This window comes from Sinisalibacter aestuarii, assembly GCF_027923545.1.
Taxonomy (GTDB): Bacteria; Pseudomonadota; Alphaproteobacteria; order Rhodobacterales; family Rhodobacteraceae; genus Sinisalibacter; species Sinisalibacter aestuarii.
In genome coordinates this window covers 279,736-335,297 of sequence record NZ_BROH01000001.1, presented here as the reverse complement: position 1 = coordinate 335,297, position 55,562 = coordinate 279,736, and the positions used below count along the sequence as shown (strand labels likewise).

57 protein-coding genes (2 of these 57 only partly in view) are annotated in these 55,562 nt (G+C 63.3%); 28 read left to right on the top strand and 29 right to left on the bottom strand.

The window, feature by feature from the left end:
- A protein-coding gene (ilvA, locus tag QMG28_RS01715) for a threonine ammonia-lyase IlvA (RefSeq protein ID WP_281840436.1) crosses the window boundary here: on the bottom strand, positions 1–1,059 show its 5' portion. 189 nt of this gene lie to the left of the window's left edge; the window shows 1,059 of its 1,248 coding nt (coding positions 1–1,059); the start codon lies at positions 1,057–1,059; the stop codon falls past the left edge of the window.
- Positions 1,060–1,166: 107 nt separating this feature from the next.
- Between ilvA and QMG28_RS01710 the strand changes: the two genes are divergently transcribed.
- Positions 1,167–2,390, top strand: coding sequence for an argininosuccinate synthase (locus tag QMG28_RS01710; RefSeq protein ID WP_281840435.1), 1,224 nt, complete (start codon positions 1,167–1,169; stop codon positions 2,388–2,390).
- A gap of 6 nt (positions 2,391–2,396) precedes the next feature.
- Positions 2,397–2,858: a GNAT family N-acetyltransferase gene (locus QMG28_RS01705; RefSeq protein WP_281840434.1), complete on the top strand. Its 462-nt coding sequence runs from the start codon at positions 2,397–2,399 to the stop codon at positions 2,856–2,858.
- Here the strand turns inward: QMG28_RS01705 and QMG28_RS01700 are convergent.
- Genes QMG28_RS01700 through QMG28_RS01685 form a run of 4 tightly spaced genes read right to left on the bottom strand, consistent with a single transcriptional unit; the run spans position 2,842 to position 7,608 of the window.
- On the bottom strand, positions 2,842–3,561 hold the full coding sequence (locus QMG28_RS01700) for a sulfotransferase-like domain-containing protein (protein ID WP_281840433.1): 720 nt from the start codon (positions 3,559–3,561) through the stop codon (positions 2,842–2,844). The two genes, QMG28_RS01705 and QMG28_RS01700, sit on opposite strands and share 17 nt — an antisense overlap.
- On the bottom strand, positions 3,561–4,469 hold the full coding sequence (locus QMG28_RS01695; protein WP_281840432.1) for a D-amino acid aminotransferase: 909 nt from the start codon (positions 4,467–4,469) through the stop codon (positions 3,561–3,563). Before QMG28_RS01695 ends, QMG28_RS01700 begins: the two co-directional genes overlap by 1 nt.
- Positions 4,466–5,353 (bottom strand): ribokinase, encoded by an 888-nt coding sequence (locus tag QMG28_RS01690; RefSeq protein ID WP_281840431.1) that lies wholly within the window; start codon positions 5,351–5,353, stop codon positions 4,466–4,468. Before QMG28_RS01690 ends, QMG28_RS01695 begins: the two co-directional genes overlap by 4 nt.
- Positions 5,350–7,608 carry an NADP-dependent malic enzyme gene (locus QMG28_RS01685; RefSeq protein WP_281841042.1) on the bottom strand — a complete coding sequence of 753 codons (2,259 nt, stop codon included), beginning with the start codon at positions 7,606–7,608 and terminating at the stop codon, positions 5,350–5,352. Before QMG28_RS01685 ends, QMG28_RS01690 begins: the two co-directional genes overlap by 4 nt.
- 144 nt (positions 7,609–7,752) lie before the next feature.
- Between QMG28_RS01685 and galE the strand changes: the two genes are divergently transcribed.
- Positions 7,753–8,763, top strand: coding sequence for a UDP-glucose 4-epimerase GalE (gene galE / locus QMG28_RS01680; protein ID WP_281840429.1), 1,011 nt, complete (start codon positions 7,753–7,755; stop codon positions 8,761–8,763).
- A gap of 85 nt (positions 8,764–8,848) precedes the next feature.
- Positions 8,849–11,473: a DNA mismatch repair protein MutS gene (gene mutS, locus QMG28_RS01675; protein ID WP_281841041.1), complete on the top strand. Its 2,625-nt coding sequence runs from the start codon at positions 8,849–8,851 to the stop codon at positions 11,471–11,473.
- A gap of 3 nt (positions 11,474–11,476) precedes the next feature.
- Here the strand turns inward: mutS and QMG28_RS01670 are convergent, their stop codons facing one another.
- Together QMG28_RS01670 and hrcA are read right to left on the bottom strand one after the other, a co-directional pair.
- Complete coding sequence (locus QMG28_RS01670) at positions 11,477–12,064, bottom strand: nucleotide exchange factor GrpE (RefSeq protein WP_281840428.1); 588 nt, start codon at positions 12,062–12,064, stop codon at positions 11,477–11,479.
- 4 nt (positions 12,065–12,068) lie between these two features.
- Entirely contained in the window at positions 12,069–13,139 is a 1,071-nt protein-coding gene (gene hrcA, locus QMG28_RS01665; protein WP_281840427.1) for a heat-inducible transcriptional repressor HrcA, read from the bottom strand.
- Positions 13,140–13,224: 85 nt separating this feature from the next.
- Between hrcA and rph the strand changes: the two genes are divergently transcribed.
- From rph to hemW, 3 genes are read left to right on the top strand one after another with little or no spacing between them, the layout of a single operon-like run.
- Positions 13,225–13,938, top strand: a complete 714-nt coding sequence (rph, locus tag QMG28_RS01660; protein WP_281840426.1) for a ribonuclease PH — start codon at positions 13,225–13,227, stop codon at positions 13,936–13,938.
- Entirely contained in the window at positions 13,935–14,546 is a 612-nt protein-coding gene (gene rdgB / locus QMG28_RS01655) for an RdgB/HAM1 family non-canonical purine NTP pyrophosphatase (RefSeq protein ID WP_281840425.1), read from the top strand. The genes rph and rdgB overlap by 4 nt, the downstream gene beginning before the upstream one ends.
- The gene (hemW, locus tag QMG28_RS01650; protein WP_281840424.1) at positions 14,539–15,696 is read left to right on the top strand and encodes a radical SAM family heme chaperone HemW; all 1,158 of its coding nucleotides are present in this window, start codon (positions 14,539–14,541) and stop codon (positions 15,694–15,696) included. The genes rdgB and hemW overlap by 8 nt, the downstream gene beginning before the upstream one ends.
- Here the strand turns inward: hemW and QMG28_RS01645 are convergent, their stop codons facing one another.
- From QMG28_RS01645 to QMG28_RS01615, 7 genes are all read right to left on the bottom strand, one after another.
- Positions 15,697–16,590, bottom strand: coding sequence for a ParB/RepB/Spo0J family partition protein (locus tag QMG28_RS01645; RefSeq protein WP_281840423.1), 894 nt, complete (start codon positions 16,588–16,590; stop codon positions 15,697–15,699).
- A 10-nt stretch (positions 16,591–16,600) separates the two neighbouring features.
- Positions 16,601–17,395: a ParA family protein gene (locus tag QMG28_RS01640; protein WP_281840422.1), complete on the bottom strand. Its 795-nt coding sequence runs from the start codon at positions 17,393–17,395 to the stop codon at positions 16,601–16,603.
- Positions 17,388–18,011, bottom strand: coding sequence for a 16S rRNA (guanine(527)-N(7))-methyltransferase RsmG (gene rsmG, locus QMG28_RS01635; RefSeq protein ID WP_281840420.1), 624 nt, complete (start codon positions 18,009–18,011; stop codon positions 17,388–17,390). Before rsmG ends, QMG28_RS01640 begins: the two co-directional genes overlap by 8 nt.
- Entirely contained in the window at positions 18,008–19,876 is a 1,869-nt protein-coding gene (gene mnmG, locus QMG28_RS01630) for a tRNA uridine-5-carboxymethylaminomethyl(34) synthesis enzyme MnmG (protein ID WP_281840419.1), read from the bottom strand. Before mnmG ends, rsmG begins: the two co-directional genes overlap by 4 nt.
- A 23-nt stretch (positions 19,877–19,899) precedes the next feature.
- Positions 19,900–21,180, bottom strand: a complete 1,281-nt coding sequence (mnmE, locus tag QMG28_RS01625) for a tRNA uridine-5-carboxymethylaminomethyl(34) synthesis GTPase MnmE (RefSeq protein ID WP_281840418.1) — start codon at positions 21,178–21,180, stop codon at positions 19,900–19,902.
- A 28-nt stretch (positions 21,181–21,208) separates the two neighbouring features.
- The gene (gene rho, locus QMG28_RS01620) at positions 21,209–22,477 is read right to left on the bottom strand and encodes a transcription termination factor Rho (protein ID WP_281840417.1); all 1,269 of its coding nucleotides are present in this window, start codon (positions 22,475–22,477) and stop codon (positions 21,209–21,211) included.
- A 118-nt stretch (positions 22,478–22,595) separates the two neighbouring features.
- Complete coding sequence (locus tag QMG28_RS01615) at positions 22,596–23,060, bottom strand: CopD family protein (protein WP_281840416.1); 465 nt, start codon at positions 23,058–23,060, stop codon at positions 22,596–22,598.
- Between the two features lie 406 nt (positions 23,061–23,466).
- Here QMG28_RS01615 and QMG28_RS01610 point away from each other — a divergent pair, with 406 nt between their 5' ends.
- Genes QMG28_RS01610 through dnaQ form a run of 4 tightly spaced genes read left to right on the top strand, consistent with a single transcriptional unit; the run spans position 23,467 to position 26,195 of the window.
- Positions 23,467–24,066: a Maf family protein gene (locus QMG28_RS01610; protein WP_281840415.1), complete on the top strand. Its 600-nt coding sequence runs from the start codon at positions 23,467–23,469 to the stop codon at positions 24,064–24,066.
- The gene (locus QMG28_RS01605) at positions 24,063–24,908 is read left to right on the top strand and encodes a shikimate dehydrogenase family protein (protein ID WP_281840414.1); all 846 of its coding nucleotides are present in this window, start codon (positions 24,063–24,065) and stop codon (positions 24,906–24,908) included. Before QMG28_RS01610 ends, QMG28_RS01605 begins: the two co-directional genes overlap by 4 nt.
- Entirely contained in the window at positions 24,905–25,504 is a 600-nt protein-coding gene (gene coaE / locus QMG28_RS01600) for a dephospho-CoA kinase (RefSeq protein WP_281840413.1), read from the top strand. The genes QMG28_RS01605 and coaE overlap by 4 nt, the downstream gene beginning before the upstream one ends.
- Positions 25,497–26,195, top strand: a complete 699-nt coding sequence (gene dnaQ / locus QMG28_RS01595) for a DNA polymerase III subunit epsilon (RefSeq protein WP_281840412.1) — start codon at positions 25,497–25,499, stop codon at positions 26,193–26,195. The genes coaE and dnaQ overlap by 8 nt, the downstream gene beginning before the upstream one ends.
- On the opposite strand, the gene secB is transcribed toward dnaQ, so the two are convergent.
- Positions 26,192–26,692 (bottom strand): protein-export chaperone SecB, encoded by a 501-nt coding sequence (gene secB, locus QMG28_RS01590; RefSeq protein ID WP_281840411.1) that lies wholly within the window; start codon positions 26,690–26,692, stop codon positions 26,192–26,194. The genes dnaQ and secB overlap by 4 nt on opposite strands.
- A gap of 70 nt (positions 26,693–26,762) precedes the next feature.
- On the bottom strand, positions 26,763–27,269 hold the full coding sequence (locus tag QMG28_RS01585; RefSeq protein WP_281840410.1) for an FxsA family protein: 507 nt from the start codon (positions 27,267–27,269) through the stop codon (positions 26,763–26,765).
- Positions 27,270–27,375: 106 nt separating this feature from the next.
- On the opposite strand from QMG28_RS01585, the gene QMG28_RS01580 reads away from it, so the two are divergent.
- Genes QMG28_RS01580 through QMG28_RS01570 form a run of 3 tightly spaced genes read left to right on the top strand, consistent with a single transcriptional unit; the run spans position 27,376 to position 29,671 of the window.
- Positions 27,376–28,038 (top strand): Tim44/TimA family putative adaptor protein, encoded by a 663-nt coding sequence (locus QMG28_RS01580; RefSeq protein ID WP_281840409.1) that lies wholly within the window; start codon positions 27,376–27,378, stop codon positions 28,036–28,038.
- A 1-nt stretch (position 28,039) separates the two neighbouring features.
- Positions 28,040–29,080 carry a murein transglycosylase A gene (gene mltA, locus QMG28_RS01575; RefSeq protein WP_281840408.1) on the top strand — a complete coding sequence of 347 codons (1,041 nt, stop codon included), beginning with the start codon at positions 28,040–28,042 and terminating at the stop codon, positions 29,078–29,080.
- A 3-nt stretch (positions 29,081–29,083) separates the two neighbouring features.
- Positions 29,084–29,671: a Smr/MutS family protein gene (locus QMG28_RS01570; protein WP_281840407.1), complete on the top strand. Its 588-nt coding sequence runs from the start codon at positions 29,084–29,086 to the stop codon at positions 29,669–29,671.
- On the opposite strand, the gene QMG28_RS01565 is transcribed toward QMG28_RS01570, so the two are convergent.
- The 5 genes from QMG28_RS01565 to hslV form a co-directional block, all read right to left on the bottom strand.
- On the bottom strand, positions 29,668–30,768 hold the full coding sequence (locus tag QMG28_RS01565; protein WP_281840406.1) for an alpha/beta hydrolase: 1,101 nt from the start codon (positions 30,766–30,768) through the stop codon (positions 29,668–29,670). The genes QMG28_RS01570 and QMG28_RS01565 overlap by 4 nt on opposite strands.
- A gap of 89 nt (positions 30,769–30,857) precedes the next feature.
- The gene (locus tag QMG28_RS01560) at positions 30,858–32,066 is read right to left on the bottom strand and encodes an MFS transporter (protein WP_281840405.1); all 1,209 of its coding nucleotides are present in this window, start codon (positions 32,064–32,066) and stop codon (positions 30,858–30,860) included.
- A gap of 40 nt (positions 32,067–32,106) precedes the next feature.
- Positions 32,107–33,417, bottom strand: coding sequence for an ATP-dependent protease ATPase subunit HslU (gene hslU, locus QMG28_RS01555; protein WP_281840404.1), 1,311 nt, complete (start codon positions 33,415–33,417; stop codon positions 32,107–32,109).
- The gene (locus tag QMG28_RS01550) at positions 33,414–33,755 is read right to left on the bottom strand and encodes a hypothetical protein (RefSeq protein ID WP_281840403.1); all 342 of its coding nucleotides are present in this window, start codon (positions 33,753–33,755) and stop codon (positions 33,414–33,416) included. Before QMG28_RS01550 ends, hslU begins: the two co-directional genes overlap by 4 nt.
- Positions 33,752–34,309 (bottom strand): ATP-dependent protease subunit HslV, encoded by a 558-nt coding sequence (gene hslV, locus QMG28_RS01545; RefSeq protein ID WP_281840402.1) that lies wholly within the window; start codon positions 34,307–34,309, stop codon positions 33,752–33,754. Before hslV ends, QMG28_RS01550 begins: the two co-directional genes overlap by 4 nt.
- 97 nt (positions 34,310–34,406) lie before the next feature.
- Here hslV and QMG28_RS01540 point away from each other — a divergent pair, with 97 nt between their 5' ends.
- Entirely contained in the window at positions 34,407–35,324 is a 918-nt protein-coding gene (locus tag QMG28_RS01540; RefSeq protein ID WP_281840401.1) for a hypothetical protein, read from the top strand.
- Positions 35,325–35,332: 8 nt separating this feature from the next.
- Here the strand turns inward: QMG28_RS01540 and hemH are convergent, their stop codons facing one another.
- Positions 35,333–36,379, bottom strand: a complete 1,047-nt coding sequence (gene hemH, locus QMG28_RS01535) for a ferrochelatase (protein ID WP_281840400.1) — start codon at positions 36,377–36,379, stop codon at positions 35,333–35,335.
- A 50-nt stretch (positions 36,380–36,429) separates the two neighbouring features.
- The gene (locus QMG28_RS01530; RefSeq protein ID WP_281840399.1) at positions 36,430–37,233 is read right to left on the bottom strand and encodes a methyltransferase domain-containing protein; all 804 of its coding nucleotides are present in this window, start codon (positions 37,231–37,233) and stop codon (positions 36,430–36,432) included.
- Between the two features lie 29 nt (positions 37,234–37,262).
- Here QMG28_RS01530 and QMG28_RS01525 point away from each other — a divergent pair, with 29 nt between their 5' ends.
- Genes QMG28_RS01525 through QMG28_RS01510 form a run of 4 tightly spaced genes read left to right on the top strand, consistent with a single transcriptional unit; the run spans position 37,263 to position 39,540 of the window.
- The gene (locus QMG28_RS01525) at positions 37,263–37,979 is read left to right on the top strand and encodes a ComF family protein (RefSeq protein WP_281840398.1); all 717 of its coding nucleotides are present in this window, start codon (positions 37,263–37,265) and stop codon (positions 37,977–37,979) included.
- A gap of 44 nt (positions 37,980–38,023) precedes the next feature.
- Positions 38,024–38,278 carry a glutaredoxin 3 gene (gene grxC / locus QMG28_RS01520; RefSeq protein ID WP_281840397.1) on the top strand — a complete coding sequence of 85 codons (255 nt, stop codon included), beginning with the start codon at positions 38,024–38,026 and terminating at the stop codon, positions 38,276–38,278.
- A complete protein-coding gene (locus QMG28_RS01515) occupies positions 38,278–39,096 on the top strand; it encodes a carbon-nitrogen hydrolase family protein (RefSeq protein WP_281840396.1) in 819 nt (272 codons plus the stop codon). The genes grxC and QMG28_RS01515 overlap by 1 nt, the downstream gene beginning before the upstream one ends.
- Entirely contained in the window at positions 39,097–39,540 is a 444-nt protein-coding gene (locus tag QMG28_RS01510; RefSeq protein ID WP_281840395.1) for a MarR family winged helix-turn-helix transcriptional regulator, read from the top strand. It abuts the gene before it with no gap.
- Here QMG28_RS01510 and ubiG read toward each other — a convergent pair.
- A complete protein-coding gene (gene ubiG / locus QMG28_RS01505) occupies positions 39,537–40,283 on the bottom strand; it encodes a bifunctional 2-polyprenyl-6-hydroxyphenol methylase/3-demethylubiquinol 3-O-methyltransferase UbiG (RefSeq protein ID WP_281841040.1) in 747 nt (248 codons plus the stop codon). The two genes, QMG28_RS01510 and ubiG, sit on opposite strands and share 4 nt — an antisense overlap.
- A gap of 54 nt (positions 40,284–40,337) precedes the next feature.
- On the opposite strand from ubiG, the gene pip reads away from it, so the two are divergent.
- Both pip and QMG28_RS01495 read left to right on the top strand, forming a co-directional pair.
- The gene (gene pip / locus QMG28_RS01500) at positions 40,338–41,327 is read left to right on the top strand and encodes a prolyl aminopeptidase (protein WP_281840394.1); all 990 of its coding nucleotides are present in this window, start codon (positions 40,338–40,340) and stop codon (positions 41,325–41,327) included.
- A 3-nt stretch (positions 41,328–41,330) separates the two neighbouring features.
- Positions 41,331–41,945, top strand: coding sequence for a class I SAM-dependent methyltransferase (locus tag QMG28_RS01495; RefSeq protein WP_281840393.1), 615 nt, complete (start codon positions 41,331–41,333; stop codon positions 41,943–41,945).
- 214 nt (positions 41,946–42,159) lie between these two features.
- Here the strand turns inward: QMG28_RS01495 and QMG28_RS01490 are convergent, their stop codons facing one another.
- The gene (locus tag QMG28_RS01490; protein ID WP_281840392.1) at positions 42,160–42,615 is read right to left on the bottom strand and encodes a hypothetical protein; all 456 of its coding nucleotides are present in this window, start codon (positions 42,613–42,615) and stop codon (positions 42,160–42,162) included.
- Positions 42,616–42,745: 130 nt separating this feature from the next.
- On the opposite strand from QMG28_RS01490, the gene rimP reads away from it, so the two are divergent.
- Genes rimP through infB form a run of 4 tightly spaced genes read left to right on the top strand, consistent with a single transcriptional unit; the run spans position 42,746 to position 48,092 of the window.
- The gene (gene rimP / locus QMG28_RS01485) at positions 42,746–43,327 is read left to right on the top strand and encodes a ribosome maturation factor RimP (protein WP_281840391.1); all 582 of its coding nucleotides are present in this window, start codon (positions 42,746–42,748) and stop codon (positions 43,325–43,327) included.
- Positions 43,328–43,330: 3 nt separating this feature from the next.
- Positions 43,331–44,947 carry a transcription termination factor NusA gene (gene nusA, locus QMG28_RS01480; RefSeq protein ID WP_281840390.1) on the top strand — a complete coding sequence of 539 codons (1,617 nt, stop codon included), beginning with the start codon at positions 43,331–43,333 and terminating at the stop codon, positions 44,945–44,947.
- Positions 44,948–44,970: 23 nt separating this feature from the next.
- Complete coding sequence (locus QMG28_RS01475; RefSeq protein ID WP_281840389.1) at positions 44,971–45,606, top strand: RNA-binding protein; 636 nt, start codon at positions 44,971–44,973, stop codon at positions 45,604–45,606.
- The gene (gene infB, locus QMG28_RS01470; RefSeq protein ID WP_281840388.1) at positions 45,603–48,092 is read left to right on the top strand and encodes a translation initiation factor IF-2; all 2,490 of its coding nucleotides are present in this window, start codon (positions 45,603–45,605) and stop codon (positions 48,090–48,092) included. Before QMG28_RS01475 ends, infB begins: the two co-directional genes overlap by 4 nt.
- Before the next feature lie 70 nt (positions 48,093–48,162).
- Here the strand turns inward: infB and QMG28_RS01465 are convergent, their stop codons facing one another.
- From QMG28_RS01465 to QMG28_RS01450, 4 genes are all read right to left on the bottom strand, one after another.
- Positions 48,163–48,303, bottom strand: coding sequence for a hypothetical protein (locus QMG28_RS01465; RefSeq protein WP_281840387.1), 141 nt, complete (start codon positions 48,301–48,303; stop codon positions 48,163–48,165).
- Between the two features lie 85 nt (positions 48,304–48,388).
- On the bottom strand, positions 48,389–48,787 hold the full coding sequence (mutT, locus tag QMG28_RS01460; protein ID WP_281840386.1) for an 8-oxo-dGTP diphosphatase MutT: 399 nt from the start codon (positions 48,785–48,787) through the stop codon (positions 48,389–48,391).
- Positions 48,784–50,088, bottom strand: a complete 1,305-nt coding sequence (gene argJ, locus QMG28_RS01455) for a bifunctional glutamate N-acetyltransferase/amino-acid acetyltransferase ArgJ (protein ID WP_281840385.1) — start codon at positions 50,086–50,088, stop codon at positions 48,784–48,786. Before argJ ends, mutT begins: the two co-directional genes overlap by 4 nt.
- A gap of 21 nt (positions 50,089–50,109) precedes the next feature.
- A complete protein-coding gene (locus QMG28_RS01450; RefSeq protein WP_281840384.1) occupies positions 50,110–51,006 on the bottom strand; it encodes a peptidylprolyl isomerase in 897 nt (298 codons plus the stop codon).
- Between the two features lie 173 nt (positions 51,007–51,179).
- Here QMG28_RS01450 and secA point away from each other — a divergent pair, with 173 nt between their 5' ends.
- From secA to QMG28_RS01435, 3 genes are all read left to right on the top strand, one after another.
- Entirely contained in the window at positions 51,180–53,891 is a 2,712-nt protein-coding gene (gene secA, locus QMG28_RS01445; RefSeq protein WP_281840383.1) for a preprotein translocase subunit SecA, read from the top strand.
- Positions 53,892–54,123: 232 nt separating this feature from the next.
- Positions 54,124–55,338 carry a hypothetical protein gene (locus QMG28_RS01440; RefSeq protein ID WP_281840382.1) on the top strand — a complete coding sequence of 405 codons (1,215 nt, stop codon included), beginning with the start codon at positions 54,124–54,126 and terminating at the stop codon, positions 55,336–55,338.
- Between the two features lie 20 nt (positions 55,339–55,358).
- A protein-coding gene (locus QMG28_RS01435; protein ID WP_281840381.1) for a phosphate ABC transporter substrate-binding/OmpA family protein crosses the window boundary here: on the top strand, positions 55,359–55,562 show its start. Its footprint extends 1,356 nt past the window's final position; only the first 204 of its 1,560 coding nucleotides appear in the window; its start codon is at positions 55,359–55,361; its stop codon lies off the right edge, out of view.

Below are 55,562 nucleotides of genomic sequence, written 5' to 3'. Positions count from 1 at the left end.
AAGAATTTCGAGGAAATCCCGAAGCGCGCCGGGGCGCTGCGGCAGGCGAAGCAGGAAGTACTTTTTCAGCCCCGAAAAGCGCTGCGCGCGCTCCTTCACTTCCGGCAGACGTTCGAAATCGAAATTGCCGCCGGAGGTCACGCATACCACGGTCTTGCCGCGAATCTCACCGGCCAGTTCACCCAGCGCATCCACCGCAAGCGCGCCTGCCGGTTCGAGCACGATCCCCTCGACATTCAGCATGTCGAGAATCGTCACGCAGATTCGGTCTTCCGGCGCGGCAATGATGTGATCGAGCGGCACATCGCTGAGCGCTTCGAAGGTCAGATCGCCCACCCGCGCCACCGCCGCGCCATCGACAAAGGTATCGACCCGCGACAGCGAGATCGGATGGCCCACCGCGAGCGCCGCCGTCAGGCTCGCCCCGCCCGCAGGCTCGACATAGCGCAGCTCCACCTGCGGCGCGACCTGCCGCAGATACGTCTTGATCCCCGCCGCCAGCCCGCCACCGCCGACCGGCAGCACCACGAGATCGGGCGCCTTGCCAATCTCGTCGATCATCTCGACGGCGACGCTGGCCTGACCTTCGACGACATCGGCATCGTTGAACGGCGCGAGGAAATGCCCGCCGGCCTCGTCGCAATAGCTTTGCGCGGCGGCCAGCGTATCGTCGAAATAGTCACCAATCAGGCGGATTTCGACGTTTTCGCCGCCAAAGATACGGGTCTTGTCGATCTTCTGCTGTGGCGTTGTCACCGGCATGAACACCACCGCGCGCACCCCGAAATGGCGCGCGGTGAAGGCCACGCCCTGCGCATGGTTGCCCGCGCTGGCGCAGACGAACACCGTTTGCGACGGGTCCGCCGCCAGCACCTTGCGCATCGCGTTGAAGGCGCCCCGGATCTTGTAGCTGCGCACCGGCGAAAGGTCTTCGCGCTTCAGCCAGATATCGGCACCGAACCGCGCCGACAGATGGTCGTTGCGCTGGAGCGGCGTGGGCGGGAACAGCTCCCGCATCTTGCGTTCGGCGATAAGCGCCTTGTCTGCGAAATTGGTCATGTGCGCGATAGTGCCGATCCGCCACTTGCGCGCAAGGGCCGATCACCCTTGCCCGCCTGCCTGCCAACCGATAAACCGCCGCGGAAACCAGACAGACGGAGTCTCCCATGTCCGCGCCGAAGAAAGTCGTGCTTGCCTATTCCGGTGGCCTCGATACCTCGATCATCCTGAAATGGCTGCAAAGCGAATACGGGTGCGAGGTGGTCACTTTCACCGCCGATCTCGGCCAGGGCGAAGAGCTGGAACCGGCGCGCGAAAAGGCGCTGATGCTCGGCATCAAAGAGGAAAACATCTACATCGAAGACCTGCGCGAAGAATTCGTGCGCGATTTCGTCTTCCCGATGTTCCGTGCCAACGCGGTTTATGAAGGGCTTTACCTGCTCGGCACCTCGATTGCCCGACCGCTGATCTCGAAGCGCCTGATCGAGATCGCCGAGGCGACCGGCGCCGATGCCGTGGCCCACGGCGCCACCGGCAAGGGCAACGATCAGGTGCGGTTTGAGCTGTCGGCCTATGCGCTGAACCCCGACATCAGGGTGATCGCGCCCTGGCGGGAATGGGATCTGACCTCGCGCACCCGGCTGATCGACTTCGCCGAGAAGAACCAGATTCCGATCGCCAAGGACAAGCGCGGCGAAGCGCCGTTCTCGGTCGATGCGAACCTGCTGCACACCTCGTCCGAGGGCAAGGTGCTGGAAGACCCGGCCGAGGCCGCGCCCGATTACGTCTACCAGCGCACCGTGAACCCGGAAGACGCGCCGAACGAGCCCGAGTTCATCGAGATCACCTTCGAGAAGGGCGACGCGGTGGCGATCAACGGCGAGGCGATGAGCCCGGCCACGGTGCTGACCAAACTCAACGAGCTTGGCGGCAAACACGGCATTGGCCGGCTCGATTTCGTGGAAAACCGCTTCGTCGGCATGAAGTCGCGCGGCATCTATGAAACGCCGGGCGGCACGGTGCTGCTGGAAGCGCATCGCGGCATCGAGCAGATCACGCTCGACAGCGGCGCGGGGCACCTCAAGGATTCGATCATGCCGCGCTATGCCGAGCTGATCTATAACGGCTTCTGGTTCAGCCCCGAGCGCGAGATGCTTCAGGCGCTGATCGACAAGAGCCAGGACTTCGTGACCGGCACGGTGCGGCTGAAGCTCTACAAAGGGTCTGCCACCACCGTTGGCCGCTGGTCGGATTACTCGCTCTATTCCGAGGCCCATGTGACCTTCGAGGAAGACGCGGGCGCCTATGACCAGAAAGATGCCGCCGGCTTCATCAAGCTCAACGCGCTGCGGCTGCGGCTGCTGGGAATGCGCCGCAACCGGGTGAAATAGAGCCACATGCTGGAGCGGCGCGAGATCACGAGAGAGACGCTCTCACCGCTTCTGCGCCTCAAGGTGCGCCCCGACCAGGATCACCTCGTCGCGCCCAACGCCATGACGATCGCCCAGGCGGCCTACGAGCAGCCCGGCGCCTATGTCTGGGGCCTGTGGACGGGCGACGCGGCTGTCGGGCTTGTCGCGATGATCCACCCTCTGGAATACCGGCACCTCGAACCGGGGGACGACCCGGAAGGGGCCTATATCTGGCGGCTCATGATCGCCGCGGAGCATCAGGGCAAGGGGCTTGGCGGTGCCGCCATCGGGGAATGCCTGGCGCAAGCTCGCGCCTGGGGCCTGCCCCGGCTGGCCACTTCGGTTGTCGACTCGTCCGACAGCAATATCGGCTTTTACGAACGCCTCGGCTTTCGCCGCACCGGCGCAATCGTCGATGGCGAGATCGTTCTCAGCCGCGAAGTCTGAGCCGGAACAGGCGCTCGTAATGCGGCAGAGCCGCCTCCAGCAAGGCCGCGGCCTTGCCTTTCAGCACGGGCGCATCGCCCTCCGGCCCGGCAAAGCCGGTGGTCTTGTGCAGGCTGCCATACCAGACCGGGGCCCAGATGCCATCGTCCGGGTGGCCGCCTTCGGGCCAGGACAGCATCGCAGGGGTCCAGTCCAGCCCGATCGCTTCGCACAGGGCGCGCAGCATCCGCCCGGGATCGCGGCGGATATCGGCGCTGTCGATCACCACCGGCATCTGGCCCAGCGCCTGCACATATTCGAACAGCTCACTCTGCTGGGTGAAGCCGATATCGGCCAGCGTCATCGCATCGTATTTCGCGCCGAAGCTCGCAATCACCCGCGCCGGGTGGCGGATCAGAAACACGTTCACGACCTCGGCCATCCACTCGCGCGGCATCTCCGGGATCATGTGCTGGCACATGTGTTTTTGGTAGAAATGCGGTTTTTCAGCCGGAACAGGGCCTGTGAGTTGCGCCACCACCTGTGCCGGATCTGTAGGCTGCGAGGCGATCACCTCGGCGCGCATCGGGTGATCGAGACCCGTCGCCGCAAGATAGGCCGCATAGAAAGGTTCATCGGCCACCGCCATATCGCCGCGTGCGGCGAAGGCATACATCATCGCCGTCGACAGATTGCGTGGGCCGGACCACATCGCGATCCGCATCAAACCCGGCCATGCTCGATCAGCGCCTTGTAGAGCGCCCGAATGCGCTCCGTCACCGGCCCGAGTTCTCCCGTTCCGATCACCCGCCCGTCGATCACCCCCACCGGCATTTGCGCGCCGAAGGTGCCGGTAAGAAAGGCTTCATCCGCGCCGTAGGTCTCGACCAGGGAATAGTTCTTCTCGAAAACCGGAATGCCGGCCTCGCGGCAGAGCTGGATCACCTTCGCGCGGGTGATCCCGTTCATGCAGTAATCGCCCGTCGAGGTCCAAACCTCGCCCTTTCGGACGATGAAGAAATTGCATGAATTCGTGGTGTTCACGAAACCATGCACATCGAGCATCAGCGCCTCGTCCGCCCCGGCCTTTTCAGCGTCGATGGCGGCAAGGATACAGTTGAGCTTGGAATGCGAATTGAGCTTGGGGTCCTGCGTCATCGGCAGGCCCCGGATATGCGGCACCGTCGCCATGCGGATCGGGCGCGGCAGGGCCGGCCTGGAATGCTCCATGATGATGGCCACGGTTGGCCCTTGCTGGCTAAGTGCCGGGTGCTGGAAGGGCCGGGTTTTCACCCCCCGCGTAACCATCAGCCGGGCATGGGCATCGGTCTGCATCCCGTTCGCGGCGCGGGTGTCTTCCAGCGCGGCAAACACCTCGTCGCGGCTCATGCCGATATCGAGGTCGATGGCTTTGGCCGCCTCGAACAGACGGTCGAGATGCTCGTCGACAAAGGCCCAGCGCCCATCGTAGAGCCGAAGCCCTTCCCAGACGCCATCGCCCAGCATGAAGCCGGAATCGTAGACCGAAACCAGCGCCTCCGCCTTCGGCAGCACCTTGCCGTTGAGCCAGAGCAACACGGTATCGTTCCGGCTGTCTTCCACAGCCTGGTGGGCGCTGACGTGATCGGTCATTTCGTCTCTGTTCCTGCCAAAAACGCATCAACATCGGCGCGCGACGGGATCGCGTCGGCGGTGCCTTTGCGGGTGACTTTCACCGCCGAAGCCGCCGCGCCAAGACGCAGCGCCTCGGCCCGGCCCAACCCCTGATCGAGCCCGGCAATCGTGTAGCCGATGAAGCAATCGCCGGCGCCGGTGGTATCCACCGGATCGACCCTGAAAGCAGGCACCGCGACGGCTTCGCCGGTTGCCTGATCGCGCCAGGTCGCGCCCTCGGCGCCACGGGTGATCAGCAGGTTGGGCACCGGGATTTGCTCGACCGGCAGGCCCAGTGTTTGCGAAAGCTGCCCGGCCTCGATCTCGTTCAGCACCAGCAGATCGACGAAGGGCATCAGCTCTTCGACCACCTCCGGTTTGAACGGCGCGGCCGAATACACCACGAACAGGCCCTTTTCACGCGCAATCCGCGCCGCGAGCGGCTTGTCCGACACTTCGTTCTGAAACATGAAGATGTCGCCGGCCGACGCTTCGGCCAGCGCAGCCGCAATCGCCTCGGGCGACTGGTGATAATTCGCGCCGGCAAAGGTGACGATGGCGTTTTCGCCCGCATCGTCGACATTGATGATCGCATGGCCGGTATGGCCCGCGCCGCGGCCGATATGCGCCACATCCACGCCAAACCCGGCGAGGCGGTCGAGCACCCAGGAATTGTCCTGCCCGATCATGCCGATATGGCGCACCGGCGATCCCGCCCGCGCCACGGCAACCGACTGGTTGGCGCCCTTGCCGCCAAGGCCGACTTCATGCGCCGTCGCGGGCAGCGTCTCGCCCGGCTCGGGCAGGTGCGGCACCCGGTAGAACCGGTCCACATTGATCGAGCCGAGATTGAAGACCGTCATCCGCCCACCTTGTTCGCCGCGAGCACCGCCATGTTCAGAATGTCATTCGCGGTGGAGTTGGTCGAGCAGATCTGGATCGGCTTTTCGACGCCCGCGAGAATCGGGCCGATCACCGTGGCGCCGGCAAGCTCCTGCATCATCTTCACCGAGATCGAGGCGGAATGCCGCGCCGGCATCACCAGAATATTGGCCGGACCCGAGAGGCGGCAGAACGGATAGCGCGCCATGACATCGGGATTGAGCGCCACGTCGGCGGTCATCTCGCCGTCGTATTCGAAATCCACGCCGCGCTCGTCGAGCACATCGGGCGCAAGGTGCATCTTCTCGGCGCGTTCCGAGATCGGGTAACCGAAGGTGGAAAAGCTGGCAAAGGCCACGCGTGGCTCCAGCCCGAGGCTGCGCGCGACGGCGGCGGCACGCTCGGCGATATCGGCCAGATCGTGCTCGTCGGGCCATTCATGCACCAGCGTATCGGCGATCAGCACGATCCGCCCCTTGTGCAGAAGCGCGGTGATCCCCACCGCTCCATCCTCGGCCTTGGCGTCGAAGACATGGTTGATCAGATCCATCACATGCGCCGATTTGCGGGTCGCGCCCGTGATCAGACCGTCGCCATGGCCATGCGCCAGCATCAGCGACGAGAAGACGTGCCGGTCACGCGCGGCGAGGCGGTGAATGTCGTGCCGGTCGAAGCCCTTACGCTGGAGCCGCTGGTAGAGGAACGCCTTGTATTCGGCCAGATGCTCGGTGGTGGCGGCGTTCACCACCTCCAGCTCGGGCACCGCATCGCCCAGGCCCGCCGCTTCGAGCTTCTGTTTCACATCGGCCTCGCGGCCCACCACCAGCGCCTTGCCGAAATTGCCGCGCTGATAGGCGACGGCGGCGCGCAGCACATGCGGGTCGTCGCCCTCGGCAAAGATCATCGTCGCCTGCGCCGCACGGGCACGGGCATTGAGCGAACGGATGATCGAATAGGTCGGGTCCATCCGCGATTTCAGGTTCGCGGTGTAGCGCTCCATGTCGATGATCGGCCTGCGCGCCACGCCGGAATCGCTGCCCGCCTTCGCCACGGCTGGCGGGATCGTGTAGATCAGGCGCGGATCGAACGGCGTGGGAATGATGTAGTCGCGCCCGAAGGTGAGCTTTTTGCCATAGGCCACGGCCACCTCGTCGGGCACATCCTCACGGGCGAGGGCCGCCAGCGCTTTGGCGCAGGCGATCTTCATCTCGTCATTGATCGCGCGGGCATGAATATCGAGCGCGCCGCGGAACAGGTAGGGGAAGCCAAGCACGTTGTTGACCTGGTTGGGGTAGTCCGACCGTCCCGTCGCCACGATCGCATCGGGGCGCACCTCATGCGCCTCTTCCGGGGTGATCTCCGGATCGGGGTTGGCCATCGCGAAGATCACCGGATCGGGGGCCATGCGCTTGACCATCTCCTGCGTCACGGCGCCCTTGGCCGACACGCCGAGGAACACATCGGCGCCGTCCATCGCCTCTTCGAGCGTGCGCCGGTCGGTTTTCACCGCATGGGCCGATTTCCATTGGTTCATGCCATCGGTGCGGCCCTGGTAGATCACGCCCTTGGTGTCGCAGACAATGCAGTTTTCGTGCCGCGCGCCCATGACCTTCACAAGCTCGATGCAGGCGATCCCGGCAGCGCCAGCGCCGTTCAGCACGATCTTCACATCCTCGATCTTCTTGCCCGACATTTCGAGCGCGTTGAGCAGCCCCGCCGCGGTGATCACGGCCGTGCCATGCTGATCGTCATGGAAGACCGGAATATCCATCTCTTCCTTCAGGCGCTGTTCGATGATGAAGCATTCGGGCGCCTTGATATCTTCGAGGTTGATGCCGCCGAAGGTGGGCTCCATCAGCTTCACCGCCTTCACGATCTCGTCCACGTCGATGCTGTCGAGCTCGATGTCGATGGCGTTCACATCGGCGAAACGTTTGAACAGCACCGCCTTGCCCTCCATCACCGGCTTCGAGGCGAGCGCGCCCAGGTTGCCAAGGCCAAGCACCGCGGTGCCGTTGGAGATCACCGCCACCAGATTGCCCTTGTTGGTGTAATCATAGGCGGTTTCAGGGTTTTCGTGGATCGCTTCGCAGGGAACGGCCACGCCGGGCGAGTAGGCAAGGCTCAGATCGCGTTGCGTCGTCATCGGCACGGAGGGGGTGATGTCGAACTTCCCCGGCGTCGGCTCGTGATGATACTGCAGGGCCTCTTCGCGGGTCACTCGGGAGTTGCTCATTTTCTCGCTTTCGATCGTCGTCATCGCGCCCGTCATAGCTGGCCGACCATGGCGGCTCAATACAATTGCAATACGGGCGCGTTTCACGGGTGAATCTCTTTCGCGCCCCGGATAAGGTGCGGCGAGATTCATGGAGGCAGCGTTTTGGCAGAAAAGATCCTGTTGACCGGTGGCGCCGGCTATATCGGCTCGCACACCTATTGCGAACTCGTGGCGGCGGGCTACGAGGTGGTTATCTTCGACAATTTTTCCAACTCCCGGCCCGATGTGCTCGAACGGCTGGAAGTGATCACCGGCGCGCCGGTCACCTGCTATACCGGCGACGTTCTGGACCGCGCGGCGCTCGACCGGGTCTTTTCCGAAAACGAGATTGCCGCCGTGATCCATTTCGCCGCGCTGAAAGCCGTGGGCGAGAGCGCCGAAAAACCGCTGGAATATATCCAGACGAACGTATCGGGCCTGATCACCATGCTTGATGCGATGCGCGCGGCCGATGTGTGGCGGCTGGTCTTCTCCTCCTCCGCCACGGTCTATGGCGAGGCCGAGATGCTGCCGATCCCGGAAGATGCGCCGCGCGGCTACACCAATACCTATGGCTTCACCAAGCTGGTCTGCGAGCAAACGCTGGAACAAATCGCCGCCTCCGACCCGCGCTGGGCCTTCGGCACGCTGCGCTACTTCAACCCGGCAGGCGCGCATGATACCGGGCTGATCGGCGAAGACCCGAACGACATCCCCAACAACCTGATGCCCTATATCGCCAAGGTCGCCACCGGCGAACTCGAAAAGCTCAGCGTGTTCGGCAACGATTACGACACGCCCGACGGCACCGGCGTGCGCGATTACATCCATGTGGTCGATCTTGCGCGCGGCCATGTGCAATCGGTGCGCGCGCTGATCGAAACCGGCACGAGCCATACGGTCAATCTTGGCACCGGCACCGGCTATTCGGTGCTCGACATGCTTCACGCCTATGAACGCGCCTGCGGCCACGATCTGGCTTACGTCATCGCGCCCCGGCGCGCGGGTGATGTGGGCTCGTGCTATGCCGATCCGGCGAAGGCCGCGCAGGTGCTCGGCTTTCAGGCCGAACGCGGGCTTGACGATATGTGCAGCACGAGCTGGAACTGGGTCTCGCGGCGGAAAAACACCTGAGGGGCTTTTCCCTCTCACGCGGGCACCCTAGTCTGGCGCGAACGAACATCCGGGGGATATCGTGGCTGGCGAAACGGTAACGCCGATGATGGCGCAGTATCTGGACATCAAGTCCGGCTACCCCGAAGCGCTGCTGTTCTACCGGATGGGCGATTTCTACGAGCTGTTCTTCGACGATGCGAAGGCAGCCGCGGAGGCGCTCGACATCGCGCTGACCAAACGCGGCAAGCATCTCGGCGAAGACATTCCGATGTGCGGCGTGCCGGTTCATGCCGCCGAGGGCTATTTGCTCACGCTGATCCGCAAGGGCTTTCGCGTTGCCGTCTGCGAGCAGATCGAGGACCCGGCGGAAGCCAGGAAGCGCGGCTCGAAATCGGTGGTGAAACGCGATGTGGTGCGCCTGGTCACCCCCGGCACGCTGACCGAGGAAAGCCTGCTCGACGCGCGCCGCCACAATTACCTTGCCGCCTATAACGCTGTGCGCGACGAGGCGGCGCTGGCCTGGGTCGATATCTCGACCGGCGCGTTCCGGGTGATGGAAACGACGCCCGCCCGCCTTGGGCCGGAGCTGGCCCGGCTTGCCCCGCGCGAAGTGGTGATGAGCGAGGCGGATGACACGGATTTGCACGGAATAGTGTCTGAATCCGGCGCGTCGAGCACGCCGCTTGGCCGGGCGGCCTTTGACTCGACCGCAGCCGAAGGGCGGCTGACCGCGCTTTATGGCGTGGGCACGCTCGATGCCTTTGGCGGCTTCAGCCGGGCCGAGCTGGGGGCGATGGGGGCGATCGTCGAATATCTCGACATCACCCAGAAAGGAAAGCTGCCGCTCCTGCGCCCGCCGGTGAAGGAAAGCGCGAGCCGGGCGATGCAGATCGACGCCGCCACCCGACGCAATCTGGAAATCACCCATTCGCTCTCCGGCCGCCGCGATGGCGCATTGCTGGCCACGATTGACCGGACGGTGACGGCGGGCGGCGGGCGGCTGCTCGAACGCCGGATCTCCAGCCCCTCGCGCGATCTGGAAACCGTAACGCAGCGGCTTGAAACGGTTGAATTTCTGCTGGAGCACGCGCGCTTGCGCGACGATCTGCGCCACAGTCTGCGCAAGACGCCGGATATCGACCGCGCCCTTTCGCGCCTGTCGCTTGAGCGGGGCGGCCCGCGCGATATGGCGGCCATTCGCGGCGGGCTGGACGCGGCGGGCGACATTTCGGCCCGGCTCAGCCCCTCTGGCGCGCCCGGTATTCTCCAGCAAGCCGCCGCCGCGCTGATCGGCCATGACGAATTGCTCGCCCTGCTTGACGAGGCATTGGTGGCCGAACCGCCCTTGCTCACCCGCGATGGCGGCTTCATCGCGGCGGGATATGATCCGGAACTGGACGAATCCCGCAAGCTTAGAGACGAAGGGCGCGGCGTTATCGCCGCCATGCAGGCCGATTTTGCCCGGCTCACCGGGATCCAGAGCCTCAAGATCAAGCACAACAACGTGCTGGGCTATTTCATCGAAACCACGGCAACGCACGCCGAAAAGATGCTCTCGCCTCCGCTCAGCGAAACCTTCATCCACCGCCAGACCACCGCCAATGCCGTGCGCTTCACGACAGTGGAACTGAGCGAGATGGAAACCAAGATCCTGAACGCCGGCAACCACGCGCTGGAGATCGAAAAGCGGCTGTTTGAAGAACTGCGCGCGGCAATTCTCGGCCGGGCCGGTCCGCTTGGCGACACGGCCCGGGGGCTGGCCGAGATCGACGTGGCCGCCGCCCTGGCGGAGATTGCCGCGACCGAGGATTGGTGCAAACCGAAGGTGGATGAGAGCCGTGCCTTCGAGGTGACCGGCGGACGGCATCCGGTTGTGGAAAAGGCGCTGCGCGCGCAGGGCGGCGAGCCGTTCATCGCCAATGATTGCGCGCTGGCCGATGGTTCGGACGGCGCCGATATCTGGCTGCTCACCGGCCCGAACATGGCTGGTAAGTCGACCTTTCTGCGCCAGAACGCACTCATCGCCCTGCTGGCGCAGGCTGGCAGCTATGTGCCCGCGCGGGCGGCACATATCGGCCTTGTCTCGCAGCTTTTCAGTCGCGTCGGTGCGTCGGACGATCTGGCCCGTGGCCGCTCGACCTTCATGGTCGAAATGGTCGAAACCGCCGCGATCTTGAACCAGGCCGATGACAACGCGCTGGTGATCCTCGATGAGATCGGGCGCGGCACCGCCACCTGGGACGGGCTTTCCATCGCCTGGGCGACGCTCGAACATCTGCATGAAGTAAACCGCTGCCGCGCCCTCTTCGCCACGCATTACCACGAGCTGACCCAGCTTGCGCAGGATCTGGAGGGCGTCGACAACGCCACCATCGCGGTGAAGGAATGGGAGGGCGAGGTGATCTTCCTGCATGAAGTCCGCAAGGGGGCGGCGGACCGCTCCTATGGCGTGCAGGTGGCAAAGCTCGCGGGCCTGCCCGCCTCGGTCGTGGAGCGCGCGCGTGTGGTGCTCGAAGCACTGGAAAAGGGCGAGCGGGAGGGCGGCACCGGAGCACGGGCGCTGATCGACGATCTGCCGCTGTTCTCGGCCACGCCCGCCATCGCCGCGGCGCCGAAGCCGGAACATTCCGCGCTGGATACCCGGCTCGCGGAAGTGCATCCCGATGAGCTTTCGCCCCGGGATGCCCTGAACCTGATTTACGAGCTGAAGGCGCTTGCGAAAGGCTGAGCCTTACGCCGGCGTCGAGGAAACGCCCACTTTCGCCGGCCGCAAGAGCCGGTCATGCAACATGAAGCCTTCATCCATCACCTGGATGATCTGGCCCGCCACCGTGCCGGGCACCGGCGCCTCGAACATCGCCTCGTGGATCTGCGGATCGAAATTCTCGCCCACCACGGGCGCGATCACCCGGATGCCGTGCTTTTCGAAGATGTTGCGCAGCTCGCGCATCGTCAGCTCGACGCCTTCGATCAGACCGGCGGCCTGACCGCGCAACTCGTCATTCACCGCCTCAATGGCGCGCTTCATGTTGTCGTAGACCGGCAACATATCGCGCGCGAGCTTCGAGCCGCCATATTGCTCGGCCTCGCGCCGGTCACGCTCGCTGCGTTTGCGCGAGTTCTCCGCATCGGCCAGCGCCCGCATGAATTTATCGCGGAATTCGTCGCGCTGGGCGGTCAGCTCCGCGATCTCGTCTTCGTCTGTCGCCGCGTCGAGGTCTTCCGTCATATCAACGGGTTCATTGTCGCTATCCAGAATCTCCTGAATCGCCGCCTCTACGTCGGAAAGGTCGTCCTGCATTTTCTTCGCGTCAGCCATCTCTCTACCCTTTGCCCCGGTCGGAAATCAGCTTCCCGACCAGTTGCGCCGTGTAATCCACGATCGGCACGATCCGCCCATAATTGAGGCGAGTCGGCCCGATCACACCCACGGCGCCGATGATCTTACGGTCAGCGTTCATATAGGGAGAAACCACCAGAGAGGAACCGGAAAGTGAAAAAAGCTTGTTCTCCGAGCCAATAAAAATGCGCACGCCTTCGGCGCTTTCGGCCAGTTCGAGAAAGTCGGCGATATCGCGCTTGCGTTCGAGGTCGTCGAACAGCGTTTTCACCCGGTCGAGGTCCACCGCCTCGGCCCCCGATGAGATCAGATTCGCCCGGCCTCGCACGATCAGGCGCTCGTGACGGCCCTCCTCGTCCATCCACAGCGCGATGCCGGTGTCGATCAGCTCCTGCGCCAGCCCGTCCAGCTCCTGACGGCGCGCGGCGATCTCGGTTTCGATCGCTTTGCGCAATTCACCGATGGTCTTGCCCTCGGCGATCGCGTTGAGAAAGTTTGCCGCCTCGCGCATCGACGCGGGCGTTTGCCCTGCGGGCGGATGAAACAGCCGGTTTTCCACGTGCCCATCGGAAAAGACGATAACCGCCAGCGCCCGCTCCGCGCCAAGCGGGACGAATTCGATATGGCTGATTGGCGCTTCCTCGTGCTTCGGCGTCAACACCAGACTCGCGCCCGCCGTGATACCCGACAGCGCGGCGCCCACGCGGTCCATCAGGGTGCCCATATCGGCACTGTTGGATTTTACCGTCGCGTCGATCTTGGCCCGGTCATCCGCGTTCAGATCGCTCACCTCAAGCAGCCCGTCGACAAAAAGCCGGAGCCCGGTTTGCGTCGGCACGCGCCCGGCGGAGACATGCGGGCTGTTCAGAAGCCCCATGAATTCGAGATCCTGCATCACGTTGCGCACCGTGGCGGGCGAAACCTTTTCGGTCATCGCCTCGGTCAGCGTGCGCGACCCGACAGGCTCGCCGGTTTCCAGATAAGCCTCGACCAGCCGGCGAAACACTTCGCGCGACCGTTCGTTCAGCTCGTCGATAATCGGGCTACCAGCCATGTGCCACTCGTCGCTACCCCGTTCAGGCTTGCCTTTTGGCAAAGGCCGTGAGACTCCACCGCAAAACGAAAAGGAAGGACTTCTCATGCGCCCATCCGGTCGAAAGATAGACGAAATGCGCCCGATTTCAATTGAGACCGGGGTGACCAAGCACGCCGAAGGCTCCTGCATGATCAAGGTGGGCGATACCCATGTGCTCTGCACCGCGACCATCGAAGAGCGGGTGCCGCCCTTCATGCGCAATTCCGGCCAGGGCTGGGTGACCGCCGAATACGGCATGTTGCCGCGTGCCACCAATACCAGGATGCGCCGCGAGGCGGCCGCCGGCAAACAGGGTGGGCGCACGGTTGAAATCCAGCGCCTGATCGGCCGCAGCCTGCGCGCAGGCGTCGACCGGCAGGCTTTGGGCGAACGTCAGATCACCGTCGATTGCGACGTGATCCAGGCCGATGGCGGCACCCGCTGCGCCTCGATCACCGGCGGCTGGGTGGCGCTGCGCCTTGCAGTGAACAAGCTGCTGAAAGCGGGCGATATCACCACCGATCCGCTGCTGGCCCCGGTCGCCGCGGTATCCTGCGGCATCTATGCCGGGCAGACCGTGCTCGATCTGGACTACCCGGAAGACAGCGAAGCAGGTGTGGACGGCAATTTCGTGATGACCGGCGCGGGCCGGTTGATCGAGGTGCAGATGTCGGCCGAGGGCGCGACCTTCACCCATGAACAGATGGCGCGGCTCATGGAGCTGGCCGATAAGGGTGTTTCGGAGCTGGTCGAAGCCCAGAAAGCAGCGGTGGCATGAGCCGCAGGTTCACCGGCGACAAGCTCGTGCTTGCCACGCATAACGCCGGAAAGGTGCGCGAGATCCGTGCGCTGCTGGAGCCTTTCGGCGTCGAGGTCATCTCGGCGGGCGATCTCGGCTTCGACGAACCGGAAGAAACCGAAGATACCTTCGCCGGCAATGCCCGGATCAAGGCGCATTACGCGGCGCAAAAGTCCGGCCTGCCCGCCCTGTCTGATGACAGCGGCATCATGGTCGATGCGCTGGACGGAGCGCCGGGCGTCTACACCGCCGACTGGGCCGAAACGCCGAACGGGCGCGATTTCGTCATGGCGATGACGAAGGTCTGGACCTTGCTTGAGGAAAAACACGCGCCCGAACCGCGCCGCGCCTCGTTCAACGCCACGCTCTGCCTCGCCTGGCCCGACGGGCATGACGAGATTTTCGAGGGCCGGGTATTTGGCCGGGTGGTCTGGCCGATGCGGGGTGAAAACGGCTTTGGCTTCGACCCGGTTTTCCTGCCCGACGGAAAGACGGAAACCTTCGGCGAGATGGACCCGGCGGAGAAACACGAGATGAGCCACCGCGCTGTGGCCTTTGCCAAATTCGTCGAGGGCTGCTTTGGCTGACGATTGGCGGCACGGCGGCTTTGGCCTCTACATCCATTGGCCCTTCTGTGCCGCCAAATGCCCCTATTGCGATTTCAACAGCCATGTAACCTCGCAGATCGACTTCGACCGCTGGCAAACCGCCTATCTCGCCGAACTGGACCGGACCGGCGCGGAAACCGCGGGCCGCGTACTCAATTCCGTCTATTTCGGCGGCGGCACCCCATCGCTCATGCCGCCCGGCCTTGTCGGCGCGATCCTTGAAAGACTGCCGGATCACTGGCGGCTGGCCAATGATCTGGAAATCACGCTGGAGGCGAACCCCTCGTCCGTCGAGGCCGAGCGCTTTGCCGGATATCGCGCGGCGGGGGTGAATCGCGTCTCGCTTGGCGTGCAGGCGCTCAACGATGCCGATCTGCGGGCGCTGGGGCGGCTGCATGACGTGGAACAGGCACTGCGCGCGCTGGACGTGGCGAAATCCACCTTCGAACGGGTGAATTTCGATCTGATCTATGCCCGCCAGCATCAGTCGCTCGCGGATTGGCAGGCCGAACTCGCCCGCGCCCTGGCCTTCGGCCCAGATCACCTCTCGCTCTACCAATTGACCATCGAAGACGGCACCGCCTTTGGCGACCGGTTCCGGCGCGGCAAGCTGCCCGGCCTGCCCGACGAGGATATCGCGGCCGATATGTATTTCGCCACGCAGGAGCTGTGCGAGGCTGCCGGGTTGCCCGCCTATGAAGTCTCTAATCATGCCAAACCCGGCCAGGAATCGCGGCACAACCTGATTTATTGGCGCGGCGGTGACTATCTGGGGATCGGCCCCGGCGCACATGGGCGGATCACCCACAACGGCACGCGCTACGCGACGGAAACCGAACTGTCGCCGGCCCGCTGGCTCGATCTCGTGGCGCAGAACGGCACCGGCGAGACCCTGCGCGATGCCCTCTCCCGCAAGGATCATGCCGGTGAGTATCTGATGATGAGCCTTCGCACCCTGGAGGGCACCGATCTTGCGCGGATCACCGCTCTCGGAGAGGAGATAAAACAAAGCAAAATCAATGAGTTGTGTGAAATCGGGCTACTTCTGAAAGACGGTCATATGCTGCGTGCGACTCATGAGGGCCGCGCGGTTCTGAACCAGATCATCGCGGCATTGCTGCCGGAGTGATCAGCCGCCAAGCTTGCGGCACAGATCGTCGAGCCCATCCAGCGTGGCATAGCGGATCGTCATACTCCCCGCCTCCTGCCCCGGCCTGTGGTCGATCGACACTTTCATGCCCAGCGCGGCGGAAAGATCGTGCTCCAGAGCGACGGTATCGGCATCCTTCTCCCGCGTTTTCGGCTGCGGTGTGGGCTTCTCGGCCTTTTTCGGCGCTTTTGCCAGCCGCTCGACCTCGCGTACCGAGAGCCCTCTGGCCACAACCTGCGCCGCCAGCGCCGACGGGTCTTCCGCCGTGATCAGCGCCCGGGCATGCCCGGCCGACAGCGCGCCCTTGCGCAGAAGGTCAAGCACATCCTCCGGCAAGTTCAGAAGCCGCAGCATGTTGGCGATATGCGGCCGGCTTTTTCCCAGCGCTTCGGCCAGCTTTTCCTGGGTATGACCAAACCGGTCCATCAGCTCGCGATACCCGGCAGCTTCTTCCACGGCATTCAGGTCGGCCCGCTGGATGTTTTCGATAATCGCGATTTCCAGCGCTTCGGTGTCGGTATAATCGCGGATCAGGGCGGGGACCGCATGAAGCTGCGCCATCTGCGCCGCCCGCCAGCGCCGTTCGCCCGCGACGATCTCATACACCCCGTCGCGACCCGTGCGGCGCAGGATGAGCGGCTGGATCACGCCCTTTTCACGGATCGAGGCCGCGAGATCCTCAAGCTGATCTTGCGTGAACTGCCGCCGCGGCTGATCGGGATTCGGCACGATCTGCTCAATGGCGATCATCTGGTCCGCCCGCCGCGCCGGTGCGCTGGCCTCGCCAGTAGGTTCTTCATGCGAGGTTTCGGCCACATCTGCCATCAGGGCCGAAAGCCCCCGGCCAAGCCCGCGTGTCGGTTTCTTGCTCATCTGCCTCTCCTCACCTGCGCGCGATCACTTCCTGGGCCAGCGCCGTATAGGCGATGCTGCCCTTGGAAAGCGGATCATAGTTCAAAACCGGCATTGCGAAAGACGGCGCCTCGCTCACGCGCACGTTGCGCGGAATCACCGTCTTGAAAACAATGTCGCCAAGGTTGTCGCGGGCATCCGCCTCGACCTGCTTTGAAAGGTTGTTGCGACTGTCATACATCGTCAGCGCCACACCCTCGATCCGCAAATCCGCATTCGCCGTCTGCCGCACCTCGCGGATCGTCAGCATGAGCTGCGACAGCCCCTCCAGCGCAAAAAACTCGCTTTGCAGCGGCACCAGCACCGAATGCGCGGCCACCATCGCGTTGACCGTCAGAAGGTTCAGCGAGGGCGGGCAGTCGATCAGGATGAAATCCAGCCCCAGATCGGCCACATCGGGTGCGCGCAAGGCGTCGTGCAGCAGATGAATACGCTTCTCGTTGGAGACCAGCTCGATATCCGCCGAGGAAAGATCGGTCGTCGCTGGCGCGATCCAGAGCCCGTCGATATCGGTTTCTTGTACTACATCATGTAGCGGCATCTCATCCAGCAACAAGTCATAGGTGCTGCGTTCCCGCGCCTTTGCCTCGATGCCAAGCCCGGTAGAGGCATTGCCCTGCGGATCGAGATCGACGAGCAAAACGTTCAGCCCCTCCGCAGCCATCGCCGCGCCAAGGTTGATCGTTGTCGTCGTCTTGCCGACGCCCCCCTTCTGGTTGGTGATCGCGATGATCTTTGGGCCATTCGGCCGGGCGGGGTCAGACACGGTGGATGTCTCCGATTGTCAGGATGGTTGCGTCGGGATCGGTCTTGCTCGGGTATGTATCCATTCGGAAGGACCAGGTTTCAAGGGATTCGGAAACTTCGCCACGATACCCTGCCCCTTTGAGAAAAATCGCCTCGCCGCCATCCCGCAAATGACGCCCGGCAAAACGCAAAAGATCGGGCAGCGGCGCCAGCGCCCGGGCCGAGATCACATCGGCACCCAGCGGCTCCACTTCTTCGATTCGCTTCGCGATCACCTCTGCCGAAATTCCGGTTTCGCGTACCACCGTGCGCAGAAACGTCGCTTTGCGCTGGTCGCTTTCGATACAGATAACCTTCAGTCCGGGCCGCAACTCCTGCGCCAGAATTGCAACGATCAAGCCGGGGAACCCGCCCCCTGTTCCAATATCGGCCCAGAGACGTGCACCCGGTGCGCCAAGCTCAAAAACCTGCGCGGAATCAAGGAAATGACGGGTCCACAGCGCGGAAATCGTGGATTTCGCCACGAGATTGATCGCGGGATTCCACTTTTCCAGAAGCGCCGCATAGATCTCGAGCCGATCCGTTGTTTCACGTGAAACACTCAGCGCCGCCTCGAAGGCAGCCCGCCCGCTCATGCGGATTTGGCCCTGTCGGCCTGACGCAGCTTCGCCAGGATCAAGGTCAGCGCTGCCGGCGTGATCCCCTCGATTCGCCCGGCCTGAGCAATGGTCTCTGGCCGCGCGCGGCTGAGCTTCGTCACGATTTCATTGGTCAGCCCATCCAGCGCCGCATAGTTGAAATTCGCCGGAATCCGCTGGGCCTCATCCCGCTGCAACGCTTCGACCTCTTTTTTCTGCCGTGCAATGTAATTGGCATAGAGTGCGTCCTTGGCGATCTGCGCCCGGATGTCCGGCGCCACGCCGGAAAGCGACGGCTCGGCCTGCGCAACCTGATCGAAGGTTACCCCGGCAATCGACAAAAGCTCGTAGCCCGTGCGCCGGCTGCCATCCTCCGAGACCTTTGCGCCAGCAGCGCGCGCTGCTTTCGGCGTAAAGCTGATGGCCTCAAGCGCGGCCCTGGCCGACCCGAGCGCCTCCATCTTCCGCTCAAACGCCACACGCCGCCGCTCGGAAACAGCGCCCAGCGCCATCGCCATCGGGGTCAGCCGCTGATCGGCATTGTCAGCCCGAAGCGACAGGCGGAATTCGGCGCGGGAGGTGAACATGCGGTAAGGCTCCGTCACCCCCCGGGTAACCAGATCGTCGATCATCACTCCGATATAGGACTCGACCCGGCTGAAGATCACCGGCTCACGGCCCTGCGCCTTCAGCGCCGCGTTAAAGCCGGCCACCACGCCCTGCGCCGCCGCCTCTTCATAGCCCGTCGTGCCGTTGATCTGCCCGGCCAGAAACAGCCCCGGCACATCCCGCAGCTCCAGCGTGCCGCTCAGCGCGCGCGGATCGACGTAATCATATTCAATCGCATAGCCCGGCTGCAGAATGCGCACCTCTTCCAGCCCCCGGATCGAGTGCACGTAGCGCTCCTGCACATCCACCGGCAGCGAGGTCGAAATCCCGTTCGGATAGACCGTATCGTCCTCCAGCCCTTCTGGTTCGAGGAAAATCTGGTGCGACGATTTATCGGCAAACCGCACCACCTTATCTTCGATGGAGGGGCAATAACGCGGCCCGACGCCCTCGATATGACCGCCATACATCGCCGACTTGTCGAGGTTTTCCTGAATGATTTCGTGGGTTTCGGGATTTGTATGGGTAATCCCGCAGGCCACCTGCCGGACGAAAGGCCGGGTGTTCATGAAGGAAAACACTTCCGGGTCATCATCACCGGGCTGTTCTTCGAGGATATCCCAGTTGATCGTCTTGCCGTCGAGCCGCGGTGGCGTGCCGGTTTTGAGCCGGCCCAGCGGCAGGCCGAAAGCGCCGATCTGCTCGGCCAGGGGAACCGACGCGCGGTCGCCCATCCGGCCGGCTTCGCGCCGCTCATCACCGATATGGATCACGCCGCGCAGGAATGTGCCGGTGGTCAACACCACGGCGCCGGATGTCAGCTCGCTGCCATCGCCCAGCTTCACCCCCGCGACGCTATCGCCGACCATCCGAAGCTCGATAACCTCGCCCTCTACCAATGTGAGGTTTTCGGCCCCCGCCACCTCTTCGGCCATCGCCATGCGATACAGCTTGCGGTCAGCTTGCGCCCGTGGGCCTTGCACGGCGGGCCCCTTGCTCCGGTTCAGCAACCGAAACTGGATGCCGGCCTTGTCGGCCACACGGCCCATCGCACCATCCAGCGCGTCGATTTCCCGCACCAGATGGCCCTTGCCCAAGCCACCGATGGCCGGGTTGCAGGACATGACACCAAGGTCGCCGGCGCGCAGCGTCACCAGGGCGGTGCGCGCGCCTAGCCGCGCCGAGGCCAGCGCCGCATCAGCGCCGGCATGGCCCCCGCCGACCACGATCACATCGAACTGCGAATGTTTCACGTGAAACACGCTCCTCTCAGCGCCTATTTTCCAAGGCAGAAACTGGCGAAAATCTCGTCCAGGATGTTCTCAACATCGACACGCCCGACCAGAGAATCAAGCGCCCGAACCGCCGACCTTAGCTCTTCCGCTGCCAACTCAGCCCGATCCGGCCCACCCGATACCTCGATTCGGGCATTTTCCAAAGCCTCGCTCGCGCGGATAATCGCCAGACGATGCCGCTCACGGATCGCCGTTCCCGCATGGGCGGCACGCGCCGACAGCACTTTTTGAATGCGCGATACCAGCTCATCGAGGCCCGCGCCGGTTCTGCCCGATACCGCGAACCCTTGCCGGCCAAGATCGGCCTTGCCCTGCACCACGATATCGTCCGGCCCCGGTTCCATCCCATAGGGTGCTTCGCCATCGCTGAGCAGAAACACCCGCAGATCGGCGGCCCCGGCCCGCTCAACCGCGCGCTTGATGCCGATGCCTTCGACAAGGTCATCCGTCGCACGCAGCCCGGCCGTATCGAGCACGGTTACCGGCAGCCCGCCAAGGTCCATCCGCACCTCGATCACATCGCGCGTGGTGCCCGCCATCTCAGAGGTGATCGCGGCTTCACGCCCGGCAAGCGCGTTGAGCAAGGTGGATTTGCCCGCATTCGGAGGTCCGACAATGGCCACTTCGAACCCGTCACGGATGCGCTCGGCGATACCGACGCCATCGCGCTCTGTGGCCAGGCTTTGCTGCACCCGGTCGATCAGCGCCGTCACTTCCGGCGATACATCCACCGGCACCTCTTCATCGGCAAAATCAATCGTCGCTTCCAGCAGCGCGGCGGCCCGGATCAGATCGCGCCGCCATTCATCGGCCTTTTTGCCCAGCGCGCCGGAGAGCACGCGCTGCGCCTGCATACGTTGTGCTTCGGTCTCGGCGTCGATCAGATCGGCAAGGCCCTCGACCTGGGCGAGATCGAGCCGTCCATTCTCCAGCGCCCGGCGGGTGAATTCTCCCGGTTCCGCGAGCCGGAGCCCGGCAATCTCGCCAAGTCGCCGCAGAAGCGCATCGGTAACGGCCGTTGAGCCATGCACCTGGAATTCAACCACCGCCTCGCCCGTGAAACTGTGGCCTTCGCCGAACACAAGCACCAGCGCTTCATCAAGCACTTCGCCAGATGCATCTACCAGCGTTCGAAGCCCGCGCGACCCGGGCAGAGACCCGCACAGGGCAATACCGGCATCCAGAGCCAGCGGCCCGGATACCCGGATAACGGCCACGCCCGCACGACCACGGGCGGATGCCAGCGCGAAAACCGTGTCCATATCCAAACCTTTGATTTGGTTAGGTATTTTATGCGTTCATCGAGTCGAAGAACTCGGTGTTGTTCTTGGTCTGCTTGAGCTTGGAAATCAGGAACTCGATCGCATCGGTGGTGCCCATCGGGTTCAGGATCCGGCGCAGCACATAGGTTTTTTGCAGATCCTTCGGATCGACAAGAAGCTCTTCCTTCCTTGTGCCGGATTTGAGGATATCCATCGCCGGGAAGATCCGCTTGTCGGAAACTTTCCGGTCAAGCACGATTTCCGAGTTCCCGGTGCCCTTGAATTCTTCGAAGATCACCTCGTCCATCCGGCTGCCGGTGTCGATCAGCGCGGTGGCGATGATGGTCAGCGAGCCGCCCTCTTCGATGTTCCGGGCGGCACCGAAGAACCGCTTCGGCCGTTGCAGCGCGTTGGCGTCGACACCGCCGGTCAGCACCTTGCCGGAGGACGGCACAACGGTGTTGAAGGCGCGGCCAAGACGGGTGATGGAATCGAGCAGGATCACCACGTCGCGCTTGTGCTCAACGAGCCGCTTGGCCTTTTCGATCACCATTTCGGCCACGGCCACGTGCCGGGTGGCGGGTTCATCGAAGGTCGAGGCGACAACTTCGCCTTTCACCGACCGCTTCATATCGGTCACCTCTTCGGGCCGCTCGTCGATCAGCAGAACGATCAGGTAGCATTCCGGATGGTTAACCGAGATCGAATGGGCGATGTTTTGCAAAAGCACCGTCTTACCCGTCCGCGGCGGCGCCACGATCAGCGAACGCTGGCCTTTGCCGATCGGTGCCACCAGGTCGATGATCCGGGCCGAACGGTCTTTCGTCGCCGGATCGTCGGTTTCCATCTTCAGCCGTTCATCGGGATGAAGCGGCGTCAGGTTGTCGAAGGCTACCTTATGGCGTGCCGTCTCGGGATCGGTGAAATTGATCTTTTCGACCGCGGTGATCGCGAAATAGTTCTCGTTTTCGCCGGGCGCCGAAATCGCGCCTTCGACCGTGTCGCCGGTGCGCAGCGAGTACTTCCGGATCATCTCGGGCGACATGTAGATATCGTCGGGGCCGGGCAGATAGTTCGCTTCCGGCGAGCGCAGGAAGCCGAACCCGTCCTGCAGGACTTCAAGCACGCCTTCGCCGCCGATCTCCCAGCCCTCTTCCGCCCGTTCCTTGAGGATCGAGAACATCATCTCGCCCTTGCGCATCGTCGAGGCGTTTTCGATCTCAAGCTCTTCGGCCAGCGCAAGCAGATCCTTGGGGCTTTGTGCCTTGAGTTCGGAAAGATTCAATCGGTCGGTCATGATTGCACCCGTTGACGGCGCCGGAGGCGCGGTCCTGTCTGGTCGTGGGAAACAGCCTGGGCCGGACGGCCCGCTTGCCGCGCTAGATAGAGCCGCGTGGGGGCGGAGTCAATCTCGCTCAGAATTTCATGATGACCGAGAAGACGATGATCAGCATCAGGATCGTTGGAAACTCGTTCATGATCCGGTAGCGCCGGCCCGGCAGCGTATTCGTCCCGTTTACGAAATCCTTGCGCCGCACCGCAAGCCACATGTGAAACCACGTCATCAGGATAACCGAGAGCCCCTTCGCCCAGGGCCAGATCAGCGACCAGTCGATGATCCCCGGGGTGAAGACCAGCGCGAGGCCGAAAATCCATGTTGCGATCAGCGAGGGATTCATGATCGCTTTCAGGAGCAGACGTTCCTGCCTTTGAAACAGCAGATCCATCTCGCTGCCGCGTTCCACCCCGCGCTTTTCATAGCCTTCGACGTGATACACGTAGAGCCGCGGCAGGTAGAAGATCCCGGCCATCCAGGTGATAACGGAGATCACATGCAGTGACTTGGTCCAAAAATATATGTCGGCCAGGAACCCTGACATGATCTTTCCTTTCCTTGCCCAGCGGGGACGGACCCTTCTTAAATAAAGAAAAGAAGAAAGAAAGAGATGATGTATTTGTAGGGCCTGTGCGTGTCGGGGATTACCGGATGGTTCACAGGATATCCTCAGTCTGACGAGCTTGTGGATAAGGTCTGCAGAGGCTGGGGAATCATATAATTTATCAATATTTATCAGGTGGTTATCTAATTTTATAGAAGGGAAAACCTGTTGGAAAAGCAAGATGCTCCACGTGGCGTCTGAAACCGTCGCCTGAAACTCCACATGTGGACTTTTCTCTTACGGCCAGCCCGGTATCATGCCGGATGTTCCACCACTGCCCGCGAGGCCGAAACAGCGCCCAGGCGATCCCGCGGAACACACCGGAAAAATCCACAGGTCTGTTCACATGTCCAAACGCTTCATCCTCGCATCAGGCTCTCAGATCCGCGCGGCGCTGCTGCGCAACGCGGGGCTGGAGATCGAGGTGATCCCGGCGCGGATCGACGAAGACGCGATCCGCGTTTCGCTCGAAGCCGAGGAGGCAACGCCGCGCGACGTTGCCGATGCCCTTGCCGAATACAAGGCCCGCCGCGTTTCCAACGCAAACCCGGAGGCTATTGTTCTGGGCTGCGATCAGGTGGCGGAGCTGGCCGGCGATATCCTGTCAAAACCGCAATCGGAAGGTGAGGCACGCGATCAGCTTGCCGCTCTCTCCGGCCAGACCCATCGGTTGCTCTCGGCTGCGGTGATCTATGAACACGGCGAGCCGGTCTGGCGGCATGTCGGTGTGGTGCGTCTGACGATGCGCGATCTGTCTGCCGGGTACATTGACGATTACGTCGCCCGCAACTGGGACAGTATTCGTCACGCCGTCGGCGCATATAAGCTGGAAGAAGAAGGCGTGCGCCTGTTCTCGCTCATCGACGGCGATTACTTCCATGTTCTGGGTTTGCCGCTGACCGAGCTCCTGTCATACCTGATCGTGAAAGGTCACGTTCGAATATGACAAGCACACCGATCCCCCTTGCCGGCGTCGTTCAGTCCGCCGATCACCAGAGCGCCGTTACCGCCATCTACGATCATTGGCTGTCCGCCAGCGGGCTGCCCGGCCGATATGTTCCGCTGACAATCAGTGCCGACGATCTGGGTGAGGTCATCCGCGTGCTGCCCCGCGCGGGCTTCGTCGGGCTCAACATCACCCGTCCGTTCCAGCGCCTCGTACTCGACCATGCCGATATCATTACCGACCGGGCGGCGCTGATGTCGGGCGCGAATACCATCATCTTCCGCAAGGACGGCAAGATTCACGCCGATAACACCGATGGGTACGGTTTTATCGAAAACATCCGCCAGGGGGCGCAGGGATGGAACCCGAAATCCGGCCCGGCGGCGGTGTTCGGAGCGGGCCGGGCCGCGCGCGAGGTTGTGGCGGCGCTGCTTGAAGTGGGCGTCGAGGAGATCCGGATCGCCAACCGCACCCGCCCCCGCGCCGAGGCGCTGCGCGCCGAGTTCGGCACGCGGATCGTGGTCACCGATTGGGTGAAGGGCGGCAATATCGTGGAAGGCGCGATGACCATCGTGAACGCCACCCCGCTCGGCTCGCCCGGGCAGCAGGATTTCCGTGTGCCGCTGGACGGGCTGACGCGCGGCGCAGTGGTGAGCGATCTGGCCATTGCGCCGGAAATCACGCGCCTGATGCGCGTTGCGATGCAGATGGGCTGCTATCCGGTCGACGGGATCGGCATGGTGCTTTATCAGGCCGCGCCCGCCTTTGAGCGTTGGTATGGGCGCCGGCCGGAGGTCGATCAAACCGCGCGCGCCGTGGCGACCGGGGCATATTCTTCGTGACGCGCCCCTTCGTCATCGGCCTGACCGGCTCAATCGGCATGGGCAAGACGACAACGGCGAACATGTTCGCCGAAGAAGGCGTGCCGGTCTGGGATGCGGATGCGGCGGTTCACCGGCTCTATGCCCAAGGTGGTGCAGCCGTTGCGCCGCTCGCGGCGGTCTGCCCGGAGGCCATCGTCAACGGAGCGGTGGACCGCGCTGCGCTTAAGGCGTGGATGGCGCGTGACGCCACCGCTTTGAGCCGGATCGAGGCTATTGTACATCCTTTGGTGGCTCAGGATCGTGCAGCGTTTCTGGCCGGGTTAGAGACGGATATTGCCCTTGTCGACGTGCCGCTCCTGTTTGAGACCGGGGCTGAAAAGACCGTCGATGCCATTGTCGTCGTGTCCGCCGCGGAAGAGCTTCAGCGGCAACGGGTGATCGAGCGGGGCACGATGGACCCGGAAACCTTCGAGGCGATCCGGGCCAAACAGATGCCCGATGCCGAAAAACGCGCCCGCGCCGATTACGTGATCGAGAGTGTTACCCTTGAAGCCGCCCGCGCGGGCGTGCAGTCTGTGCTGGCAGATATCCGAAAGAGGCTGGCCCATGCGTGAGATCGTGCTCGACACGGAAACCACCGGATTCGATCCCAAGACGGGCGACCGTATGGTCGAGATCGGCGGTGTCGAGCTGATCAACCACATGCCGACGGGCCGGACCTATCATCAATACATCAATCCCAAGCGCGATATGCCGCAATCGGCCTTCGAAGTGCATGGGTTGTCGGAAGAATTTCTGCGCGACTTTCCGGTGTTTCAGGATATCGCCCGGGATTTTCTCGATTTCATCGGCGATGCGGCGCTGGTGATCCATAACGCGAAGTTCGACGTGCCCTTTCTCAATGCCGAGCTTGGCTGGTGCAATCTGCCCGCCATTCCCATGGTGCGCGCGATCGACACACTGGATATCGCCCGAAAGAAATTCCCCGGTTCGCCCGCTTCGCTGGACGCGCTTTGCCGCCGCTTCGGGATCGACAATTCGCACCGCACCCTGCACGGCGCGCTGCTCGACAGTGAAATCCTGGCCGAAGTCTATCTGGAGCTGATCGGCGGCCGCCAGCCCGACCTGGTGCTTGCGCCGACGCGGCAATCCACGCCCAGTGGCGGGACGGATACGACCGAATGGCGGCCGCGCGCCCGGCCCGCGCCGCTGGCGCCGCGGATCACGCAAGAAGAGGCCGCCGCCCATACGGCCTTTGTCGAGGCGATGGGCGACGGCGCGCTTTGGAAAAAGCTGAACGCTTAGTTCGTCGGGGCGGCGGCCTGCTCGGCGGCGGTGCGGCGCGCGAGCTCCTGCCGGTAGAGCGACACGAAATCCACCGAGTCGAGGTTCACCGGCGGGAAACCACCGTCGCGCGTCACATCCGAGACGATGCGGCGCACGAAGGGGAACAGCATCCGGGGGCATTCGATCAGCAGAAAGGGGTGAAGCTGGGCTTCGGGGATATTCTCGATATGGAAGATCCCGGCATAGTCGAGCTCCAGCAGGAACAGCGGCTCTGCCGTGCCGGCATTCTGCGACTGGACCTTGAACTTGGTCACCACCTCATACTGGTTCTCGGTGCTGCGCTTTTTCGCATCCAGCGCAACCTCCACCTTCAGCTCGGGTTTGACCTCACCTTTCGCGCCCTTCTGCGCGAGGATGTTTTCAAACGACATATCGCGGATGAATTGGCCCAGCACCTGCATCTTGACCTGCGGCTGCTCCGCTGCGGCTTCTGGGGTAGTGGCTTCGTCGGCCATGTTTGTCTCCTGGTTCACGGACTCGCATCGTCCTTAACAGGTCAGGCTGCCCGCCTCAACGCCGTGGTCGTCAGTGTTTTGTCCAGCCGGAAGGGCCGCGCGGCGGCTGGTGCGTCGGGCGTTTGTCGGGCGTGACTTCTTCGAACTCGCCGTCGATCACGTCGCCGCGCTCTTCGCGGAACGGATCGGCATAGCGGGTATCGGTCTGCTGCCCCATCGTGAAACTCTGAACTTTCACCCGCTGGCTCAGCTTGCGAAACACCCAGGCGCGCACTGGCGGAAGCAGCAGGGCAAAGCCCAGCGCATCGGTGAAAAACCCCGGCGTAAGCAGAAGGGCGCCGGAAAAGAGGATCATCGCACCATGGGCCAGCGGCTCGGTCGGATCGTTCAGGGCGCTGAAGGAGCGCCGGAGACTGTCAAGCGCCATGGCGCCCTGCCGACGCACCATCCAGGAGCCGAGCACGGCTGTGCCGAGCACGATTGCCAGCGTCCAGCCAAGCCCGATCGCACCGCCGACCTGGATGAAAAGAGCGATTTCGATCAGCGGAATCGCGATGAAGAGCAAAAGAAGCGGCATGACAACCTCTTGAGACGGGTCCGGCGAGGTAGACTTGACCCCACCGCTTGCCTACATATGTGCCGTCCACGCCCGTTTTCAAACGGCGCCCGCGAAAGAGGTATATATGTCATCCCCGATCATTCAGCTGCTGGTGCTCGCCGCCATCGCGATTTTCCTCATCCTGCGCCTGCGCGACGTGCTGGGCACGCGGGAGGGGTTTGAAAAACCGGTGGTGACCCGCCAGGCCGGCGAACGGGATGCGCGCCGCAACAGGTTCGAAGTAATCGAAGGCGGCCCGGATGCCGATATTACCGATCACGTCGACGAAGGCAGTTCCGCCGCCGCCGCCCTTGCCGCGATGAAGGCGGCTGAGCCTTCGTTCAACGTGGGCGAATTCCTCGGCGGCGCGCGCGGTGCCTACGAGATGATCCTTATGGCCTTCGAGGCGGGCGACATGGCGAAGATCCGGCCGTTCCTGTCGGATGACGTTTACGAGAGCTTTGCCTCCGTGGTCGAAGCGCGCAATGCGCAGGGCCTGACCATCGACGCCGAATTCGTCGGCATGCGCGAGCTGAAGCTTGTGGATGCCGAGTTTGACACGACCACCCGCGAAGGCGAAATCACGGTACGCTTCATCGGCGAGTTGACCTCGGTGGTGCGCGACAAATCGGGTGAGATCGTCGAGGGCAATCCCAAGGAAGTGAAGCGCCAGAAAGACAGCTGGACGTTTGCCCGCATCATGGGGTCGGACAACCCGAACTGGCAGCTCGTCGCCACGGGCGAGTGACATGCGCGGCCTCGTGGCTTTGGTGCTCGCGGGGCTGCTGGCTGCGGCCAGCCCCGCCGCAGCCGGGCTTGACGAAGCCGATGTCACGATCCTTGCCTTCGATGAGCTTGATGGCTGGGAAGAGGACGATCATGCCGCCGCGCTTGAGGTGTTTCTGGAAACCTGCCGGATCCTCGACGATGCCCAGTGGCGCCCGATCTGCAATCTCGCCCAGGCCCATAGCGGCCCGGCGAAACAGTTCTTTGAGCTTTTCTTCCGCCCGGTCCTGATCGAAGACAGCGCAGTGCCGCTGTTCACCGCCTATTACGAGCCCGAAATCCTTGGCGCGCGCCGCCCGACGGCGCGGTTCAATATCCCCGTCTACCGCAAGCCGCCGGAACTGTCTTCGGGCGCGCTCTGGTTCACACGGGAAGAGATCGAAACGGGCGGCATCCTCAACGGGCGCGGACTGGAAATCGCCTGGGTGGAAGACCCCGTGGAATTGCAGTTTTTGCAGATCCAGGGTTCGGGCCGTATCCGGCTGCGCGACGGGTCGGCGATCCGGCTGGGCTATGCGGGATCGAATGGTCATCGCTACCGCTCGCTTGGCGACGAGCTTGTGCGGCGGGGCATCTACTCGCCGCACCAGGTTTCGGCGCCGGTGATCCGTGCCTGGGTGCGGCGCAATCCGCAGGAAGGCGCCGATCTGTTGCTGCACAACCCGTCATACGTGTTCTTTCGCGAAGTCGGGCATGTGCCGGCGGATCGCGGGCCGCTCGGCGCGATGAACCGCTCGATCACCGCGCATCGCACGCTGGCGGTCGATCCCGAATATACCCCCCTCGGCGCGCCGGTCTGGCTGGAGAAAGACGGTGCGGAACCGTTCAACCGGCTGATGATCGCACAGGATACCGGCTCGCGGATCAAGGGGGCGCAGCGGGCCGATATCTTTTTCGGCACCGGCGACGAGGCCGGGCGGCTGGCGGGGCAGATCCGCGATCCGGGCCGCATGGTTACCCTGCTGCCGATCCAGCAGGCCTATGCGCTGAAGCCGGAGGGTTGAGCCATGCCCCGCCGCAAACCACGCAACCTTCGCCCGGAGGAGGCGGAGCTGTGGAAGAAGGTGATTGAAAAGGCGGACCCGCTGCATCCGAAGCGCCTGCCGGGCGTGGAAACATCGGTGCTTGCGCAGCCGAAATCGCCAAAGGTTCCGGTGCCGCGGTTTCGGCTTGGAGAAACCGCCAAACCGGCCCCGCCGTTGCATGATCTGGCGCCGGGCATCTCCGATCACCTGGCGAACCAGCCGCTCTCGATGGACCGAAAGCGGTTCACCAAGCTGAAAAAGGGGCGGATTACGCCCGATGCGCGGATCGACCTGCACGGGCTGACCATCGCCCAGGCCCATCCGGCGCTGACCGGCTTCATTCTCGATGCGGTGGCGCAGGGGCACCGGCTGGTTCTGGTGATCACCGGCAAGGGAAAATCGAAGCCCGACCACGGACCGATACCGGAGCGCCACGGCGTGTTGCGCCACCAGGTGCCGCATTGGCTGCACACGCCGCCGCTGAAGCCGCATATCCTGCAAGTCGCCGAGGCGCATATCCGCCATGGCGGTCAGGGCGCCTACTACGTCTACCTGCGCCGCGCGCGTTAGAACGGAACGGCGCCCACCTGCATGTGGTCGGCATCGTCCACCGCGATGATCGCATCGGGAAACTCGTCGCGCACGGCGCGGATGCCGCTGTCAAAGCTGCCGGTGAAGGTTTGCATATTGCCGATGATCTTGAGGAAGGCGGGTGAGGTGATCGCCGTCGAGTGGTTGAGCACGCCTTTTGAATACTCGGTCACGTCGATCACATTCACGTCGAGGTCCGACAACTCGCCATCGAGCTGCAGGGCGCCAACGCGGTCGTTGCCGTAGATTTCGTTGGCCGCGAATTCCAGCACCCGGTCGCGCTTCGACGAGAAGATCACGAAGGGTTTCGGCAGCGCTCCGATCCGGCGCACCTGCGAACGGAACACGTCGATGTCGATATCGGGCGAGACGAGGATCACCCCGCCGATCCGCGACCGAAGCCCGGCATTGCCGCCAATCGCGATCTCGCGCAGCGATTCCATGATCAGCATAGAGCCCATCGAATGGCCGACGATCAGCACGCGCTCGGCCCCCGCCGCGATCACGCTGCGCAACATCGCCTCGAACCCGTCGCGGGCATAGAGCATCGAATCGCGGTCATAGCCGTAGCGCAGAAGCTTCTCGGCGCTGGGCCAGGAATAATGCACCGGCACATCGTCGAGGCCGACATCGGTGTAGAATTGTGCGAAGCGGAACAGCCCGTCTTCATAGCCGGTATTGTAGCCATGAACGAAGACCACCGCGTTGCGCCGGCCTGCCGGGCGGCTGAGGAGCTGGGCCTTGAGCTGGCTGCGGAAGGTGGATTCCGAGGGGAAAATCTCGTTGTTGATCGTGGCGAAATGCTTGCGCGGATTGGCGCCGAGGCGTGGCAGGTTAACCGTGCCCGCCTTGCGGTTCGGCGGCACGCTCACATCGTAGCGGCCAAAGGCCAGCCCCTCGCCCCGGGCGGAGCCGAGCGAACCATCCTCCTTCACGTTGCGGCTTGAGACCACGAGGATCGGCACCACGGTGCTGCCCGCGCGGTTGACCTCGTCGATAGACACCATGCGCGCGCGCCCGGCGCAGGCCGAGAGGGCAAGCGTGGAGGTGAGGGTGAGAAATACGCGACGATCCATGTGAGTCACTGCCCGATGTTTTTTCGCAGCGCTACGCCTGAATCCGCCCTCGCGCCAGAGGATTCATGGGCAAAGGCCCTCGCTGCGCATCAATTTGCCGAGATCGAGCGCACCCCGAAGGCAATCAGCCCGGCGGCCGCGATGAAGTAGACCGAGATTGCCATCATCTGCGCGGGAAAGGGAAAGCCGAGGTCGATCAGCAACCCGGTAAGGCCCGGGCCGATGGCAGAGCCGAACACCATGAGCGCCGAGGCAAGCGCCTTGATCGAGCCGATATGGCGGGTGCCGTAGAATTCGGCCCAGAACGCCGAGGGAACGGTGCCCGTCGAGCCGGAGGTTATGCCGAGCAGGGCAAAAGCCAGGGCGGCGGCGGCCAGCGTATCGGCGCGGCCCATCAGGAAGAACCCGATGGCCATCGGCAGCAAAATCCACGGCATCAGCCGCGCGGTTCCGAACCGGTCCACCGCCCAGCCGCTGATCAGCATGAAGACCAGGCTGACGCCCGAATAGACCGGGAAGAGCGCCACATATTGCAGCAGTGGCCAGCCCTTCACCTCGGCCAGATGGACCTGGTGGAAAAACAGCGCCGTGCCGAAGGCGGGCGGCCCGATCAGAAGCGGCACGACGAACCAGAACAGCGGATGACGCAGCACCTCGCCGCGCGTCCAGTGCCGCCCCTGCATTCCGGTCGCGTCCGACGAGGCGCTCATTTCGCTGGGGATACGCTCGCGTTGCAGGAGCAACGACAGAAGCGGAATCGCCAGCACGGCCGCCCCTGCGGCAATGACCCAGAGCCAGCGCCAGTCATACAATGCCAGAAGGGCGACGAAAGCCATCGGCAGCAGGGCCTCGCCAAGCGTGAAGCCAAGCCGGGCGATGGCGAGGGCCTTGCCGCGCGTGGCGGTAAACCAGCGTGCCATGGCGACCACGGCCAGATGGTTCGTCATCCCCTGCCCGGTGAATCTGAGCGCGAAGATCACGACAACGAGCAGCCAGGCATTCGGCACCAGCGCCATGGCCAGGGCCGCAAGCGCCAGCCCGCTCAGCACCACGGCACCAAGACTGCGCACGCGGTAGCGGTCGGTCAGCACACCGGACCAGACCATCAGCACGGCGGAGCCTGTTGTGGCGATCGTATAAAGCCCGCCCCATTGGCCGTGGCTCAGCCCAAATGTTTCGCGGATCTCGCCGGCGAAGATCGAGATGAAAAAGGTCTGCCCGAAGCTTGACGTGAAGGTGAGCAGGAACCCGGCGGTCAGCCAGGCCGCGTTGACACGAAGGAAGGCGACGAAACTCATAGCCCCCCTTCGCGCCTTTGGCGGAAAAAGGAAAGCGGATTCAGAGCATGTAGCGGCTGATATCGGAGGATTTCATCAGTGCGCCAAGGTTCGCCTCGACATAGCCCTTGTCGACCGTGATCGCATCGCCGGACTTGTCGGGCGCGACGAAGCTCAGCTCTTCGAATACCCGTTCCATCACCGTGTAGAGCCGCCGCGCGCCGATATTCTCGACGCTGCGGTTCACCTCGGCGGCAATCCGCGCGATGGCGGCGATGCCGTCTTCGGTGAAGCTCACATGCACCTCTTCGGTGCCCATCAGCGCGGTGTATTGCAGGGTGAGCGCATTGTCGGTCTCGGTGAGGATGCGCACGAAATCCTGTTCGGTCAGTGCATCGAGTTCGACCCGGATCGGCAACCGGCCCTGAAGCTCCGGCAACAGGTCGGACGGTTTGGCGATGTGGAAGGCGCCGGAGGCGATGAACAGGATATGATCGGTCTTCACCGGCCCATGCTTGGTGCTTACCGTCGTGCCCTCGATCAGCGGCAGGAGGTCGCGCTGCACGCCTTCGCGGCTTACGTCACCGCCGCGCACATCGGAGCGTGCCGCCACCTTGTCGATCTCGTCGAGAAAGACGATGCCGTTCTGCTCCACCGCTTCCAGCGCGGCCTTGTTGACGGCTTCATCGTCGAGCAGCTTGTCGGCTTCCTCGGCGACCAGCACGTCATAGCTGTCGGCCACCATGAGCTTGCGCCGCACGGTGCGCCCGCCAAACGCCTTGCCGAAAATGTCGCCCAGCGAGGCCACGCCCATACCCATGCCGGGCTGGCCGGGGATATCGAACATCGGCATCCCGCCGCCGGAATTGTCTTGCAGATCGAGCTCGATTTCGCGGTCGTCCAGCTCGCCCGCCCGCAGCTTCTTGCGAAACATCTCGCGGGTCTGCTCGCGGGCATCCTTGCCGGCGATGGCCTCGATCACACGATCTTCGGCATGGGCTTCGGCGGCGGCCTTCACGTCTTCGCGCATCTGCGCACGGGTCTGGATGATCGCGGCATCCACCAGATCGCGCACGATCTGCTCCACGTCGCGGCCCACATAGCCCACTTCGGTAAACTTGGTCGCCTCGACCTTGATGAAAGGCGCCTTCGCCAGCCGGGCGAGGCGGCGGGAAATCTCGGTCTTGCCCACACCGGTCGGCCCGATCATCAGGATGTTCTTCGGATAGACCTCTTCGCGCAGCTCGGGGCTGAGCTGCTTGCGCCGCCAGCGGTTGCGCAGCGCGACCGCCACGGCGCGCTTGGCCTCCTTCTGGCCGATGATGAAACGGTCGAGTTCGGAGACGATCTCGCGCGGGGTCAGGTCGGTCATTTGTCGCTCCTGTCGATATTCTTTGTGACATATGGAATTGGGTTTGAGAGAAGATACCAACCCTCGTTTCCATCGGTCATGATGGCGCCGGCCGCCCCGATACCTAAAAGGATTTCGCGGGTTTCTTGCTCACTACGACCAATCCTGACGGCAAGGTCCTTGAGCCGAAGCAGCGGCGCATCAGTACTCTCGAAAGCAGATAGAAGAAGTCGTTCGGCAGGTTTGACGACACGATTTCTGTGTCTTTTCTCACGTATATTTTCCAGCAGTAACGGGCCCAGAAATGATCCAAACAACGAACCACCAAATACGGCGGCGATCATTTCGTAGAAACTCATTTCTCGATCGTCTCCACGATCAAATTGCCGTTGGTGTACACACAGATATCGGCGGCGATGGCCATCGCGGTGCGGGCGATCTCTTCCGCCGATTTGTCGCTGTCCATGATCGCCCGCGCGGCGGCGAGCGCGTAGTTGCCGCCGGAGCCGATGGCCGTCACGTCATGTTCCGGTTCCAGCACGTCGCCCGCGCCGGTGACGACGAACAGCCCGTCGCCATCGGTGACGATCAGCATCGCTTCGAGCTTTTGCAGATATTTATCGGTGCGCCAGTCCTTTGCCAGCTCGACGCAGGCGCGGGCAAGCTGGCCGGGGGTAACCTCTAGCTTGGCTTCCAGCCGTTCGAGCAGGGTGAAGGCATCGGCGGTGGAGCCGGCGAAACCGGCGACGATCTCGTGCCCGCCCGGAGTGAGCCGCCGCACCTTGCGGGCGGTGCCCTTGATGACGGTCTGCCCCAGGCTCACCTGCCCGTCGCCTGCAATGACGACCTTGCCGCCCTTCTTGACGCCGATGATCGTGGTGCCGTGCCAGCCGGGAAATTCGCTCTCAGCCATGTCGCCTCCATTTCCGTTCCCCGCTATATGGCCTTCCGCTCCCAAGACGACAACCACCGGTCTTGCCGCGCTTTCGCGCCAAAGCTAGCGTGCGGCCATGCCCGAGCCCCGTATCCTGCGCATCTACCTCGATCCCGTCTCGCTCCGGATGGCGCGCGAAGGATCGTTTGGCTTTGTGAAGCGGGTGCGTGCGGCGTTCGGGGCGCGGGGCTTCGAGGTGAGCTTCACTGAAGACACCGATGCCGAACGGCTGCTGTCGGAAGCGCGGCCGGGCTACAGCCTGTTTCTGATGAAGGATCCGTTCCACCCGCGCGCCCTGTCGATGCGGCGGGCCTATTATTATCCGTTCTGGCGGATCGAGGCCTCGGCGAAACGCTGGGAGTTTCGGGTAGCGCAAAAACACTTCAATCCGGATGAAACAGACACTGATATCGCCACGGAATGGTTCAATCGCTGGCGCCGGTTCCTGTTCAGGAAGAAGCCGCTCAACGCTGAGCGGAGCGGCTTGATCTATGTGCCCCTGCAGGGGCGCCTGCTCGATCACCGTTCATTTCAGTCGATGAGTCCGGTTGAGATGATCGGCGAGGTGCAGGCACGGGCCGGCGGGCGCCGCATTCTGCTGGGGCTGCATCCCGGCGAGAGCCATGCGCCGGATGAAATCGCCGCGGTGGAGCGGATCGCGGCAGACGATCCGCGGGTGACGCTGCAGAAGGGCGGCATGGAAGAGGCGCTGCGGATCTGCGATCTGGTGGTGACCCAAAACTCCACCGCCGCGCTCTCGGGTTTCTTCTTCCGCAAGCCGGCGATGCTGTTTGGCGAGACCGATTTTCACCACCAGATGCCGCGCGTCTCTGCGCTTGGGGTGGATGAGGCCTGGCGCATGGCGGAAGAGATCACCCCCGCTTATGCCCGCTATCTCTACTGGTTCATCCAGCTGAACGCGATCAAGGCCGATACGGAGATGGCCGAAAGCCAGATCGTCGAGACCTGCCGAAGCCACGGCTGGGAGGTCTGAAAAAGAGACTATTCCGCCTCGATCCAGCCTTTCAGATTGTCTTGCGCCACGGCGGCCAGCATCGCGATATGGGCCGGATCGTCGTTCAGGCAGGGCAGATAGGTGAAGCTCTCGCCACCCGCTTCGATAAAGCTCTCGCGGATCTCTTCCTCGATCTCTTCCAGCGTCTCGATATTATCGGCGGAAAAGGCGGGCGCGATCACCGCGATCCGCTTCGTTCCCGCCCGCGCCAGACGCGCAACCTCGTCGACCGTATAGGGCTTCAGCCATTCCTCCCTGCCGAATACCGACTGGAAGGTGCTGACCACCCGGCCTTCGCCCCAGCCCAGCCGCTCGCGCAGGAGCCGTGTCGTTTTCTGGCATTGGCAATGATAGGGGTCGCCCTCGGTCAGATAGCGTTGCGGCATCCCGTGATAGGAGCAGACCAGCAGATCGGGGGCCTCGGCTTCGGTCGGGTAAACCCGCTCGACCGACCGGGCCAGCGCCTCGATGTAATCCGCACGGTCGAAATAGGGTGGCACGGTACGGCTGGCGGGCTGGAACTTGCCGCCTCTCAGCGCCCGGAAGAACGTATCGTTCGCCGTCGCGGTCGTGGTCGAGGAATATTGCGGGTAGAGCGGGAAGAAGAGGATCTTGGTACATCCCGCCTTCACCATCGCCTCGACCTTCGATTTTGTCGACGGATTGCCGTAGCGCATGGCGAAGTCGACCATCACGCGGTTACCGAAGCGCGCCTCAAGCGCGGCGCGCAGCTTGTCGCTCTGCGCCCGGGTGACCGTCATCAGCGGGCTCTCGCCCAACTCGTTGTTCCAGATCTTCTTGTAGTTCGCCCCCGACCGCGATGGCCGGACCGACAGGACGATCCCCTGCAGGATCGGCTGCCACTTCCACCGCGGCAGGTCGATCACCCGCGGATCGGACAGGAATTCGTTCAGATAGCGCCGCATCGACCAGTAATCGTAATGGTCCGGCGTTCCGAGATTGGCGATGAGCACACCCACCTTGTCGGCGGGCACGTCCGGGTGATCGGCGGGCATATGTGTGGTGTCGCGCATATCCTGGCTCTTTGCTGGGTCGGTCCGTGATAGCGATCCGGGCGAATGGGTCAATCGGACAATTTGGGCTCGGTCGCGTTCAGAGCATCGGCCAGCCGCGCGGTGGCGGAGCCGGGTTTGAGCGGTTTCTGCTGGCTTTCATGCGGTGCCCAGCCGGTGAGAAAGACCATCTCGAAGGTTGCCGGGATGCGCCCGTCATCGCCATAGGCTTCGGCGTAGCGCCGGGCGGCGCGGGTGAAAAACGCGCGTGGCGTATGGCCCGCGCGGGCGCTGAGCGCGTTGCCTTCCCCCATCGCGCGCAGATCGTGCAGGAGGGCGAACAGATCGGCATAGGTCACCCTGCGCAGCGCCGCATCCGCCACTGGCAGCGCCAGCCCGGCCATCTGCAGCATATGGCCGAGATCGCGAATCTCGGCCATCGGCAGCACGCGGGGCGAGAGGCCGCCTTTCATTTCTATCTCGGTTTCCGCCAGCACGGCGCGCAACTCGTTCAGTGTTTGCCCGGCATAGGTGACGCCAAGAAACATGCCGTCGGGCCGCAGCGCCTGATGGCATTGAAACACCTGCGTCACCGGATCGTTGGCCCAATGCAGCGACAGGCCGTGGATCACCAGATCATGGGCGCCGGGTTCCAGTGCGAGGATGTCGGTATCGGGCACGATCAGGGCATCGGGGAAGGCCTCGCGCCACGGATCGGGGAAACCCGTCACGATCGCGGGTGCCGTAAACGTTCTGTTAACCATTTGCAGCCGATCCTGCACCTCATCCGCCGCTTCCCGTTGCAGGAACATGGCATCGTCGCGCGCGCGGGCGCGGATGCGGGCAAGGCGGGTGGGATCGACGAGGTCAGCCATGGCGCGGACCATAAATTGACGGAGCCGGAATGCAATCGCCCCTTGCCATCCTCTACCCGCCGCAATGCGTAAGCTGTGGCGAGCCGATTGCCGACGATCACGGGTTGTGTGGCAAATGCTGGGCAGAGACGCCCTTCATCACCGGCCATGTCTGCGATGCATGTGGCGCGCCGCTGCCGGGCGAGAGCGACGGCGCGGCCGATCTGTGCGACGATTGCATCGCCACCGCGCGGCCCTGGTCGCGGGGCCGCGCGGCGCTGATCTATACAGGCAATGGCCGCCGGATGGTGCTGCAGATCAAGCTTTCGGACCGGCTGGACCTGGTGCCGCCCGCCGCCGGCTGGATGGCGCGGGCCGGGCGCGAGCTGATCTCGCCCGATATGCTGGTGGTGCCGATCCCGGCGCATTGGATGCGGATCTTTGCCCGGCGCTATAATCAGGCGGCGGAGCTGGCGCGGGCGCTGGGCCGTAAAACCGGCCTCGATGTAGCACCGACGGCGCTGATCCGTCCGCGCCGCACCGAAAAGCAGGAAGGCATGGGGCGCGAAGGACGCTTTGCCAATATGCACGATGCAATCCGGCCGCATCCGAAGCGCGGCACGGTTCTGCGCGGCCGGCGTGTGCTGCTGGTTGACGATGTGATGACCTCGGGCGCGACCTTCGCCGCCGCATCCGAAGCCTGCTATGCCGCGGGCGCGAAAGACGTTTTGACGCTGGCACTGGCACGCACCGTGAAGGATGCCTAGATTGCCCCAAACGGCGCTGCGGCGCCCGGTAAAGGAACAGGCAGATGCAACCCGTCACCATGTATACGAAGCCCTATTGCGGCTTCTGCCACGCCGCCAAGCGGCTGCTCGCCAAGAAGGGCGTCGAGTTCACCGAGATCGACATTCAGGCCCAGCCCGAGCTGCGCCAGGAGATGATCCAGAAATCCGGCCAGTTCACCGTGCCGCAGATCTGGATCGGCGAAACCCATGTCGGCGGATTTGACGACATGTATGACCTCGAACAACGCGGCAAGCTCGATCCGCTGTTGCAAGGCTGATGCGCGCGGGTCTCGTCCAGCTTACGTCGGGCGACGATCCGGCGGCCAATCTTGGCGAAACGCTCCGCCTTGTGCGCGAGGCGGTGGCCGGTGGCGCCGACTTCGTGCTGACGCCGGAGGTGACGAACATCGTCTCGATGGACCGCGCTCATCAGCGCGCCGTGCTCCAGCCGGAAGCGCATGATCCGACGCTGGCGGCGCTGCGTAACGAGGCGCGTGCGGCGGGCATCTGGCTGCTGATCGGCTCGCTCGCGGTGAAAACGGAGGATGCGGACGGGCGCTTTGCCAACCGCTCTTTCCTGATCTCGCCTCAGGGCGAGATTGCCGCGCGCTATGACAAGATCCACATGTTCGACGTGGAGATCTCCGAGTCGGAAACCTACCGCGAAAGCGCCGGTTACCGCCCCGGCACCCGCGCCGTTCTGGCCGAAACCCCGCTTGGCCGGATCGGCCTGACGATCTGCTACGATCTGCGCTTTCCCGAACTGTTCCGCCGCCTCGCCGGCGCGGGCGCGCAGATCATCACCGTGCCTGCCGCCTTCTCGCCCGTCACCGGGGCGGCGCATTGGGAAAGCCTGCTGCGCGCCCGCGCCATCGAAACGGGCTGCTTCATCCTCGCACCGGCCCAGACCGGGCAGCACAGCCCGCGCCGCGCCACCCACGGCCATTCGCTCGCCGTGGCCCCATGGGGTGAGGTTCTGGCCGATGCGGGCACCGAGCCGGGCGTCACGCTGGTTGATTTGGACCTCGCAGACGTGGAACATGCGCGCAGCCGCGTCCCGTCGCTGAAACACCACAGAGAATTCGAAGGTCCCTGAATGTCTGATCACGCTGAAAGCCTGTCGGTTGCGCTGTTCAGCGAGATGTTCATGGCCGACCAGCTTGCCCGTACCGCACTTTCAAAAGTGTTGCCCAAGGGGATGGAGCTTAGCCATTTCTCGGTGCTGAACCACCTTGCCAACGTGGCCGAGCCGAAAAGCCCCGCCCAGCTCGCGCGGACCTTTCACGTCACCCGTGGCGCGATGACCAATACGCTCGGCAAGCTCGAATGGGCGGGTCATGTGCATATCCACCCCGATTGGGACGATGCGCGCCGCAAGCTGGTGACGATCAGCCCGGCCGGGCGCAAGGCCCGCGATACGGCGCTCAGCGCCATTGCGCCGCTGATCGCAGACGTGGTTGCCACCATCGGACCGGACAAGGTGCGCGCCGCCCTGCCGGTGCTGCGCGAAATCCGCGCACGCTTCGATCAGCCGGATTAGGCCGGTTTCACGCTGGCGGTGACGTAATTCACGCTCAGATCGCTGTCGGAGATCGACCAGCTCCAGCTCAGCGGATTGAAGACGAAGCCGGATGTGTTCGTTACCGTCAGCCCCGCCTGGGCGATCAGATCGGTAAGCTCGTCGGGCGTGATGAACTTGTGCCACTCATGCGTGCCCACCGGCAGCCAGCGCATCACCCGCTCGGCGCCGAAGATCGCCATCATGTAGCTTTTCGGGTTGCGGTTGATCGTCGAGGCCACCATCAGCCCGCCCGGTTTCAGAAGCTGACGGCAGGCTATGAGATAGTCGATCGGGCTGGCCACATGCTCGACCACCTCCATGTTGAGCACCACGTCAAATTGCTCGCCCGCGTCGGCCAGCGCCTCGGCTGTGGTGAAGCGATAGTCGATCTCCAGCCCCGATTGCTCGGCATGAATCCGCGCCACCGGAATGTTGCGCTCGGCGGCATCGGCCCCCACGACCGTTGCCCCAAGCCGCGCCATCGGCTCCGACAAGAGCCCGCCGCCGCAGCCGATATCGAGCAGGCGCAGCCCCTCGAACGGCTTGTCTCCCCGCAGATCGCGCCCGAAGGTTTCGGCGATCTTCCGGGTGATGTAGTCCAGCCGGACCGGATTCATCATGTGCAGCGGCTTGAACTTGCCGGTCGGATCCCACCATTCGGCAGACATCGCTTCGAACTTGGCGACTTCGGAGGGATCGACGGTGCTTTGCGCGGCGCTCATCTCGGCTCTCTTTCTCATGGCGGTCATTTCTCGTGGGCCTTATATAGGGTTCCCATGGACAAGGCCGCAGGAAAAAACACCGCAGGCGGGAAACTCTACCCGGCCAAGGAGCCCTATCGCCGGCACATGCTGGAGGTGGGCGACGGGCACACGCTCTATGTGGAAGAGGTGGGCAACCCGCATGGCATCCCGGTCGTGGTGTTTCACGGCGGGCCGGGCGGCGGCTGCTCGCCGGCGATGCGGCGCTTCTTCGACCCCGACAAGTACCGCGCCATCCTGTTCGATCAGCGCGGCTGCGGCCGGTCACGTCCGCATGCCAGCGTGCGGGCCAACACCACCTGGCATCTCGTGCGCGACATCGAACATATCCGCAGGACGCTCGGGATCGACCGTTGGGTGGTGTTCGGCGGCTCCTGGGGGGCGACGCTCGGGCTGGTTTATGCCCAGACCCATCCCGGCCGTGTGGCCTGGCTGGTGCTGCGCGGCGTGTTCCTGGCCACCCGAGGCGAGCTCGATTGGTTCTATGGCGGCGGCGCGGGGCAGTTCTGGCCGGATCTGTGGGAGCGTTTCACCGGCCCGATCCCGGCGGAGGAACGTCACGATATGATCGCCGCCTATCACAAGCGCCTGTTCTCCGGCGACCGTGCCGATGAGGTGGTGCATGCCAAGACCTGGGCGGCCTGGGAAAACGCGCTCGCCTCGATCGACAACGATGGCGCCATGATCGACAGCCCGGCGGATTACGCGCTCGCCTTCTCGCGCATCGAGAACCACTATTTCATCAACAACGCCTTTCTCGACGACGCCCGGCAGATCATGCCCAACATGGCGAAGATCGCCCATGTGCCCGGCACCATCGTTCAGGGCCGCCACGACATGATCTGCCCGCCCGCCTCGGCCTGGGCGCTGCACAAGGCATGGCCCACGAGCGAGCTGCGCATGGTGCCGAAAGCCGGCCACGCGGTGAGCGAACCGGGCATCGCGGCGGAACTGGTGCGCACGATGGACAAGCTTGCCCGGCAGCGGGAGACACTGGGGGTGTAGGCCATGGCGGCACGAGCGCAATTCTGGGATCGGATCGCAAAGAAATACGCCGCTTCCCCGATTGCCGACGAAGCCAGCTACCAGCGCAAGCTGGAGCTGACATCGGCACGGATGACGCCGGACATGGAGGTGCTTGAATTCGGTTGCGGCACCGGCGGCACCGCCCGCATCCATGCCCCGAAAGTAAAGCGCTACCGCGCCACTGACATCTCATCCGCCATGATCGACATCGCCCGGGAGAAGGGGCCGGTGCCGGACAATCTCAGCTTCGAGGTGGCCGCTTTCGATACGATGCCGGTTGACGAAAACAGCCTCGACATGGTGCTGGGCCTCTCGATTCTCCACCTCGTGCCAGACCCGGATGCGACCATCGCCAAGGCGTTCAGGATCTTGAAGCCGGGCGGGATTTTCGTCACCTCCACGGCCTGCATGGGGCGGATGTGGTTTCTCAAGCCCTTCGTCCCGCTCGGACGCGCAGTCGGGCTACTGCCGGAGCTGAGGTTTTTCACCGAGGACGGGCTACGGGAAAAGATGCGCAAAGCGGGATTCGAGATCGAGGAAGACTGGCAGGGGAAGAAGGGGGCGGCGCTGTTTCTGATTGCGCGCAGGAAAAACTGAGTCAAGCCAGAGTCTTAGACTAAGCATATGAATCCATTATAAGAATCTTTCGGTCGGTATTGACGCCAGCACTCAGATGGAGTAAATTCCCAGTATGCATTGTGCGCCAGCCAATAGCATACGTCATGCGTGACACGGTGATATTCTGCCGGCCGTAGCACCACGAAAGTGGGAGCGCATTGTGGGGTTCCTGGCAGGCCCCACCGCATGGCGACTACCTCATCCAATGTCTTCGAACCAAGTCGCCCCGTTTCAAAACGGATCTGGTTTGCCGATGCTGCATTTTGTGCATGGTTCGGACATACGATCGAGATTGATCCGCAGTCATTTTCAGCGCCACCTTGTAGCGAACACCAGAAACATCGTCTTGATAGACGACGACGAATGCCATTTTTCGATCGGAGATCCACAACCCCTGCTGCAAAACACTTGGCAGAAGAAGGAGGGTTTCGAGTGCGATATGGTCTCCGTGTTGCGCCAGTATGTGCCTTACTGATTGCGTTGAAAGGACGACAGTATCCCTTGAGACTCGCGAATATTTTTTCACTTCGAATGGCAGGACCCCAACCTGAAGGTCACCGCGATGTCCGGCTCGAAGTGTACGCAAATCACCAAGCTGAATTTCCATTTTTTCATAGAGGGATAACATCCCAAAAAGTTCAAGGCGCATGTTCTTTCTTGCAGACTCACCCCAACCGCCCTATATCCCCCTCAACAGCGGCGCTTCGGCTTCCAAACCCGAGGCTCCACCGGAACGACGAACGGGCCCGCTGGCCCGTTTTTTTGTGCTTGGAGAACCCGTGACCGATCTGGTTGCCAAAACATCCATCGACCAGCGACTGGCCGAGATCGTCCGCCCCGCCATCGAGGGGATGGGCTATGAGCTTGTGCGCCTGCGGCTGATGGGCGGCAATACGCCGACGCTACAGATCATGGCCGAGAAGCCGGACGGCGGCATCGAGGTGGACGATCTGGCCGAGATCAACACCGCCGTCAGCGCGGTGCTCGACGTGGAAGATCCGATCACCGAGAATTACACGCTTGAAGTATCAAGCCCCGGGATCGACCGGCCGCTGACCCGGCTGAAGGATTTCGATACCTGGGACGGCTACGTCGCCAAGATCGAGACCAGCGAGATGATCGACGGCCGCAAGCGGTTCAAGGGCGTTCTGGCCGGGACCGAGGGCGAGGAAGTGCTGATCGAGATCGAGGATCAGGGCGAGCCCGTCACCATCGGCCTCACCTTCGATCTGCTCGCCGACGCCAAGCTCGTGCTCACCGACGAGCTGATCCGGGAAACACTTCGCCAGCGCAAACACGCTGTCGACATAGACGAAACCCAGTTTGACGACATCCTGAACGACAGTTCTGAGGAGGACTGACCCATGGCAATCACCTCTGCCAACCAGCTTGAACTGCTGCAAACCGCCGAAGCGGTCGCCCGTGAGAAGATGATCGACCCGGGCCTCGTGATCGAGGCGATGGAAGAGAGCCTCGCGCGGGCTGCCAAGAGCCGGTATGGCGCCGAGATGGACATTCGCGTCTCGATCGACCGCAAGACCGGCAAGGCCACCTTCACCCGGGTGCGCACTGTGGTCGAGGACGAAGAGCTGGAGAATTACCAGGCCGAGCTGACCGTGGAACAGGCCAAGCAATATCTCGACGATCCGAAGGTGGGCGACACCATCGTCGACGAGGTGCCGCCGGTCGAGATGGGCCGGATCGCCGCCCAGAGCGCCAAGCAGGTGATCCTGCAGAAAGTGCGTGAGGCCGAGCGTGATCGTCAGTACGAAGAGTTCAAGGATCGCGCCGGCACGATCATCAACGGCGTTGTCAAGCGCGAGGAATACGGCAACGTCATCGTCGATGTGGGTGCGGGCGAAGCGATCCTGCGCCGCAACGAAAAGATCGGCCGCGAGAGCTACCGCCCGAATGACCGCATTCGCTGCTACGTGAAAGATGTGCGCCGTGAGACCCGTGGCCCGCAGATCTTCCTCAGCCGCACCGCGCCGGAATTCATGGCCGAGCTGTTCAAGATGGAAGTGCCCGAAATCTACGATGGCATCATCGAGATCAAGGCCGTGGCCCGTGATCCGGGCTCGCGCGCCAAGATCGCCGTGGTGTCCTATGATGGCTCGATCGACCCGGTCGGCGCCTGTGTCGGTATGCGCGGCTCGCGCGTGCAGGCCGTGGTGAACGAGCTTCAGGGCGAAAAGATCGACATCATCCCGTGGAACGAAGATGTGCCGACCTTCCTGGTCAACGCGCTTCAGCCCGCCGAGGTCTCCAAGGTCGTGCTCGACGAAGACGCCGGCAAGATCGAGGTGGTGGTGCCCGACGAGCAGCTTTCGCTCGCCATCGGGCGGCGCGGCCAGAATGTGCGCCTCGCCTCGCAGCTTACCGCGCTCGATATCGACATTCTCACCGAGGAAGAAGAAAGCGCGCGCCGCCAGGCCGAGTTTGCCGAGCGCACCAAGCTGTTCATGGAGACGCTGGACCTCGACGAATTCTTCGCCCAGCTCCTCGTGGCCGAGGGCTTTACCTCGCTCGAAGAGGTGGCTTATGTCGAGCTTGACGAGCTGCTGGTGATCGACGGCGTCGATGAAGACACCGCCAACGAGCTGCAGGCCCGCGCCCGCGACTTCCTCGAGGAGCAGAACAAGAAGGCGATGGAACATGCCCGCGAGCTTGGCGTGCAGGACAGCCTGGTGAGCTTCGAGGGGCTTACCCCGCAAATGATCGAAGCGCTGGCCGAAGATGGTGTGCTGACGCTGGAAGACTTCGCCACTTGCGCTGACTGGGAGCTGGCCGGCGGCTGGACGACCGTTGACGGCGAACGCCAGAAGGACGATGGCATTCTCGAAAAATTCGATATGAACCTCGAAGAGGCGCAAAACCTCGTGATGACCGCCCGGATCCAGCTTGGCTGGGTCGATCCGGCGGACCTTGTTGACGAGGAAGAGGCCGAAGAGGGCGAAGCCACCGAGGAGGCCGAGGCCTGATCCCAGGCCTCGGAGCTCGGCACATGACCCGGGGTGGTCAGCCGAAGACCAGGGCCGACGGGCCTGAGCGGCGGTGCATCGCCACGGGAGAGGTGCAGCCCAGGAACGGGCTTATCCGCTTCGTGGTTGCCCCCGACGGCCGGATCGTGCCCGATCTTCTGGGCAAGCTGCCGGGGCGGGGCATCTGGGTTGCCGCCAGCCGCAAGGCACTGGAAAAGGCGGTGCTGAAGGGCCTCTTCGCCCGTGCTGCCCGCCAGCCGGTGGATGTGCCGGAAGATCTGATCGCCTCGGTCGAGGAAGGGCTGGCCGACCGGGTGGTTCACCTGATCTCGCTCGCGCGCAAGGCGGGTGAAGCGGTCGCCGGGTTCGAGAAGGTGAAAGACTGGCTGGCGAAGGATCAGGCCAAAGTGCTGATCCAGGCATCGGACGGGTCCGAACGAGGCAAGTCAAAGCTTCGCCCGCCGCCCGGAAAGGGCAGTTTTATTGGCTGTTTGACCGCCGGGGAATTGGGTTTGGCATTCGGGCGGGAAAATGTGATACATGGCGCGCTCGCGGGTGGCGGACTCACGACACGTGTAGTAGAGGAAGCCGCAAAGCTTGCAGGCTTGCGAGAAAAAGACGGCGGCAGCGACCGCCGGAAAGGTACGAAGACGAGATGAGCGATAGCGACGGCAAAAAGCCCCTTGGTTTGCGCGGTGGTGCCCGGTCGGGGCAGGTGAAGCAGAGCTTCAGCCACGGGCGGACCAAGAACGTGGTGGTCGAGACGAAGCGCAAGCGCGTTGTCGTGCCCAAGCCGGGTGCCGGCGGCGCGCAGGGCGGCGGTGCGCAATCGCCCGCCGAGGCGGATCCGTCGAAACGCCCCGCCGGGATCTCCGACGCCGAACTTGAGCGCCGGATGAAGGCGCTTGCCGCGGCCAAGGCCAACGAGGCCGAGGAAGAGCGCCGCCGCGAGCAAGAGGAAAAGGCCCGCGAGGAAGAGCGCGATCGCCGCCGCCGCGAAGCCGAAGAGAAAGAGCGCGAAGAGAAAGAGCGCCAGGAAGCCGCGCGCCGCAAGGCCGAGGAAGACGAGCGCAAGCGCAAGGAAGAAGCCGCTGCGAAGAAGCCGACGCCGGTTTCCGACCCTGCCGAGGCGCAGGTTGCCGAAGCGCGTGGCGGCAAGCCCGCCGGTCCGCGCAAGCCGGATCGCGAGCGCCCGGCCGAAGAGCGCAGCGTGCGTGGCAAGGCCAGCCGTGACGACAGCAACCGCCGCGCCGGCAAGCTGACGCTGAACCAGGCGCTTTCGGGTGGCGAAGGCGGGCGGCAACGCTCCGTTGCCGCGATGAAGCGCAAGCAGGAACGGATGCGCCAGAAGGCGATGGGTGGCGGTGCCTCGCACGAGAAGATCGTGCGCGACGTTCAGGTGCCCGAAACCATCGTGGTGCAGGAGCTTGCCAATCGCATGGCCGAGCGCGTGGCCGATGTGGTCAAGGCGCTCATGAAAATGGGCATGATGGTCACCCAGAATCAGTCGATCGACGCCGATACGGCGGAGCTGATCGTCGAGGAATTCGGCCACCGCATCCAGCGCGTGTCCGACGCCGACGTGGAACAGGTGATCGACACCGTCGAGGACAAGGCCGAAGACCTTCAGCCGCGCCCGCCGGTCATCACCGTCATGGGCCATGTCGACCACGGCAAGACCTCGGTGCTCGATGCGATCCGCCATTCGAAGGTGACCGCTGGCGAGGCCGGGGGCATCACCCAGCATATCGGCGCCTATCAGGTGACAACCGATGGCGGCCAGGTGCTGACCTTCCTCGACACGCCGGGCCACGCTGCCTTTACCTCGATGCGCGCGCGCGGTGCCCAGGTGACCGATATCGTCGTGCTGGTCGTGGCTGCCGATGACGCGGTGATGCCGCAGACGATCGAGGCCATCAACCACGCCAAGGCCGCCGGCGTGCCGATGATCGTGGCGATCAACAAGGTCGACCTGCCCGCCGCCAACCCCGACAAGGTGCGCACCGATCTGCTCCAGCACGAGGTGGTCGTCGAAAAGATGTCGGGTGACGTGCAGGACGTGGAAGTCTCGGCCAAGACCGGCCAGGGCCTCGATGCGCTGCTTGAAGCCATTGCGCTGCAGGCGGAGATTCTCGAACTCAAAGCCAACCCCGACCGTGCCGCGCAGGGCGCCGTGATCGAAGCCCAGCTCGACGTGGGCCGCGGCCCCGTCGCCACCGTTCTCGTGCAGAACGGGACGCTCAAACAAGGCGACATCTTTGTCGTCGGCGAGCAATGGGGCAAGGTCCGCGCGATGGAGAACGATCGCGGCGAGCGCGTGGCCGAAGCCGGTCCGTCGGTGCCCGTCGAGGTGCTTGGCCTCAACGGCACGCCGGAAGCAGGCGATGTGCTCAACGTGGTTGAGACCGAGGCGCAGGCGCGCGAGATCGCTGAGTATCGCGAGCAGGCCGCCAAGGATAAACGCGCCGCTGCCGGTGCGGGCACCTCGCTGGAACAGCTTCTCGCTCAGGCCAAGGCCGATGAAAGCGTCAAGGAACTGCCGATCCTCGTCAAAGCCGATGTGCAGGGTTCCGCCGAAGCCATCGCTCAGGCGATGGAGAAGATCGGCAACGAAGAAGTTCGCGTGCGGGTGCTGCATTACGGTGTTGGCGCGATTACCGAGACGGATATCGGCCTCGCCGAAGCCTCCGGCGCGCCGGTCATCGGCTTCAACGTCCGGGCCAACGCCCCGGCCCGTGCCAGCGCCAACCAGAAAGGCGTCGAGATCCGCTACTACTCGGTGATCTACGACCTGGTGGACGATGTGAAGGCGGCCGCTTCGGGCCTGCTTTCGGCCGAAGTGCGCGAAAACTTCATCGGTTACGCCGAGATCAAGGAAGTCTTCAAGGTGTCCGGCGTCGGCAAGGTTGCCGGCTGCCTCGTGACCGAAGGCGTTGCCCGCCGCTCGGCCGGCGTGCGCCTGCTGCGCGACAACGTTGTGATCCACGAAGGCACGCTGAAAACGCTCAAGCGCTTCAAGGACGAGGTCAAGGAAGTGCATTCGGGCCAGGAATGCGGCATGGCGTTTGAAAACTATGACGACATTCGCCCCGGCGACGTGATCGAGATCTTCGAGCGCGAGGAAGTCGAACGCACGCTTGAGTGATGTTTTCCGACCGGAATGACAAAAGGGGCGCCCTGTGGCGCCCCTTCTCTTTTTGGGTCGAGATGAAACCTCAGGCTGCCTGCGGCGATGTCACCGGACGGCCTATGAATTCCTGTTTTCCGACGCGCACGACGATGCGGCCATCGGACAAATTTCGGACAAACATGCCCTGAACCGAAATACAGCTACCGACAGTGATTGTCTTGACCATGTTCACGATTCCCCCACTCTCTACGCAACAATGCCTTAAAACCGGGCATATTGGAAACATTTTGTTGCGGAACTGAAGACAGCGCCTAGAGCCAGTCGCGCAGGATCGGGATAAGCGGCTCGTCGGCCGGGGGCATCGGGTAATCGCGCAGCGCGTTCGCCTTGACCCAGGCCAGACGCTGCCCCTCTTGCGGGGTTACGGTTCCTTCCCACCGGCGGCAGGCATAGAGCGGCATCAGCAGGTGAAACTCATCGTAGCTGTGGCTGGCGAAGGCGAGCGGCGCAAGGCAGGAGGCACGGGTGTCGATCCCGAGCTCTTCCTGCAACTCGCGGATCAGGGCCGCTTCCGGGGTTTCGCCCGCTTCGACCTTGCCACCGGGAAATTCCCAAAGCCCGGCCATCGACTTACCCTCCGGGCGCTGGGCAATCAGCACACGCCCATCGATGTCGATCAGCGCGACGGCGGAGACGAGAACGATTTTCAAGAGCGGTAATCTGCGTTGATCTGGATGTAGGCATGGGTCAGATCGCAGGTCCAGACCGTTGCCGCCCCTTTGCCAAGCCCGAGATCGACGGCGATGACAAGCTCGTCGTTCTTCATATAGGCCGCGCCCTCATCCTCCCGGTATGACGGCGAAACCCAGCCCTGCGAGGCCACCAGGATATCGCCGAAATGGATCGAGAGCTTGTCGCGATCCGCAGCGGCGCCCGACTTGCCGATCGCCATGACCACACGGCCCCAGTTCGGGTCTTCACCCGCAATTGCCGTTTTCACCAGCGGCGAATTGGCGATGGCCATCGCGTGCCTGCGGGCATCGGCGTCGGCAGCCGCGCCGGTTACCCGGATCTCGACAAATTTCGTCGCCCCCTCGCCATCGCGCACCACCTGATGCGCCAGATCCAGCATGACGCCGCGCAGCGCGGCGATGAACGCCGTAGTGTCTTCGGTGATCTTCACACCGGAGGCGCCAGTGGCCGCCAGCAGCAGCGAGTCGGAGGTCGACGTGTCGCTGTCGACGGTGATGTTGTTGAAGGTCTCGTCGGTCAGGTCCGAAAGCAGCCGCTGCAGCAGCGATTGCTCAACATCCGCGTCGGTGAAGATATAGACCAGCATCGTCGCCATATCGGGGGCGATCATGCCGGAGCCTTTGGCGATGCCGGCGATGCGCACGGTCTTGCCGCCGATCTTGATCTCGGCTCCGGCGCCCTTCGGATAGGTGTCGGTCGTCATGATCGCGCGGGCCGCCAGCTCGATGGCGTCGGCCGACATCGTGCCGTGCAGTTCTTCGACCTTCGCGGTGATCCGCTCAAAGGGCAACGGCTCGCCAATCACGCCGGTTGAGGCGGAATAGACCCTGTTTTGCGGCACGCCTGTGATCCGGGCGACCTCTTCGGTAATCGCCTCGACGGCCTTCACCCCGTTGGTGCCGGTGAAGGCGTTGGAATTGCCGGAGTTCACGATGAAGGCCGCGCCCGCCTTCTGGTCGGTGCCAAGCTTTGCCTGGCAATCGAGCACCGGGGCGGAGCGGGTGGCCGAGCGCGTAAACACCCCGGCCACCGCCGTGCCCGGATCGAGCTCGGCCAGCATCACATCCACCCGGCCCGGATAGCGCACGCCCGCCTTCACCGCCGAGAACCGCGCGCCGCCGATCACCGGCAGATGCGGAAACCCGTCTTTCGGCGCAAGCGGCGAGACGGCATGGGTGTGTGTCCTGGCTTCCCGGACCCGTGCCTTCAGCTTGGCGACCTTTTTCTCAAGCTTGCGGATCTTGGCTTTCTTGCTCATCGCGTGCGCTTTCGTGTGGCCTTAGTCGAGGATCGCGGGATCGCCCAGAACCGCCGGGTCGACCTTTGTGAGATCGGTACGCTCTATCGTGGCGGCGTCAAGCAGCGTTGCAAGCGCCTGCTCCACGGCGTCGTTCTCAAGCTTCGAGATGATATCGCCCTGCACTTCCTCAAGCGCCGGCGCGCCTTTCATGCGGCTTTCGTTCAGCTTGATCACGTGCCAGCCAAACTGCGTCTGCACCGGACCGGCGACGGCGCCGTCGTCCATGCCCGTCACCGCTTCTTCGAACGGCTGCACCATCATGCCTGCGCTAAACCAGCCCAGCTCGCCGCCCGAAGGGCCCGAGGGGCCGGTGGAAAACTCTTGCGCCAGCTCGGCAAAATCGGCGCCGTCTTCGAGTTTGACGATCAGGTCGGCGGCCTCTTCCTCGGTTTCGACGAGGATATGCGAAGCGTTCCACTCCTTTGTCGGCTCGGCATTGGCGTATTCGGCATCATAGGCGGCCTGGATCTTCGCATCGTCCACCGCTTCGGAAAGAACCGAATCCAGTTTTTCGGTCGCGGTGATCGCGCGGCGTTCGTTGTCGAGCTGGATTTGCGCGCGATTGGTCATCTCGCCCATCGCCTGGCCCAGCACCGTCTGCTGGATAAGCTGTTCGATCAGCCCTTCCAGAAGCACCTCGTTGGGCAGGGCCTGATACTGCTCGGGCAACGCCAGACGTGCCGCAACGATGTGGCCGACGGTAATGTCTTCCCCGTTGACCGTGGCGAGAACGGTGTTGGCGTCCACCGCCATGTACTCGGATGCTTCGGGCGCGGCTTCGGTGGTTTCGGCGTCCTGCGCGCGCAGCGGCGCGGCCAGGAAAAGGGAGAGTGCCGCACCGGCAAGAAGCGTGCTGCGAAGGGCCAGAGTTTTCATGGGTTTCCTCATCTGGGCCGATGGCCCGGTGTCGTTGACTATTCCGGCCCCGGCCCTTACATCGCAAGGGTCTCTCGGGGGCCGTGCTCGTGCCCTTGATATGGGGCCGCGCGCAGACGGGCAAGCGCTCCGCGCGATTACGTGAACGAGGAACCCCATCGGGCGGAGAAAACATGCTGGGTATCGGAAATATCGCCAAAAAAGTCTTTGGCACCCCGAACGATCGCAAGATCAAGGCAACCCGCCCCATCATCGAAAAGATCAACGCCCTTGAAGATGAGTTCAAGGCGCTGTCGGACGAGGGGCTTATCGCCAAGACCGAGGAATTCCGAAAGCGGGTGGCCGAGGGTGAAAGCCTCGACGACATCCTGCCCGAAGCCTTCGCGAATTGCCGTGAGGGGGCCCATCGTGCGCTGGGCCTGCGCGCCTTCGATGTGCAGCTCATGGGCGGCATTTTTCTGCACCAGGGCAATATCGCCGAGATGAAGACGGGTGAGGGCAAAACGCTCGTCGCCACCTTCCCCGCCTATCTCAATGCGCTCACCGGCAAGGGCGTGCATATCGTCACCGTCAACGACTATCTCGCCAAGCGCGACGCCGACTGGATGGGCAAGGTTTACGCCCAGCTTGGCATGACCACCGGCGTGATCTACCCGCAGCAGCCCGACGCCGAAAAGCAACAGGCCTATGCCTCTGACATCACCTATGCGACGAACAACGAGCTTGGCTTCGACTACCTGCGCGACAACATGAAAGCCGAGCTGACCCAGATGTATCAGCGCGACCATAATTTCGCGATTGTCGACGAGGTGGACTCGATCCTGATCGACGAGGCGCGCACGCCGCTGATCATCTCCGGCCCGAGCGATGACAGATCGGAGCTCTACGTCAGCATTGATCGCATCATCCCCGAAGTGCTGGACGAGCATTTCACGCTGGACGAAAAGACGCGCAGCGTCACCTACACCGACGAAGGCAACGAGTTTCTCGAACAACGCCTGCACGCCGCCGGCCTGCTGCCGGAGGGGCAAACGCTGTACGATCCCGAAAGCACCTCGCTCGTTCACCATGTGAACCAGGGCCTGCGTGCTCACAAACTGTTCCAGAAAGACAAGGACTATATCGTTCGCAATGGCGAGGCGGTGCTGATCGACGAGTTCACCGGCCGCATGATGACGGGCCGCCGCCTGTCGGAAGGTCTGCACCAGGCCATCGAGGCGAAGGAAGGCTGTGACATCCAGCCCGAAAACGTGACGCTCGCCAGCGTGACCTTCCAGAACTATTTCCGCCTGTATGACAAGCTCGCCGGGATGACCGGCACGGCGCTTACCGAAGCCGATGAGTTTGACGATATCTACAAGCTCGGCGTCGTCGAGGTGCCGACCAATCTGCCCATTGCCCGGATCGACGAGCACGATGCCGTTTACCGCACGGCGCAGGAGAAATACGACGCGATCGTCGAAGAGATCAAAGCCGCGCATGAAAAGGGCCAGCCGGTTCTCGTCGGCACGACCTCGATTGAAAAATCCGAGTTCCTATCGGAGCTTCTGACCAAAGCCGGTGTTGCGCATAACGTGCTCAACGCCCGCCAGCACGAGCAGGAAGCCCAGATCGTTGCCGATGCCGGCAAGCTTGGCGCGGTGACCATCGCCACCAACATGGCCGGCCGCGGGACCGACATCAAACTGGGCGGCAATGTCGAATTCAAGGTGATGGAAGCGCTCGCTGCCGATCCGGAGGCCCATCCCGACGCGGTGCGCGCCCGGATCGAAGCCGAACACGCCGCAGAGGAACAGAACGTCAAGGATGCCGGCGGGCTCTTCGTGCTGGCGACAGAGCGCCACGAGAGCCGCAGGATCGACAACCAGCTGCGTGGCCGCTCTGGCCGCCAGGGCGATCCGGGCCGCTCGGCCTTCTTCCTCAGCCTCGAAGACGATCTGATGCGCATCTTCGGCTCGGAACGGCTCGACAAGGTGCTGAGCACCCTCGGCATGAAGGACGGCGAAGCCATCGTGCATCCCTGGGTGAACAAGAGCCTCGAACGCGCGCAGGCGAAGGTCGAGGGACGTAACTTCGACATCCGCAAGCAGCTTCTCAAATTCGACGACGTGATGAACGACCAGCGCAAGGTGGTCTTCAGCCAGCGCCTCGACATCATGAAATCGGAAGACCTCTCGGATGTGACCGAAGACATGCGCCACCAGGTGATCGACGATCTGGTCGATAGCTTCATGCCCGCGAAAAGCTATGCCGAACAATGGGATACCCATGGCCTCTATGCTGCGGTGATCGAAAAGCTGAACCTCGATCTGCCGATCATCGACTGGGCCAAGGAAGAGGGCGTGGACGATGACATTGTCCGCGAGCGGCTTTACGAGGAATCCGATAAGCAGATGGCCGAAAAGGCCGAGGCTTTCGGCGCCGAGACGATGCGTTCGATCGAAAAGCAGATCCTGCTCCAGACCATCGACGCGAAATGGCGCGAGCATCTGCTGACGCTGGAGCATCTGCGCTCGGTGGTCGGTTTCCGCGGCTATGCCCAGCGCGACCCGCTGAACGAGTACAAGACCGAGAGCTTCCAGCTTTTCGAGAACATGCTCGACGGTCTGCGCGCCGAGGTCACCCAGAAGCTCGGCCAGGTGCGGCCGATGACCAAGGAAGAGCAGGATCAGATGATGCAGCAGATGCTGCAACAGCAGCAGGCTCTGGCCGAAGCTCAGCGCAAGGCCGCCGAGAAGATCACCGGCAAGGCCGAGTTGCCCAAAGGTGTCTCGGTTGCGGGGTTTGACGAAAACAATCCCGAGACCTGGGGCAATCCGGGCCGCAACGATCCCTGCCCCTGCGGGTCGGGCAAGAAATTCAAGCATTGCCACGGCGCGTTCTGACGCGCGCCCTGGCCGCTTTTCCGCACCTGTGAACAATCCGACAGCCTGCCCGTGCGGCGGGATGTCAGATCATGGCGGAGATGTGACGGGCCGCTTGGAAACGCCTTGTTTGTAAGGCGAAATCTTTCTCTTTCCGAAATCGAAACAAAACCGGAAATCGCCACCTTTCGTTCATTTCTTCGGCGTATTGCTGCAGGACACTGCGAGCCGACGGACTGAAAAGGAGATCGTCATGATCGCCGATCTGAAGGCAAAAGCAGCCGGTATCGACAGGAAGCGCATCTATACGGCGGCGGCGGCGCTGCTGATCGCCGGTGCTGCGGGCCACTTCATGCAAAAGAATTCCAGTGCGCCGTCGGGCAAGGGCCCGATGGTGGCTTCGGCCCCGGCGGTCGCGGGCGTTGCGGCGCCGAAACCCACCATGGCGGCCCCGGCCCCGCAAATCCTGGCTGCGGCGGTGCCCGCCCCGGAAACCCCGGCTGAGGCGCCTGCCGTCGCCCCGGTTGACGTGGTTGCCGAAGCGCCATTGCCAGCCATCGAACAGCCGATGCCGTCCTTTGCCGAGGCGAACCTTGTGATTGGCATGGCGCCGGAGGCCCCCAGCGCCGCCGATCCGATGCCCGTCGATCTGGTGACCCGGTCGGAAGCCACGCCGAGCCCGATCCTCGCCACGCCGGATCCGGTGCCTGCTGCCCCACCGGTGGAAGAAATCATCATCGCCGCCGCCGATGTGGCCAACGATCTGGCCAGCGAACCGGCCCCGCCGGTCGCCACCTGCGAAATCGCGATGGATCTTGCCGCTGAAGCGCCCGCGCTGGTAGCAATCACGCTCTCGGCGCCGTGCAATTCCGGCGAGGAGGTCACCTTCAGCCATGCCGGGATGATTTTCTCCGAGCAGCTTGGGCCGGAAGGCGATCTGTTCCTGGCCATGCCGGCGATGGAGGAAAACGCCATCGTCACCGCCACGTTCTCTGACGGGCAGGAAGCGGCGGGCGATATCCTGGTGCCCGATTTCGCCGAGATCGAGCGCGTCGCGCTGGTCTGGAAAGGCCCTACCGGGCTGCAGCTTCACGCGCTGGAAAACGGCGCCAACTACGGCGAGGCGGGCCATATCTGGGCCGAAACCCCGGCATCGGCTGAAAATGCGATTGCAGGCACGGGCGGCTTCGTGTCGGCGCTGGGCAGCACCGCCGATGGCTACGCCGCCGATATCTACACCTATCCCGCCGCGCTGATGCTGGACGGCCAGGAGCCGGATATCTCGATCGAGGCCCAGGTGATGGAAAATACCTGCGCGCACGAGATTGCCGGGACCATCCTGCGCAGCAATCCGGGCCGTGCCGCGACCGTGCAATCGCTCTCGATGGCGGTTCCGGGCTGCGACGCCGTGGGTGAATATCTGGTGTTGAAAAACCTGCCCCAAGACCTGAAACTCGCGCGCAACTGACGCGAGCCCGAGAGGCAGACATGAAAAACCTTCGTGCGGCGGTTTTCGCCGCACTTTTTCTTTTTACGAGTGCCGTGCCTGGCCGGGCCGATGACGTGACGCTTACATCGCGTGACGGGGCGCTGGAAATCACCGGCACCCTGCTTGGCTTCGATGGCGAGTTCTACCGGGTCGAGACCGAGTTCGGCATTCTCACTGTCGACGGCTCCGGTGTGAATTGCGAT

Bases quoted from the DNA above. Each gene is read 5' to 3' on its own strand.
- QMG28_RS01710 (WP_281840435.1), top strand. From the start codon at position 1,167: ATGTCCGCGCCGAAGAAAGTCGTGCTTGCCTATTCCGGTGGCCTCGAT.
- QMG28_RS01705 (WP_281840434.1), top strand. From the start codon at position 2,397: ATGCTGGAGCGGCGCGAGATCACGAGAGAGACGCTCTCACCGCTTCTG.
- QMG28_RS01700 (WP_281840433.1), bottom strand. From the start codon at position 3,561: ATGCGGATCGCGATGTGGTCCGGCCCACGCAATCTGTCGACGGCGATG.
- QMG28_RS01695 (WP_281840432.1), bottom strand. From the start codon at position 4,469: ATGACCGATCACGTCAGCGCCCACCAGGCTGTGGAAGACAGCCGGAAC.
- QMG28_RS01690 (WP_281840431.1), bottom strand. From the start codon at position 5,353: ATGACGGTCTTCAATCTCGGCTCGATCAATGTGGACCGGTTCTACCGG.
- QMG28_RS01685 (WP_281841042.1), bottom strand. From the start codon at position 7,608: ATGAGCAACTCCCGAGTGACCCGCGAAGAGGCCCTGCAGTATCATCAC.
- mutS (WP_281841041.1), top strand. From the start codon at position 8,849: ATGATGGCGCAGTATCTGGACATCAAGTCCGGCTACCCCGAAGCGCTG.
- QMG28_RS01670 (WP_281840428.1), bottom strand. From the start codon at position 12,064: ATGGCTGACGCGAAGAAAATGCAGGACGACCTTTCCGACGTAGAGGCG.
- hrcA (WP_281840427.1), bottom strand. From the start codon at position 13,139: ATGGCTGGTAGCCCGATTATCGACGAGCTGAACGAACGGTCGCGCGAA.
- rph (WP_281840426.1), top strand. From the start codon at position 13,225: ATGCGCCCATCCGGTCGAAAGATAGACGAAATGCGCCCGATTTCAATT.
- rdgB (WP_281840425.1), top strand. From the start codon at position 13,935: ATGAGCCGCAGGTTCACCGGCGACAAGCTCGTGCTTGCCACGCATAAC.
- QMG28_RS01645 (WP_281840423.1), bottom strand. From the start codon at position 16,590: ATGAGCAAGAAACCGACACGCGGGCTTGGCCGGGGGCTTTCGGCCCTG.
- rsmG (WP_281840420.1), bottom strand. From the start codon at position 18,011: ATGAGCGGGCGGGCTGCCTTCGAGGCGGCGCTGAGTGTTTCACGTGAA.
- mnmE (WP_281840418.1), bottom strand. From the start codon at position 21,180: ATGGACACGGTTTTCGCGCTGGCATCCGCCCGTGGTCGTGCGGGCGTG.
- rho (WP_281840417.1), bottom strand. From the start codon at position 22,477: ATGACCGACCGATTGAATCTTTCCGAACTCAAGGCACAAAGCCCCAAG.
- QMG28_RS01615 (WP_281840416.1), bottom strand. From the start codon at position 23,060: ATGTCAGGGTTCCTGGCCGACATATATTTTTGGACCAAGTCACTGCAT.
- QMG28_RS01610 (WP_281840415.1), top strand. From the start codon at position 23,467: ATGTCCAAACGCTTCATCCTCGCATCAGGCTCTCAGATCCGCGCGGCG.
- QMG28_RS01605 (WP_281840414.1), top strand. From the start codon at position 24,063: ATGACAAGCACACCGATCCCCCTTGCCGGCGTCGTTCAGTCCGCCGAT.
- dnaQ (WP_281840412.1), top strand. From the start codon at position 25,497: ATGCGTGAGATCGTGCTCGACACGGAAACCACCGGATTCGATCCCAAG.
- secB (WP_281840411.1), bottom strand. From the start codon at position 26,692: ATGGCCGACGAAGCCACTACCCCAGAAGCCGCAGCGGAGCAGCCGCAG.
- QMG28_RS01585 (WP_281840410.1), bottom strand. From the start codon at position 27,269: ATGCCGCTTCTTTTGCTCTTCATCGCGATTCCGCTGATCGAAATCGCT.
- QMG28_RS01580 (WP_281840409.1), top strand. From the start codon at position 27,376: ATGTCATCCCCGATCATTCAGCTGCTGGTGCTCGCCGCCATCGCGATT.
- mltA (WP_281840408.1), top strand. From the start codon at position 28,040: ATGCGCGGCCTCGTGGCTTTGGTGCTCGCGGGGCTGCTGGCTGCGGCC.
- QMG28_RS01570 (WP_281840407.1), top strand. From the start codon at position 29,084: ATGCCCCGCCGCAAACCACGCAACCTTCGCCCGGAGGAGGCGGAGCTG.
- QMG28_RS01565 (WP_281840406.1), bottom strand. From the start codon at position 30,768: ATGGATCGTCGCGTATTTCTCACCCTCACCTCCACGCTTGCCCTCTCG.
- QMG28_RS01560 (WP_281840405.1), bottom strand. From the start codon at position 32,066: ATGAGTTTCGTCGCCTTCCTTCGTGTCAACGCGGCCTGGCTGACCGCC.
- hslU (WP_281840404.1), bottom strand. From the start codon at position 33,417: ATGACCGACCTGACCCCGCGCGAGATCGTCTCCGAACTCGACCGTTTC.
- QMG28_RS01550 (WP_281840403.1), bottom strand. From the start codon at position 33,755: ATGAGTTTCTACGAAATGATCGCCGCCGTATTTGGTGGTTCGTTGTTT.
- hslV (WP_281840402.1), bottom strand. From the start codon at position 34,309: ATGGCTGAGAGCGAATTTCCCGGCTGGCACGGCACCACGATCATCGGC.
- QMG28_RS01540 (WP_281840401.1), top strand. From the start codon at position 34,407: ATGCCCGAGCCCCGTATCCTGCGCATCTACCTCGATCCCGTCTCGCTC.
- hemH (WP_281840400.1), bottom strand. From the start codon at position 36,379: ATGCGCGACACCACACATATGCCCGCCGATCACCCGGACGTGCCCGCC.
- QMG28_RS01530 (WP_281840399.1), bottom strand. From the start codon at position 37,233: ATGGCTGACCTCGTCGATCCCACCCGCCTTGCCCGCATCCGCGCCCGC.
- QMG28_RS01525 (WP_281840398.1), top strand. From the start codon at position 37,263: ATGCAATCGCCCCTTGCCATCCTCTACCCGCCGCAATGCGTAAGCTGT.
- grxC (WP_281840397.1), top strand. From the start codon at position 38,024: ATGCAACCCGTCACCATGTATACGAAGCCCTATTGCGGCTTCTGCCAC.
- QMG28_RS01515 (WP_281840396.1), top strand. From the start codon at position 38,278: ATGCGCGCGGGTCTCGTCCAGCTTACGTCGGGCGACGATCCGGCGGCC.
- QMG28_RS01510 (WP_281840395.1), top strand. From the start codon at position 39,097: ATGTCTGATCACGCTGAAAGCCTGTCGGTTGCGCTGTTCAGCGAGATG.
- ubiG (WP_281841040.1), bottom strand. From the start codon at position 40,283: ATGAGCGCCGCGCAAAGCACCGTCGATCCCTCCGAAGTCGCCAAGTTC.
- pip (WP_281840394.1), top strand. From the start codon at position 40,338: ATGGACAAGGCCGCAGGAAAAAACACCGCAGGCGGGAAACTCTACCCG.
- QMG28_RS01495 (WP_281840393.1), top strand. From the start codon at position 41,331: ATGGCGGCACGAGCGCAATTCTGGGATCGGATCGCAAAGAAATACGCC.
- QMG28_RS01490 (WP_281840392.1), bottom strand. From the start codon at position 42,615: ATGCGCCTTGAACTTTTTGGGATGTTATCCCTCTATGAAAAAATGGAA.
- nusA (WP_281840390.1), top strand. From the start codon at position 43,331: ATGGCAATCACCTCTGCCAACCAGCTTGAACTGCTGCAAACCGCCGAA.
- QMG28_RS01475 (WP_281840389.1), top strand. From the start codon at position 44,971: ATGACCCGGGGTGGTCAGCCGAAGACCAGGGCCGACGGGCCTGAGCGG.
- infB (WP_281840388.1), top strand. From the start codon at position 45,603: ATGAGCGATAGCGACGGCAAAAAGCCCCTTGGTTTGCGCGGTGGTGCC.
- QMG28_RS01465 (WP_281840387.1), bottom strand. From the start codon at position 48,303: ATGGTCAAGACAATCACTGTCGGTAGCTGTATTTCGGTTCAGGGCATG.
- argJ (WP_281840385.1), bottom strand. From the start codon at position 50,088: ATGAGCAAGAAAGCCAAGATCCGCAAGCTTGAGAAAAAGGTCGCCAAG.
- QMG28_RS01450 (WP_281840384.1), bottom strand. From the start codon at position 51,006: ATGAAAACTCTGGCCCTTCGCAGCACGCTTCTTGCCGGTGCGGCACTC.
- secA (WP_281840383.1), top strand. From the start codon at position 51,180: ATGCTGGGTATCGGAAATATCGCCAAAAAAGTCTTTGGCACCCCGAAC.
- QMG28_RS01440 (WP_281840382.1), top strand. From the start codon at position 54,124: ATGATCGCCGATCTGAAGGCAAAAGCAGCCGGTATCGACAGGAAGCGC.